The organism is Halobacillus sp. BAB-2008 (assembly GCF_000328325.1).
Classification (GTDB): Bacteria; Bacillota; Bacilli; order Bacillales; family Halobacillaceae; genus Halobacillus.
In genome coordinates this window covers 1-46,010 of the sequence record NZ_ANPF01000023.1, presented here as the reverse complement: position 1 = coordinate 46,010, position 46,010 = coordinate 1, and the positions used below count along the sequence as shown (strand labels likewise).

Here is a 46,010-nt window from a genome sequence, read left to right as displayed (position 1 = left end):
TGGAGAGCCCGCCGCTTCCAAAATGTCCTGCCCCTCATTCCTATCCACATCTTCACTGACAAGCATCGTCACCTGATCCGGAGTGACGTCGGTGATGATCCCGTTTAACGTTCTTCCGTCCTTCAGTTTGACGTTGACGTGATAGTACTGGTACCTCGTGCATTGTTCGTAAGTAGGTTTCATTTGCTCGGGGGAGGACATGTTCTGATTTTGCTTCACTTTCACCAACTCCTCAGAAACCATGATATTCACCTAGTTCGGGAAGTGTGACACGTATTCTGAGAGAAAACGTTACCAATGTGACATGGTTTTTTGTAGAATGGAAGTGATTGGAAGGGAGAGGGGTAAATGAAGAGTCCATGGAAACTTGCAGAAGATACGTATGTCATTGATGGTATGGATATGGGATTGGAAGGTCGCACAGGTACATATGTGCTGACAGGAGAAAACATCGTCTTAGTTGAAACAGGAGCGAGTTTGTCCGTAAAGGAAGTCAAGGCGGGGCTGCAGGAGTTGGATATTTCCCTGGATCTTGTGAAGACCATCATACTTACACATATTCATTTGGACCATGCAGGTGGGGCAGGACTCTTGTTGCAAGACTGCCCGAATGCGGAAGTGATCGTCCATGAGAAAGGGAAACGACACCTGATCGATCCATCCCGATTGATCCAAGGTGCAAAAATGGTCTATGGAACCAAGTTTAATGAGTTGTTCGATCCTATCGTACCAATACCGGAAAGTCGTTTGTGTGTAAAAAAAGAAGGAGAAACAATGCCCCTGTCCCCCGAACGGGTGTTGACCTTCTACGATACACCGGGACATGCCAAACATCATCTTGGTATTCACGATTCGCTGACGAACGGAATATTTACCGGCGATACATGCGGGATTCGTTACCACCAAACAGATGATCACGGATTGATCTTTCACTTACCGACGACCTCTCCGAATCAGTTCGACCCTGGAGCGATGGAGCAATCTATAAGAATGTTTCGGGATTTAAATCCAGACAGGCTTTATTTCGGCCATTTCGGGATGGGGGAAGATCCTGATCAAACGTTTGACCAAGTGCTTGAATGGCTTCCCGTATTTACGAATACTTCCTATAAGATCCTTAGTGATGGAGGAGGAGTACGGGACATTCAAACCTCCTTGATGAATAAAGTTTCATCATTCTTAAAAGAACACGGCATACCTGACGATCATCACATCTATACTATATTGAAATTGGATATGGAAGTATGTGCCATGGGACTGGCTGACTATTGGATGAATACAGGGAAACAAACAGGTTCTTCTTAATGGCGATAATCCGAACGGTTCTTCCAATTCGCAAAAAAGTGGGCGGCCGTTCGGATTTTTCGTACTTGCTTTCATGTGAAAAGTGAAACTTCATGGAGGGATGAAACGTAAATAAATATATAAAAGGGGGAAGTACATATGCTTGGTATGTTACTTGCGTCGGTATTATCATTTATTCTCTATTTCATACTGACGATCATTGCTTATTTCAAAAACAGGATGCGTAGAACGAAGATTATGAAAACAGGCATCGGCCTGTTCGTGTTCGGTATGGTTGTCATGGTCATCGTTGTTTATGTTTTCATGCCTACGATTACGATTCCAAATCTATTAGTACTGAATGCGATTGTCGCCATCGTACTCGTACCTCTTGTCTATGGGGGAGCGAAAATACCGGTTTCTATGCCGGCAGCAACCCGGTCGCTTACCGGAGGAGTCGTTCTCCTCGTTGCTGTGGCCATCCTTGCTGTATTCGTATACAGCATCATCGCTTTGCAGACGTCTCACGATACGATCACGCAGTCCCAAGAGGAAGAAGCGAAGCCGTTGAATGAAGAAAACACGCCGATTTCCGTAGCACCTGAATCGGCGCGGAACAAAGTTCAAAAAGCGATGAGTGTCGTTCCGAACACACAGTTTTATGATCTTGGAAAACTACAGGCTCAACAGGTAGATGGAGAAATCGTTTATATCGCACCTGTCGAATTCTCGAGTTTCTGGAGATACTTCCGAGGAAAAGAAACGGAAGGCTACTTCTCTATCTCAGCGACGAACATCAATGCGCAGCCGGAATTTGTGGAAAGTAAGATGCGGTACACGAACTCCAGCTATTTCCAACACAACGTGCAGCGGGCGGTATATAATAAACACCCGAATTACATTCAGAGTGGAGAAGCGCAAATCGAGGTGGACGATGAAGGGAAACCTTGGTATGTCCAAACCATATACAAACCGTTGTTCTTCTCCAATCGTCCGGATATGGACGAGATTAAAGTAGCAGTTGTCGATCCGGTATCCGGTAATGTGAAAACCTATGACTCGGCAAAAGCGCCGGAATTCATAGAGGGATCTGTCAGCTCGGAGTTAGCGGCATTGGAGAACGAATACTTTGGTAAATACATTAATGGTTGGTTAAACTCAATTTTCGGCAAGAAAGATGTCAAAATCCCGAATGAATCCGGAACAGAAAGCAGCGTCACTCCGATCTTTAACGAGCAGGGAGAAATGTTCTATTTCACCGACATGGCCTCACCGAAAGAAAACATCGACTCCGCGCTTGGTTATACGCTTATTCATGCCAGGACCGGTGAGCTGACTTACTACAATGGTCAAAAAAATCAAGGGATCATGGACAGCAAAGGTGCTATTCAAATTGTAGATAAGCAGTATCCGGAGAAGAAATGGACCGGAACGATGCCGGTGCTCTATAACGTAGACGGAGAACCAACCTGGATCGTCAACGTATTGGATCCGAACGGTTTGTTCAAACAGTATGCGTACATCAAAGCATCTGATTCCGATTTTGCCGTTTTCGGTGATACAGCGAAGCAGACCTTGAATGCATATCGTCTGCAGGTTGCACAGGATCCAAGTAATGTGGAGGGAAGCGAAGCGGTTGATTTGTCAGAAAAGAGCGGTGTCATCAACCGGGTCTTGGTTACCTCCACGGAGTCCCGTCAATCGGTGCAATTCCTTCTAGAAGGCGATACGACGATTTATACCGTTACGACGAGCAAAGCGCCTCTCGCTATATTCCTGAAAGAGGGAGACCAGGTCGAGATGCAGGTGCGTGTTCGTGAGAATGGTACAGGAACCGTAGAAGAGATGCAGATCGAGGGAATCACACAATAAACGGAAGCAGCAGGTTGATCGTACCTGCTGCTTTTTTTATGTGGTAAAATGGGTAACAGATAACTATAGGAGGGATTTGTATGTCAGAATTTGCTACAGCAATAAATTGTATGGATGGAAGAGTTCAACTTCCTGTCATCAAATGGATGCAGGAACAGTATGGTGCTCCGTATATCGACATGATTACAGAAGCTGGACCGACCAAATACCTGTTGGAAGGGACAGAAGACCAGCTGGCTGCCGTTAAAGCCAAGCTTCGCATTTCTGCAGAAAACCACGGTTCCGGAGTACTTGCCATCGTAGGTCACCATGACTGTGCCGGTAACCCTTGCCCTCGTGAAGAGAAGGAAGAACAGATTAAGAAGGCTGTGGATTTGGTTCATTCTTGGGACCTCCAGTTGAAAGTAATCGGCCTCTTCGTCAATGATCAATGGCAGGTAGAAACAGTAACGGAATAAAAGAAATGCTGAAAACCCGGAATCCTCCGGGTTTTTTGTTCGCCTGCATTGGAGCAGGTTCCCATCCTCTTATACAATGGGGTTGGTTTTAATAAAAGAGGAAAAAGGTGTTGGAGGAATGAAAAAATACATTGTTGTAGGCGGCGGGGTCCTTGGTGCCTCGACGGCCTATCATTTAGCAGCGGCCGGTGCAGATGTGAAGATTGTAGATCGGAAGGACCGTGGGCAGGCGACGGATGCTGCGGCCGGGATCGTTTGTCCGTGGCTTGCTCAAAGAAGAAATAAACGATGGTATAAACTTGTTAAGGGCGGTGCCGCCTATTATCCGGAATTGATCCGTCGTCTGGAAGCGGATGGGCAGACAGAAACCGGGTACCGTCGTGTCGGGGCAATCGGTCTGCACACTGACGAAGAAAAACTGCAAAAAACGTTGGATCGAGCATTGAAAAGAAGAGAAGATGCTCCTGAAATGGGGGAAGTTACAATCATTTCCGAGGCAGAGACGAAGCGTCTGTTTCCACCCCTTAAAGAAGGATACAAAGCCGTTCATGTAAGTGGAGCAGCGCGGGTGGACGGGCGTGCTCTGCGTGATGCTCTGCTTGCTTCGGCAGAAAAGCATGGAGCGGAGTGGATCAAAGGTGAGGCACAACTGTCCTATGATGAGCAGCGTGTGGATGGTGTACACGTGAATGGTGATTTCCACGAGGCCGATGCTGTACTCGTTACGGCCGGTGTATGGGCGAAGGACCTGCTCGAACCGCTGGGGATCGACTTTCTCGTGCATCCCCAGAAAGCACAGATTGTTCATTTAAAGCTCAGCGAGGAGAGAACGGAGGACTGGCCTGTGGTCATGCCGCCAAACAATCAATACATGCTTTCTTTCGGAGCTGGAAAATTGGTCGTTGGTGCTACGCATGAAACGAAAGCAGGCTTCGATCCGCGGGTCACTGCAGGGGGGCTTCACTATATCTTCGATAAAGCGCTTGACGTAGCACCCGGCCTTTATGATGGAACCGTAGTGGAGACAAGAGTCGGTTTCCGCCCGTTCACGCCGGACTCTCTGCCTGTATTCGGTGCCCTGCCTTCGCACGCAGGATTGTATGCAGCTAATGGCCTTGGCAGTCTCAGGTCTTACCTCAGGTCCTTACCTCGGAGCTGAGCTTGCACGCCTTGTCTTAGGAGAGCAGACAGAGCTGGATCCTGCAGATTTTGATGTCCAAGGTGCAATCGGCGAAAAATAAAAAAAGAAACCCCTGTGCCGTTCGAAACGGCGCGGGGGTTATTTTGTGTCTGGATAATCACAATACTCAATAATGGTACCTTCTGTATCCACCGGGTTTAAGTAGATTAAGCGGCGACCGTGCTTGTTTGTCCGCATCGTCCCATCCAGAGTGCGGATTCCCTGCTGCTCTAATTCCTTCAATGCAGCGTCCAGATCGCCGACATCATAGGCAACATGATGAACGCCTTTCCCCTTTTGTTTAATGAAGCGTGCGATGGGAGAAGTAGTGTTGTTCGTAGGCATTAAAAGCTCTGTGCGCTGCCCGTGAATATCAATGATTGCAATTTCACTCTCCACGCCTTCTGCTTCGTTACGATACCGATCTATGAGCTTTCCCCCAAGGGTTTCTGTATGGAAAGTTATACTGTCCTCGATGTTTCGTACGGCTATACCGATATGATCGAAACGTTTCTCCATGTGTCATTCTCCTTTATGTATGCTGATGATGCTTATTATTCTACCATATTCGAATGACCCGCCTCTTTTACGAGAAGGAAGCACAAACGTACAAGCTGATTAGTTCTATCTACATAGAGTAGGGTATGGGAGGTGAATAGTTATGCCTGCCTGGATCAATCGTAGTTTGAAAATTGTTTCTTCGGCGGTCTTTTATATTGTCGTGACGATAACGCTGCTTGGTGCAGTCTTTCACACATTGGTAACCGGATGGACGATTTGGAAAGCTGTGATGGTCGTCAGCCTGTTCGTTCTTTGGCTGCTTTCTTATATCATTCTCATCCAGAAACTGTATGGGTACTTGTTTGGTAAGCGGCAATAGACGGGCATCATAAGGAAGAGGCACCCTCGTTTAAGGATGGTGCCTCTTCAACACTTTGAAAAAAGGCATCCCAATGGGATGCCTTTTTGTCTTATTTGTTAAGGTGTTTGACTACTTCTTTAGCTACTGCCTCGGTAGATTGTGGGTTCTGACCTGTGATCAGATTGCCGTCTACTTCAACATGAGTGGACCAATTCGGGCCGGTTAACACCGTAGCTCCAAGCTCGTTCAACTTGCTTTCAAGCAGGAACGGCATGTACGCATCAAGCGTAGTGTCTGCTTCTTCTGCATCTGTAAATGCGCTGACACGCTTCCCTTTTACAAGAGGCTCACCACTGGACAAGGTCGCTCCTACAAGTCCCGCCGGGCCGTGGCAGACAGCTGCGACTGTCTTATCCGATTCATAAAAGCTGCGTAGTAGTTGCTGCAGCTTCTCATTGTCCGGGAAGTCAAACATCGTCCCGTGTCCCCCCGGAAGAAAGACAGCATCAAAACCGTCCGCTTCTACGTCGGAAAGTGGTAGTGTATCCTCCAGATGCGGTTTCGTATCAAGGATTTCCTGTGGCTCATCCTCACTGACACTTGCCGGGTCTACTGGAGAAAGGCCGCCTTTCGGACTGGCTACAGTCACTTCATATCCTTGTTTTTTAAATTCGTTATATGCTTCACCGAACTCGGATAACCAAATGCCGGTGGTTTTTCCTTCTGTAATTTGATCGTGATTCGTTACAATCATTAAAACTTTTTTAGACATTTTCCATTTCCTCCTTCTTTGGTAGCGAATGGACTTCATATTCTAATCCCAAACTCTATTCCATGACAAATGATTTGTTTGAACAGATGGGGCTGTTCTATTTTTACCCGGTAACAGCAATTATAAAACAGGCTCGTACCGCATTGACAAAAATGGAGAGCCGGCATACGATGAGTATATGAATATATGCGCATATAAGGAAGGTGTCGAATAGTGAGCAAAGAACATAATAAAGAAACCGCTCCTGATAAAGAGGTGGAGGAACTGGATGAGGAAACGCTTTTTGTTGTTTCCCAGACGTTTAAGGCGTTATCTGATCCTACCCGCATCCGCATTCTCCATCTGCTTTGTGAACAGGAAATGCCCGTAAACCAAATCGCAGAAACATTGGAATTAAGACAGTCGACCGTTTCTCATCAACTGCGTTTTTTAAAAAATCTGCGTCTGGTGAAGTATAGGAGATCGGGAACTACGCTTTTCTATTCAAATGATGATGAACACGTGATCGACCTCCTGCAGCAAACGATCAACCATGCGCTTCACCATTAAAGGGGAGTTTGATAATGAAGGAATACAAGTTGCAGGGGTTATCCTGCGCCAACTGTGCCGCGGAAATGGAAGCAGAGATAAAGAAGCTGGATAAAGGTCAGGATGCACAGCTTCTGTTTAATTCGAGTAAGCTGGTCGTCAGTGAACAGGTCGATTTGGATCGTGTCAGAAAAATACTCCGGTCGGACGGTGCGTCCATGATGGAAGATGGAAAACAGGAGTCCTCCGGTCCCAACATGCTGCACCTCGTCCTCCTTTCGAGCTTCATCTTTGCGGCAGCGCTTGCCGGAGGCAGCGTTCTTCCTCCTGCTCTATTGACTTTCTTATACTTGGCAGCCATAGCGGTCAGCGGGTACAGGACGTTCTTTAAAGGAGCGCAAAACCTGGTTAAGCTGAAGTTCAACATTGATACATTGATGACCATTGCTTTAGTCGGAGCGGTTGCTATTGGAGAATGGAAGGAAGCGACCCTTGTTGCAATTCTGTTTGGTTTGAATGAGTATCTGGAAGGCCTTGGGATGGAGAAGGCCAGAAATTCGATGGAACAATTGCTGAAGGTTGCCCCGAAACAGGCGACGCTGTTGATGGAGGATGGTTCTGAACAGGTCGTTTCAATTGAAGACTTGGTAAAGGGGGACCGGGTTATTGTTAAGGCCGGTGAGAAAATACCTTCTGACGGTAAGGTCCTCTCGGGATACAGCTCCGTCAACGAGGCAGCCATCACCGGTGAGTCGCTGCCTGTTGAGAAGGAAGCGGACCATCTGGTCTATGGCGGGAGTATCAACAATGAAGGGGCATTGATGATTGAAATCACGAAAAGCTATGATCAGTCCTCCTTAGCTAAGATTCTTCAGTTGGTGGAGAAAGCACAGGAAAATAAGACACCCACAGAGCTCTTCATCAATCGTTTTGCAAGATATTACACCCCTCTGATCATGGCTGTTTCTTTGCTTGTGATGATTGTTCCACCTGTTTTGTTCTCCGTTGCCTGGGGAGATGCATTCTACCAGGGGCTGGCCGTACTGATCGTAGGATGTCCATGTGCCCTCATTTTATCTTCACCGATTGCCATTCTATCGGGGATAACAAAGAACGCCCGAAACGGAATATTAATTAAAGGCGGAGCCATTCTGGAACAGCTCGGAAATGTCACCAGTATCGCTTTTGATAAAACGGGAACGCTGACGAAAGGAGAGCCGACGGTACAGTCAGTCAAGGTGTATGACGAGGAACGCTTCTATAAGATTGCCCGTGCAGTGGAGTCGCAGTCCTCGCACCCGATTGCTCGTGCCGTTTTGGCCGATCCCGAGGTTCGCGAAGCCCGAGGTTTAGAACCATCTTCTGTAGAGGCCGTTCCTGGAAAAGGCGTTTATGCCATGATTGAAGGCAGGGGGTACTATGTAGGTAGTGAAAAGACGCTTCGGGAACTGGATGTCACCCGGCAGCAGAAGGATGACATAGAAGAGTGTAAGCGCTCCGGTTACTCGCTTGTGATCATCTCTGATGAAAAATCCGTTTTAGGCATGTTCGGTGTAGCGGATGAAGTCAGAGAGGAAAGCAAAAGTCTTATCCGCAAGCTTCACAAACTAGGCATTAAACACACAATCATGCTGACAGGGGACCATGAACAGACGGCCCGTAAAGTCGCAGCACAAGTAGGGGTCACCGATGTTCATGCCGAACTGCTGCCGGAACATAAAGTAGAGAAAGTGGAGGCTTGGAAACAGTCAAGCAAAGTAGCTATGGTTGGTGACGGTATCAATGATGCCCCTGCACTTGCCGTTTCGGATCTTGGTATAGCTATGGGGAAAGGGACGGACAGTGCTATTGAAACAGCGGATATCGTGTTGATGCAGGACCATTTAGGAAAACTGCCGAACGCTGTCAGGATAGCCAAGAAGGTGAACCGGATCGTGAAAACGAACATAAGTATTGCTCTCGGCCTTAAGTTGATCGCTCTCTTGTTAACGATCCCGGGATGGCTGACCTTATGGGTGGCTATATTGTCGGATATGGGTGCAACGATCCTGGTAACATTGATCAGTTTGACCGTTCTTATTACAAAGGATTGAACAGGACCCGCTGCCGGGACGTGCAGCGGGGTTTTTATATCCGCGGAAAATAGTGGGGAGGTTTCCGCTTATTCTACGCTCCGTCTGTACATACTTTTCACACGAAAAGACGACGATAAAGAATATAACATTTTGTGAGGAAATGAAGCGATGATTATACGAAGGGACCATCTCAAACAATTAAATATACTCGAATGGTACGGACCGGAGGAAGCAATGGTGTCTTCTCTTGCTTTCCACTCTCAGCAAGTGAAGGAGAATACGGCTTTTTTCTGTATTAGAGGGGAGAACTTTGATGGGCATGCTTATATAGGGGATGCGTTGAATTCAGGAGCTTCCATGATTATAGGCAGTGCCCCCTCGTTGTTAAAACAGTGGCAGGAAAAGGCACCGTCTGTCATTTTCGTGGTGTTGGAAGAAGTTCGTTCTGCAATGGCCGTGGCAGCGAAAGTATTTTATAACCACGCAGATCAGGAGTTGAAGACAATCGGTGTGACGGGGACAAATGGAAAGACGACGGTTGCTGCTTATGTCCGTTCCCTCTTAACCCTGCTCGGAATGCGGACAGGGTCGATCGGTACAACAGGAATATGGACATCCCGAGGGAAATTGGAATATAAGAAAAGTACACCGACAACGCCTGAATCGATAGACCTGCACCGGATCTTCCGTGATCTTCGTAACGAAGCGGACGAAGCCGCTGTAATGGAGGTATCTTCCATTGCTCTCGATCAATGTCGCGTGGAAGGAATTGTTTTTGATGTAGCTATCCACACCAACTTTTCGGAGGAGCACCTGGAGTATCATCACACCCTGGAACATTATAAAGCCTGTAAGCTCCGGTTGTTCCGTCAAGCTGATCATACAGTTGTCAATGTTGATGATGAAGGCATGTCAAAGGATCTGCTGGAGATGGATGGAAAGCACCGTTTGACATACAGTATCACCGGAGCGGAAGCAGATATTCGCGCTTCCGAATTGGAACGGATGCAGGAAGGATCAAGGTTCCGCCTGTCTTTTCAAGAAATGAGCGAGACGGTTACCGTTCCTGTTTACGGTTCTTACAATGTTGCAAACGTCCTGTCTGCTATCGCTGCAGCTATTCATTTAGGGTACGAGTTTCCTGCTATTCTTCATGTGCTCCCCTTACTGGAAGGCCCGGAAGGACGATTTCAAGTTATTCCCATAGAAGATGGTCCGACGATAATATTGGATTACGCCCATACTCCTGTTGCGCTGGACAGACTGTTGGAGGAAGTGAAGAACTTGGAGCACAGACGTTTGATTGTCATGATTGCAGGAATTGGAATTCGTGATTTCAGTAAAATGCCTAAGATGGCCGCGACTATAAATGGCCGGGCAGAGGAAATTGTTGTCACGGTCGATCATCCGGGATACCATGACCCTGCTGCTATCGTCGATCAGGTCATGACGGGGTTCTCCAATCCCGAAGCCGTTCATATTCATAGAACAAATACGCGGGAAGCAGGCGTTCGAAAGTCTCTATCCCTTGCAGAAAGCGGTGATATCGTATTGCTGACAAGCGGTTGTATCAACAATGCGCAAATCGTTAGAGGGGAAGAAATCCCTCATTCTGATGAAGCAATCATTGAAGAATTCTATGCTTCCGTCCTACGTTAAAACAGGCGGATTCTCTTTTAAAAGGGGAATCGGCTTGTTTTTTTATGGAAGGTTGTTTTATAAGGGCAGAATCATTGCAAAATCAGGTGTTGGTTGATTAAATAAAAGGAGATAATATAGAATAGACAGGTTTAATTCAAGTTGGAAGGGATGCTTTGCTAATGGAAACTATCGAAGTCACGGGACGACCGCCGGAAAGTTCCGAACCGAAGGTACTCATTATCGGTAAAATGGACGGCGTCCATCTCGGTCATCAGGCACTGCTGAGAGAAGCGAAGAGCCTGGCAGCCGAAGGAGAGAAGCTGGCCGTGTATGCGTTCTCTGATCATCCGAAATGGGTACTTCGCGGTGATGAAGCATTTAAAGCCTCTTTGTCCACGGATATGGATAAACAGCGTTATCTCAAAGCCTATGGTGTCGAGCTGTACTATCACGTTCATTTTACGAAAGAATATGCCAAAACGTCTCCGGAAGAATTTGTTTTGGAACATTTAAATCGTTTAAATATCCGACATGTCGTCGTCGGGGAAGATTTCCGATTTGGGAAGGGCAGAGGATCGGACGCCGAAGGGCTGAAAGAACTCTGTGCATCCATCGACATTGGAGTTTCTATCGTTCCGGGTGTGCTAATGCACGGGGATAAAGTGAGCAGTACAGATATCCGGAATCATGTGATGGGAGGCAGAATGGAAGCTGCCCAGTCGATGCTCGGCCGCCCCTTTGAAGTAACAGGGGTTGTTGAAAAAGGCCAGCAGCTCGGTCGTACGCTCGGGTATCCGACGTTGAACGTAGGTGGGATTGACGCTTACGTGAATGTGAAACCGGCCGTCTATCTTGGAACGGTCCAGATCGGATGGGACAAGCCGGAGTATCACTACACGTTAATCAGTGCCGGTTACCGCCCGACCGTGAACGGGGATTCTTATAAAGTCGAAGCATACTTGCTGGACTTCTCCGGTGACTTGTACGGTCGGGAAGTTACGGTGCAATTTCTGCGTCATCTCAGAGATGAAGTGAATTTCAATGGAATGGATGCACTCGTCGAACAGATGAAGCACGACGAAGAGGAAGCACGAAGCATTTTAGGTTTAGCTTGATAACATCTTAGAAAGGGGTACGCACGATGGGGATTGTAGTCGTAGAAGTTTGTGACGGGAACTTGATCAATGAATTGGATATTGAGGGTCTGATCGAGTCCGAATACCCGGAAGTGGCTGTACTCATGAATGATTGTCTATCTTTCTGCGGTATGTGCGCCGTGCGTCCTTACGCCATTGTCAACGGCCACAGGGTATTCGGTAAGACACCCGAAGAAGCATTGGATAAAATCCGCAGAAAAATTGAAGAAGAACTGGCGATTTACGCTGAATAAGGCGGGGTGAGACGATGGGATTCCTTGATTCCTTGATGAACAGTCTGCGTTTACCGAAGAAAGAAGCCATGTTCCGCTTGAATAGAAAAGGGATCACCCACACGATCGGCTATTTATTTATTCTTCTGGCCCTGTTGTTCCTGCCGGATATGGTTGCAACAATCGTTCATATGGAAACGAATTTGACGGAGATTTCCCGTGGGCGGTATGTGGTTCAGTTTTTAGTCTTTTACCCATTGTTGATCATTTTTATCATATTGGTCGGCATTTCCCTGCTGGCTGCTGCGAGTTTGCTGCTCAGGAGAGTGCTTTCGAGAAAACTCATTTATCAGCAGCTTTGGAAATTGTCCGCTTATGCTGTCACGCTGCCATTGATTCTAAGCGTTGTTCTGAAATATATGGAGGTGCCTGATCGTTACAGTGCCCTGTTATTTCTGATTATTTTCGGTTTCTTTATGTACAAAATGATTATCGTCTATCCGAAAGTACCTGCCAAGGCGTGATCCTGCAGGTGCTTTTTTGTTTGAGCAGATTCATCTATGGGTACGGAACTAGTGTGCTACAATATTCGTGAATGAAACCCTTATCAGAAAAGGAGAATGACAATGAAAACAGTTACGTTACATAACACCATTGAAATGCCGCAGCTTGGCTTTGGTGTTTGGCAAGTAGAAGAGAATGACGCAGTACCTGCTGTTACGAAAGCGATCGAAACGGGTTACCGTTCCATCGATACAGCTGCCATTTATGGGAACGAGAAGCAAGTCGGCGAAGCGATTCGTCAAAGCGGCGTTTCCCGTGACGAGCTGTTCATTACAACCAAGGTCTGGAATACGGACCAAGGATATGACAAAACGATTCAAGCACTGGAAACAAGCCTGGATAAACTCGGTCTTGATTACGTGGATCTTTATTTGATTCACTGGCCGACTCCGGAATTTGATGAATATGTAGAGACGTATAAAGCACTGGAACAACTGCAAAAAGACGGCAAAGTGAAAGCAATCGGCGTGTGTAACTTCGAAATCGAACATCTGCAGCGTCTGTTGGATGAATGTGAAGTGAAGCCTGCCGTCAACCAAGTGGAATGCCATCCTTACCTGGCACAGAACGAATTGAAAGACTTCTGCCGTCAACACGGCATTCACCTGGAAGCATGGAGTCCATTGATGCAGGGCGGAGAAATCCTGAAAAATGATTCCGTACAGGCCATTGCTGAGAAACACAGCAAGACTCCGGCGCAGGTTATTATCCGCTGGCACTTGCAGAACGATACGATCGTTATTCCAAAGTCCATTACACCTTCCCGAATTGAAGAGAACTTTGATGTTTTCGATTTCGAGCTGACTGCGGAAGATATGGACGCAATTAATAAATTGGACCGTGGTGAGCGTAAAGGTCCGAAACCTTCTGAAATGAACGTTCGATAAATATAAAAAAAGGAGCCGGCGTTTCGAAGCCGGCTCCTTTCTTATTTTAAAATCCTTTTTGCCTCCATGAAGCGTTGACCGCCTGTGAACAGTTCGACGCCGAAGAATAAGAGCGTCGACCAAAGAAGGAAGTCAGGGAAGAGGAGCATGAGACTGAAAAGGATGAAACCTTCCGTCCGCTCCGCCAAGCCTGCTTGATAGTAGAATGATTTAATCCCGGATCTATCCGATACCGCTCCAACTACGAGAAAGATAGTCATGGAGATAATGATCGAAACACTTAACAACAGGAGCGGCCATAGGACTTCAGGGTGAACGTATGCGATAGCCAGTATCATCCCGATTTCCACAATCCGGTCGAAGGTTACGTCCATCACTGTGCCGAATGGCGAACTACTCGTACTTCGAGCCATTGTTCCGTCTACGGCATCCAGAAACCCGGACAGCCATAAGAGAAGGACGGCAATGACCGGCTGCCCGAGGACATAAAGGACACTTGTCCCTACGCCTGCCACGAGTGCCGCAATGGTCACTTCATTGGGAGTTCGGCCCATATGTATGAGCTGCTCAGCTGTCTTCTTAATGACTGGTTCTACATATTTCCTTGCGTGAGTATCTAACATGACAACACCTACTTTTATCTAATCCATATTCTTTACCCAAAAGCATCCGTCCCTAGACTTCGACTGGAGCGTTCAACGGTTCACAAGGCTGGTAATCTTGGAAAGAATTAATAATGAATTCATCTGACCTCTATGTTACCTTGTAATAGATCAAATTCAAGGAGGTAGAAGGATAGTGTTTAAGAAAGTTTTGATGTCTGGAATCGCCGCTGTCGGCGTTCTTGCTTTGTCATTCCCACAGCTGAGTTCTGCCGAAGTGAAGATGCATAACGTAAAGCAGGGCGATTCTATTTATAAGATTGCCCAGAATTATGGAATTTCAGCCGATCAGTTGGCGGCTATGAATGATAAAAAGGGAGACGAAATCCATCCTGGAGAGCAGTTGAAGCTTCCTGTGATGCTCAACGAAGGGGAAAAAGACTTATTGGCCCGTCTTGTTGAAGCAGAAGCAAAAGGGGAGAGCTATGCTGGTAAGGTAGCTGTAGCTACGGTTGTTCTGAACCGGATCGAGAGCGATATTTTTCCGGATACGCTGTATAACGTCATCTATGATGGGTACCAGTTCTCTCCGGTATTGAACGGGACTATTGAGCAGCCTGCTGGTGAAGAATCCAAGCGTGCGGTGGAAGAGGCGTTGGATTACCAAGGTTATGACCGCGAATCCATCTTTTTCTATAACCCCGATAAAGCACAAAGTGATTACTTGAGTAAAAAAGAAGTAACGACAGTAATCGGTAACCACGTGTTCATGAGATAACAAAGAAGCACCCTGTAAGGGGTGCTTCTTTGTTTATTAGAAATAGGATCAGCTGGCGTCTTCTTCGTGAAAGAGTTCCACTTCTCTTTTCTTTCGGCGTTTTTTATACACGCGGTCGATGTAATCGTCTGTTAATGCTGCCACTTCTTTATGAAGGAACAGCAGCGGGATGATGTTGGCGAGCAGGACAAATGCCAGAAGCAGATCCAGGAAGTTCCAGACGAACTGCAGTCCGCCGATTGCCCCGACAAAAACCGCGAGAATATATACGATCCGCATAAACTTCGCAGCTTTCAATCCGTATAGATATTCCGCTTGTTTCTCTCCATAGAAAACGAGAATACCTATCGTAGTAATAACGAAGAAAATGAGGAAGACGCTGATAAAGCTGCTTCCAAAGGCATCTCCGAATTCACTGCCGATGGCGACATTGATCATGTTGGATGCATCGCTTCCTTCCACTTCTCTCCATGCACCTGTTACGAGTACGGTTAAGCCCGAAATTGTACAAATAACGATTGTATCGACGAAGACACTGACCATGCCCCACATCGCTTGCTTGGATGGATGATCGGTTTTAGCAGCAGCGTGGGCGATTGGTGCTGTTCCAAGGCCTGCTTCGTTGGAATACAGTCCCCGGGCAATTCCCCATCTGAGAGCTGCGGCAATTCCGGCACCTGCGAATCCTCCGGTAGCGGAAATAGGAGTAAATGCATGGGTGAAAATCAGGCTGAATACGTTAGGAATCTGCTCGATATTTGCAAAAATAACATATAAACAGATACCTACATACACCAGCACCATACCTGGAACCATCTTGTCCGTAACTTTGGCAATACGCTTAATGCCGCCGAATACTACAAGGGCGATGGCTGCACACATGACAGCACCGGTAATATAAACGGGCCATCCAAAGGCACCCTCCGTTTGGGTAGCAATCGAATTCGATTGGACCATAGCACTTGGTATCAACTCAATCATCAGGAAGAAGGCGAAGGCGGTGGAAACCCATTTCCATCCTAGCGCTTTCTTTATGTAGTATTGCGGGCCGCCTACCCATTCGTTGTTTTTATTTTTTTCGCGGTATTTCATTCCCATCAGGATTTCACTGTACTTCGTAGCCATTCCAATCAGAGCTACGACCCACATCCAGAACAGTGCGCCGGGTCCTCCGAGAGAAATCGCGACCGGTACCCCAACAATATTGGTTGCACCTGCCGTAGAGGCGAGTGCGGAAGTGAATGCCTGGAAGGGTGTAATCGTCCCCTTTTTCTTCGTCTTCTTGAAAATCTGTCCGATTGTTTGATGAAGAATATGTCCGAAAAAACGGAACTGAAAAAAGCGGATACGGATAGTGAGAAAAATGCCGCCGGCGATAAGGATGATCGCGAGCGGGTAAGTCCATAGGAAATCGGAAATGGCGGCGATTCCTGCCTTGATACTATTCCATGTCTCTAACAAGATTTTGTCTCCTCTCCATATCAATAGATACCCATATATTCCCTTATTTTAATTTGTTAAACAATAACAGGAATTCATAGGAGTGTGAAAATTTAGAATATAATTTATCATTGTATTATACAAGTCTTTTCAAGGAGGAAGAATTATGTTAATTAAAGAGGTGGACTTTAAGGACCATTATATGAACAAACTTATTAAAGGCGCAGTCGTACCAAGGCCGATTGCCTGGGTATCAACCGTCAATAGCAAAGGCGGACGTAACTTGGCGCCTTTCAGTTTCTTCACGGTAGCGTCTATGGATCCGGTGACTTTATGTTTTTCGGTTGGAGAAGGGAAAAGAGAAAAGGATACACTGACAAATATTAAGGAAACAGGTCAATTCATTATTAATATTGTTACGGAACGACTTGCTAATGCCATGCACGAAAGCAGCAAGAGTTATGATGCCGGAGTCGATGAATTCATTATGGCAGAAGTGGAAGCAGAAAATGGAGAAACGGTCCGCGTTCCCCGGGTCAAAGAGTCTCCGGTCCACATGGAATGTGAATTAGACCGTATTGTAACGATAGGAGCCGGTCATTTAGTACTTGGGAAATTGGTTGGTTACCACGTGGAGGAGGAGGTGTACATGGAAGGGGATAAAGTGGACCCGGAGAAGCTCCGACCTGTAGGGAGAATGGGTGGGAATTACAACATGGTTCGGGATTTCTACTCTCTTCCTAATTCAGACCTTCCTTCCTAGTAGAAGATCGTGCGGTATTCCGCACGATCTTTTTTTATGAGCGTCTGCCCGGCCTTTCTTGCCATGGATAATACATTTCACAAAAAAAACCTTTGCAAATGACATATTCTGCTTTATACTACTGTATTATGAGTAGTAATACAGTTAATACACCTAAGAAATGGAGGTGGATAAATGTTTGAATTGGATGTTCGAAGCCGTAAACCGATCTATGAACAGTTGGTGGAGAAGCTGAAACAGCTGATTATCCGTGGAGTCCTGAAGGGAGATGAGAAGCTTCCTTCCGTACGGGAACTTGCTCAACAACTGACGATAAATCCTAATACCATTCAGAAGGCGTACAGGGAATTAGAATCCCAGGGCTACATTTATTCTTTAAAGGGAAAAGGAAGTTTCGTCCATCCGGAGCGGAACGTAAATAACGATGAGGAGTTGAGGAAGATGAAGGAAGCGTTGAAGAAGCTGTTTGCAGAAGCATTGTATCTCGGTATGACACCGAAAGAAATAGCCTCCCTTCTTCGTGAAGTAGAGGGTGGTGAACGGAATGATTAATGTGAAGGGTTTACATAAATCCTTTCAAAAGGAGAAGATCTTGAACGATGTTACTTTTCAAGTAGGCGAGGGATCGATTTACGGCCTTTTAGGGTCCAATGGAGCTGGAAAAACCTCCCTGATGAGGATCTTGGCCGGAATACTAAAGCAGAGTGACGGGCTTGTACAGATAGATGGACAGCAGGTGTTTGAAAATGAGGACACACAGCAGAAAGTCTTGTTCTTATCAGACTCTTTGTATTTTCATCCTCAGTATACGACTCGTCAGATGGCTAATTACTACCGGTCCATGTATAAGGCATGGAGTGAAGAGCGATATGAAGCATTGAAAGAGGTATTCCCTTTGGATGAGCACAAGAAAATAAGCCGGTTTTCCAAAGGAATGCAGCGACAGGTTGCGTTTTGGCTGGCGATGTCCTCGAACCCCGATGTGCTTATTCTCGATGAGCCGTTCGATGGTCTGGATGCAGTGATGAGGCAGAGAGCACGAAGTTTGATCATTCAGGACGTTGCCGAGCGGCAGATGACCGTGCTGATCTCTTCTCATAATTTAAGAGAAGTGGAAGATATCTGTGATCACGTCGGTATTCTGCATAAGGGGGAACTTTTACTGGAAAGAGACTTAGATGATTTGAAAGAAGATGTCCATAAAATCCAGGTAGCCTTCCGCGATCAAGAAACATCCGTTACATCTATCGGACTGGATCTCCTTTATCACGAAAAGCGCGGCAGTGTGAATCTATTGATCGTCCGCGGTAAAGAAGAAGAAGTCGAGCGTTCGATAAGAGCGCAGCATGCGCTCATCTATGACCGGCTCCCTTTAACGCTGGAAGAAATCTTCATCTACGAAATGGGAGGTGCAGGATATGCCTTTGAAAACATCCTCGTTTAACCGGGAAATTATTAAGCAGGATTACCGGAACGTCGGCTGGATTGCTATCGTCTATTTCTTCGGTCTTTTCTTTTTCGGACCGATGCAGGTGTGGATGAGTATGAGTCAGGAGGAGCCGGACTTCTATAACGGCACAGGAATGTTCGAAGGAGCCTTTCTGTATGAAGCCCAGGTCGTCTTCGTTTATCTTCTTCCGGTTTTGATGGCCATATTTCTATTTCGCTATATACAAGTGAGAGGAGCGGCAGACTTTGCGCACAGCTTCCCGGTAAAACGTTCCGCATTGTTTATGCATCACATCCTTTCCGGTGTCTCCTTACTGCTTGCACCGCTTCTGTTGAATTACATTCTTCTGCTTGTGACAGCTCTTGCAGCGGATGTAAGTGCGTATTACACATTGGGGAATCTGGGTTACTGGCTTCTGTTAATGGTTGTCATAACGCTGTTGTTTTTCAGCGTTACGGTATTCATCGGAATGCTTACAGGATTGTCTGCTGTCCAGGGAGTGTTGAGTTACATATTCCTTTTACTTCCGGCAGGTCTTTATGCTCTCATCTCGTACCTGTTGTCATCAACTGTAAAAGGTTTCTCACAAAACGTCATTCTTAATGAATCGCTGGATAAGTTCTCACCGCTTTTGGACATCGTTGTCTTTGAGAGAAGCTATTATGTTTCTGGTGAAGGAGAAGTCGCAGGGGAACTGCCGGTTGCCAATGTGAGCTTGCTTATATACGGAGCAGCGGCTGTCTTTTTCTATTTTGCCGCCCTGTATTTGTACAAAAAGCGACCGCTGGAAGCTGCCTCCAATTCCTTGGCGTCTCCGATCCTGCACCCTGTTTTTAAGTTTGGCACAATGTTCTGTTCCGCATTGTTTGGAGGGATGTACTTTGGCCTGACGCAGAATTCTCATTCCTGGATGATTGCAGGGTTCGTTATCGGAGGAACGATCGGATACTTATTGATCGTCATGTTAATTGAAAAGACCTGGAGAATTTTTATCTGGAAGCATGCGAAAGGCTGGGCAGGCTATGCGTTGATCACCGCGGTGATGATTGCTGTCATTCCATTCCTTTGGAAGGGATATGAATCCTATATTCCAAGTGCCGGGGAAGTGGAGAAAGTGTACTTCGGAAACGGCTACTACCAATATGAAGAATCCCAGCGGGAAGGAAGCAATTACTCGTTTGTCCGTTCGAAGGAAGCCATTGAGCAAGTGAGGGCTGTCCATGAATCGTTAATAGCAGAAAGCGAACCTCTTGAAAAATCCGGGGAAGACTTCTTTATCGGTTATCAACTGGACAATGGCAAAGAAGTGCTCCGCCAGTACTACGTGGACAGAAAAGAGATTACGGAAGGCTTGAAGGAATTGTATGAAACAGAAGAATATAAAAATATGCATTATCCAATTCTTCAAGCAGATATATCAAATATTGGTAAGGTGGATCTATATCCTGTAACGAATGGCAGTGAGATGCCGAGGTTGTACGATCCGGAAAAAATCAGTGGTTTCGTTGAAGCATTGCGGAAGGACTTGGAAGGACTTACTTATGAAGAAATGGTTGATCCGAAAGGGTTTGGAACCAATATTGACTTTACGGTGTCCGGAATGGAGAATCGAGGCTTCTTGTCTACCAGTGTCTATACTTCCTACGAACATACAATGGAATGGCTGAAGGAAGAAGATCTTTATGAAGAGGTAATGGTTGATTCATCCATGGTGGATAAAGTGGAAGTGTATCCGCTTGGAAATGATAAATATGACACGTACGATTTCGAAGGCTATGCAATGGCGCTTCAAGGAGAAGGATATACTCCGATGACCCTGAACGGTGCGGATCAAATAGAAGCTGTCATGAATGCAGACGAAAACTGGAGAGAGAACGGGTACCTTTTCGTCTATTATCTCAAAGGGGAAGATTCGGAGAACAAGGTGTACTTAAGTATGGAGGAAGCGGAAGCTCCTGACTTTGTTAAGGAACACTTTGAATAAGGGAGAGACATGAGGATGGATTTCCGTGACATGTATGAACAGTTTTACCAAAGGGTTTATTATACAGCTTTGAAAGTGACCAGGGATGCTTGTGCGGCGGAGGATATCCTTCAGGAGACTTTCATGAAAGCACATGAGAAATGGGAAGAAATCAGGGATCAAGGCAAGGCAGGTGCCTGGTTGGCTACGATTGCCCATCGGAAGGCTATTGATTACCTCCGGAAAGAGAAACGTACACAGGTGGTTCCGTTGGAAGAAGCATTGACACAGCCTTCCAAAGAATCCCCATTCTCGGAAGTGGAACATACCTGCGTCCTTCATCAAATGGAAGAGGGGATAAGGAAACGTGTCGGCTTGTTATCTCCGAAGCTCCGCGATGTTTTTCAGCTCCATGTAACCCGGCAAATGTCAGAAGGGGAGATTGCGCAAGAGTTGAATATTTCCCTCTCCGCTGCTAAGTCCCGATTACACAGAGCCAGAAAAGCTGTTAAAGGAAAGATGACAGAGGAATGGAATTTTGGGGAAATTGCCTGACTAGTACGGTTATAATATTGACGGGCGCCCTTTCTCGACAGCCTGAAAAATCCGAACGCACGGATGCGTTCGGATTTTTTTTCTTTGAAAAGTGTGGACAGCACTAGATATCCGGCGTCGGCGTTGGATCTGCGTAGCCTTGGTTGTAGGTTTCGTCAATGATCGAGCGAATTTCCTTTACAGACTTTCCTTCTTCGGAAGCGACGATAGCTTGGGCGGCTATCTCCAGGCAAACACCGCATTTCGTTCCGTGGTTGTCCCATTCTATCGAACCGCTTTCCTCTTGGGCGTGGACGAAGCAGTCGTAGTTGCTCGTATGTCCGACGCTCTCGCCACATCCGCAGTAGCAAGGCATGGATTCCAATAATCCTCGATACGCCGGTACGGCTGCATAGATCGTTTGAATGTTGTCGGGCTGTTCTGTTAAAAAATTCGGAAGCTTGGAGGCAGAACTTGTTGTTTCACGGATATCGCCGTTGACGTGCATCGCTTTTTCTTCATGGGTGTGTTGTTCCGTCTCTGATTCTTCCTCTAATGTAGAGCAGCCGGAAAGAGACAGTCCGACAGCAAAGCTGACAGTAAGCAGTTTCAGTGATTTCAATAGGAGGCACCCTTTTCTGAGGTAGGATAGTTCCATCATAAGAAGGGTCACTTCTAAAAAGCAATCGCAATCTTATAAAACGGCATTATTTCCCGAAAGAAGACAAAAATTTTACCTGTCACCCATTGGCGGAATGTTGTCATCCACTAAGGAAATCTCAAGAAGAGAGGGACCGTCTGCAGGGAGAATTTTCGCTATGGTCTCTGTATCTATATCTTCCAACGTCTCTATTCGAACACTTGGAATACCCATAGAGGCAGCCATCTCCGCGATAGCGACAGGCTTTTGGCCGAAGCGTTCGTGCGCCCGCTTATACTGAAGAGCGTGGCCGTGGTGGACCATCCCCAGCCGGGCGTTATTCATGACGATGAATAATACGGGGATGTCGTATTCCTTAGCCGTCAAAATTTCCATTCCGTGCATGAAGAAGCAGCCATCCCCCGTAATGCTTACCGTAGGCCTGTCTGGATCGGCAAGCTTGGCGCCTATGGCACTGCCTATTCCGCTTCCCATAGCACCGAAGTGGACGTTGATATCAAAAGAGTCGGCAGACCGCACCGGCACATGGTGAATAACATAGGACATAAATTCGCCAATGTCGATCGTGAATCTTGTAGAGGCGGGTAGTAGTTCCTGGAGGGCGTGTAATACATTCTGAGTATTGTACTCATCTCTGTCGTTCCTATGTTTCTCCCGAACAGGAACAGCAACCTCTGCAGGATTATAATCTCCTGATTTCAAAGCGGTTGTCAGGGAAGAAATCGTTACATCCAGGTCTCCGTGTAAAGGAAGGTCCACATTGTATCTGCGGTTAAAGACCGTCGCATCGTAATCGACCTGAATCGTGTACTTGTTTCTCGTCAAATGTGGGTTCCAATTGTTTGTAGCGGTTTCTCCCAAACTGCTGCCTAATATAAGAATCGTTTCTACTTCAGAATCGTGGACGAGTGTGCTTGCCTGCTCATGACCGGCGAATCCGAAGACACCCTGATGGAGCGGATGGTCTTCAGGAATATACCCTTTTGCCTGAGGCGTTGTGATGAACGGCCAATGGAGAAGTTCGGCTAATTCTAGAGCATCTTTAACCGCGCCTCTTATCCCCTGCCCGAGCAAAATCATTCCTTTCTTTGTATCCGCGAGTTTATCAGCAGYCTCAGCAATCAACTCATCGCGGGGAAGAAGTTTTGTACGCTGCGGGAACGAAGGGATGGAAGGTGGAGCAATACTTTCCAACTGCACATCGATAGGCATGGCGATGTGGACTGGCCCGGGGACTCCGGTCATGGCGATCTCCACAGCTTTATGAATTTCAGGAAGCAGATCTTCCGCACGGTCTACTCGCTGGCTGTACTTCGTCACGGATTGATAGATCGGATCAGCATGTAATTCCTGTGACGCATTTAAACCTACTGTATCAACGGGGACGGCACCAGTCAGAAACAATACGGGCAGGTGCTCCCTCATGGCATTGGCAGCACCTGTTACTAAGTTGGTTGCCCCCGGACCGCTGCTTGCTATACATACGCCTAAAGAGCCGGAGTATTTAGCGTAGGCGGCAGCCATATAGGAAGCAGCCCCCTCGTGCTTCGTCACTACTGGAGTTATGGAAGGTGTATCATACAGCTCGTCAAAGAAGGCGTTGACCGAACCGGCGGGTATACCAAACACGTGCGTCACATTACCGTTTACGAGATAATCCATAACGGCTTTCACAGCTTTCATATCAATCCACCTCATTTCTTAATAATTGAAGGAAATTTTCCTCAAATCTGTCTGCCGGAAGGGGGCGGCTGTAGTAATAGCCCTGAACCCAATTACAACCGTGTTCCCTCAGGAATCGTGCCTGCGCTTCATTTTCCACACCCTCTGCAATTGCGTTCAAATGAAGACTGTTTGCTAATGTAATAATGGTCTTAGTAATAGCAGCATTGTTCGGGTTTGTAGTGACGTCATCGATGAAAGATTTATCAATTTTCAGAGTGTGGACAGGGAAATCTTTTAAATAGCCGAGCGAAGAGTATCCGGTCCCGAAATCGTCAATCGATATTTGCACACCGAGATTTTTCAATTCGGCTATGGTTTTAAGCGTTTGTTCCGTGTTGTGAATAATCAAGTTTTCGGTAAGCTCCAGCTCCAGGTTATGAGGAGGAAGGCCGGTATCTTTTAATACCATCTCCACAAAAGGGACAAGGGCCTTTTGGTTAATCTGCTGTGGAGATAAGTTGGCAGAGATGACCAATGACTGTTGACCGGAGTCGTACCAGTTCTTCATTTGTTTACACGTTTGCTCAATAACCCATTCTCCCAGAATAGTTACGAGCCCTGTTTCCTCTGCTAACGGAATGAACTGACTGGGAGACAGTAGTCCCAGCTTTGGATGATCCCAGCGTATGAGCGCTTCAGCTCCAATCAACTGGTCTGTGCGGAGATCGAATTTTGGCTGGTAGTGAAGTTCGAATTCATCGCCTCGTTGGAGTGCTTTAAAGAGGTCATTCTCTAATTGAATCTGCTCGATGGCTTTGGTGTCACTGCCAGCGCTGAATAACTGAAATTGATTTCCGGACAGCCCTTTTGCTTTGTACATAGCGGCATCGGCATGTTTGATCAGCGTTTCCGCGTTTTCCCCATTATCCGGGTAAATACTGATACCAATGCTCGTTTTCATAGCTACTTCCTGTTCTTGTATAAGGAAGGGTTCGTCGAAAGAGCGGAGAATTTTCTGGGCACAGATCACTGCATCTTCCGTTCCTTCTATGACAGGAAGCAGGATGGTGAATTCATCCCCGCCCTGCCTGGATACGGTGGCTTCTTTCGGGATGGCCCGCTGGAGACGTTTCGCTACTTCTTTAAGCACGGAATCTCCGAAGCTGTGTCCGAATGTGTCGTTGATCTTCTTAAAACGGTCCAAATCGAGAAATAAAATAGCCATAGGGCGGCTGTTGGATTGTGCGTAGCTCAATGCCTGATAGAGGCGGTCTTGAAAAAGCACGCGGTTCGGAACATTTGTGACGCTGTCATAGTAAGCGTGGTATTTAATTTTCTCTTCCATTTGCTTACGTGACGTGACATCTTTAAAAGTGACGACATATCCGACCGTTTTCTGACCTTCTTTCTGTGGATTAATAACGTACTCAACAGGAAAAATCGTTCCGTTTACCGTAAAGAAGAAGTGATCCTGTGTAAGCTGGTCCCGCTTCTCTTCATACATTTCAATAAACTCCGCCGGGGGTTCCATTCCGGAAGCTTCCCAGGCAAATATGTGAGAATAGGGGAGGTCAATCATTTCTTTTTCCCCCTTATACCCGAGGAGACTTGTCGCAGAAGGGTTGGCAAAGGTGATTCTCCCATCCAGGTTCAAACCGAATATTCCTTCTCCGGCAGAATTCAGGATTAAATCTTTCTCCCTGCTGAGCTGTCTGAGTTCCGTGATTGCTTCTTCCAGTTCTGCGTTCTTGCTGGAAAGCTCCGAGGTCCGTTCATGGATGATCATTTCCTGCTTTTCTATATAAATCAAGTTGAAAAGGACGGGGGCTGTAGCATCAACAATGGACTCGGCCAATTGGCGTACAGAAGCAGAATAAACACCACGCTCTTCGGTCAAGTCGACGACAGCGATTGCTCCAAGCACCTCTCCGAGAGAGACAAGTGGGATCATATAGAGACCACGTATCCCGAACTGCCTGCAAATCTCATGATGGACACGTTCATCCTTGTCCACATCCGGAATGAAAATGGATTTCTTCGTTTGAATAACTTCCTGGAATACGGCATCTTCCCTGTGGTTGAACGCCACCCTCGTGTGCGTGTTCTTCCAATCTTCCTCAGTCCACTCACTGTCTTTACTCAGACTTGCCGGCTGCAGGTTGTGTTCCGCTGCCGGATCGATGAAATGGGCGCCGATATTCGGGTTATTCAAAATCCCCCCCAAGTAATGGAAACACTTATCCAGTGCTTCTTGAAGTGAGGAGCAGTGGGATAATTCTCTGGTCACGTTCAACAGCATTTGCTTATCAGCAATCAGCCTTTCCTTCCTGGAGAGGCTGTTCGCATTACGAATGGCTACAGCAGCCATATTAATGTAGGCTTGAACCGTTTCGATCTCCGATTCTGTCAAATTCATTGGTGTCCCATAATCGAAAAGAAAGACAAGACCGTAGAGTTCTTCTGCGTAGGAGATCGGTGCTACGAGGAGGGAGTTGATCTTAAAAGCTTTCACTGCACGTTGATCTGGACGTTCATCTTTAGATGTATCAGGTATATAGATCGCTCTTCCTGTTTCAATAACTTCTTTAGCAAGGTTATCCTGCTCCGGATCGACGATATGCATGTCGAGAGTCATACCGTTGATCAGCGCCGGTTTTCCGACATACCCTTGATACGTACCGTCTTCTCTTGGTAAATAAATGCCGACGGAGTCACATCGCATGATTTCTTCTGAGATGGCTGTGACGACATGTTCTAATACTTCGCGCAGATCCAGCTTCGTGTTGATCAACTTCGTAATTTGTGCCAGGCGGGAATATCTAGTTTGTTCTTCAGCCATTTCGTAACCCCCTTCATGTGTTCATCATGTGATAGTGTTCGACTATAATAGAGAACTTCCTGCACAATATTAGAATCTTTTACAAAATAACCTCAGAAAAGACAAAAGGTGGTTCATTGTGCCTAATGTTTCCGGGTTAAGAATATACCTTACAGGATGAAAAAGAAAAAAGGTGGAGCTTCTAACAGCTCCACCTTTTACTGGTTATTTACTTAGTGTATTCACTACTTTATCAATAGTCATTTCGTGAGCGATAACACCGTCAATCGTCCAATGACTTGGTTCATTCATAAGGTAAACTTGGTCGCTCTTTGCAGCAGGGGTGTTCTGCCAGACGGAACTGTTCTCTAGGATTTCCAGCCCTGGTTCTCCTTCTGCTCCGATCAAGAAAACATGGTCAGCGTCCATTTGTCCGAGTTTCTCCAGGGAAATCGGATTCCATTGCTCTTCTCCTTCTGGTAAATTCTTTATGAATTCAGGCTGAGTGATACCCATGTCTTCGTACATAATTTCCGCCGCATACCGGGTATTATCGAAGACATAGAATTGCTCACCTGTCGTCCAAACAAAAGCAACGGATTCGTCGCCGATGCTGTTTTTAAGTGAAGATTTGGCATCTTCTACTTTTTGATCGAAGTCATTAAGTACCTTCTCCGCTTCCTCTTTCTTATCAAGAATTTCTCCGATTGCTGTTAACTGGGCACGCCAGTCCGCATTCGTTTCTTCCTCCATCACATAGGTAGGAGCAATATTGTTGTAGTCGTCATAGCTCCCGTTCTGGAGTGCGGATGGGGAACTGAAGATGATGAGGTCCGGATTCTGCTCAATAGTCTGTTCAATCGGAAGATCCCAACCGATTTTAGGTATGTCTTTTAATTCAGGCTGTAAGTAGTCGAGTACGGAATCTCCAATAGACCATTGAGCCACAGGCTGTTCACCAAGAGCTACTAAGGAATCTTCCAAATATGGTGCCAGGATACGTTCCGGGTTTTCAGGAATCGTCGTTTCCCCCATCGCATGAGTCATGGTACGTTCTTTTGCTTCCTGTTCCGAATCCTTCTCTGCATTCTCTGTGTCACTATTACAAGCGGTTACAATAATCAGTACAAATAACAGACTGATCATGACAAGCCATTTATTTCGTCTCACGTTCATTCATCCTCCTAAAAAAGTATTCATGCGATAATGATAATCATTTTCAAATAAAGTGTCAATGTGGTGGTGCTTGAATCCTCAACTATTTGCCTATATACTTGGTTTGATGATAATGATTCTCAATAATAGAGTTTACATAGAGAGAAGGTAGAATGCCGTGGAGGAGAAGGGGCGAAAAAGAAAAGAATTAGAAGGGTTGCGCACTCATTATGGGAGCGCTGCGATCTGTATCGCCGTCGGACTATTATTATTAGTATTTTCGGCTTTCGCATCTGTTATTTCAGGTGTGACAGATATCGGATGGAAGACGGTATGGGCGGCGGTCACCGACTTCGATCCTACCCTTACCAGCCATCAGGTGATAAGAGAGCTGAGACTGCCGAGAACGACAGCGGCAGCCTTAGTCGGAGCATTTCTTGCCGTTTCCGGGGCAGTGATGCAGGGGTTGACGAGAAATCCGCTTGCATCCCCGTCTATCATGGGGGTTTCTCATGGAGCGGCGTTTGCGCTTATTCTTGCTCTTGTATTTTTCCCTGGTATCACTAATTTGGGACTGACCGCTGCTTCCTTTATCGGTGCCGGTTTAGGTGTTGTTCTCGTGTTCCTTGTAGGATCTCTGTCCAAGGGAGGTTTGACACCGGTTAAACTTGCCTTAGCCGGCGTTGCCGTCGGTGGGATGCTCAGCTCGTTATCCTCTGCGCTGTCTCTGCATTTCCAAGTGGCAAAACAGATGAGCTTCTGGTACGGAGGCGGTTTGGCTGCAACGAATTGGACGTCCGTTCAAATTCTTGCAGTCGCAGGGGCATTCGGCTTAATTCTGGCACTTCTCCTCTCCCGCGCCGTGACAATTCTCAGTCTTGGAGAAGAGGTATCTAAAGGTCTCGGCCAAAATGTATGGGTCGCTAAGACGCTCGGTGTCATCGTTGTGTTTGTCCTCACAGGAGCTGCCGTCTCTGTGGCTGGAACGGTCGGCTTTATAGGTCTTATCATTCCTCATATCACTCGATATTTTGTCGGTTCGGACTACCGTCTGATCATCCCTGTATCCGCTGTCTTCGGAGCTCTGCTGCTCGTGGTGTCAGACATAGGGGCAAGGCTTGTTAATGCTCCGTTTGAGACTCCGGTCGGGGCCATTACTGCCTGCATCGGAGTTCCTTTCTTTCTCTACCTTGCCCGCGGTGAAGGGAGAGGAATGTAATGAAAAAAAAGCGATATGTAATCATCATGGCCGTGTTGGTCATCGGTCTTTTGGCCGCGATGGCCGTCAGTTTGAATACAGGTGTAGTGACGATTGCTCCTCTTGATGTACTAGAGACACTGCTTGGCAACGGTACCGATCGCCAGCAGCTGGTTCTGTTTGACTTCCGTCTGCCGGGAATGGTGCTTGCACTTGTAATAGGTGCAGGTCTCGGTATTTCCGGTGCTGTCCTGCAAGGGGTCACTAGGAATGATCTTGCTGATCCAGGCGTGTTGGGAATCAACACCGGAGCGGGTTTTGCTGTCATTCTCTACATTTATTTCTTCCAGAAATCAATGACGTCTGTCGGTGGACTCGGAATCTATATCCTGCCGGTGTTCGCACTACTCGGAGCATTCGTGGCTGCTGGACTCGTTTATATGCTTGCTTGGAAGAAAGGGGTCAACCCCGTCCGTTTGCTGCTTGTCGGAATCGGTGTTAATGCGGGATTTAGTGCAGCACTTGTCATTTTCCAGGTGAAGATGAACCCGCAGGACTTCAATCAAGCCCTCGTCTGGCTTGCAGGGGATATATGGATGGGGAACTGGGAAATGGTCCTCGCTGTTGCTCCTGTCCTTGTCGTGGTTGCAGCATACGCCGTTTATAAGTCTACGACGCTGAATGTCCTGAGCCTCGGCGATCAAATGTCGATCGGACTTGGTGCAATGGTGGAAAGAGAGAGACGTAAATTGCTGTTCGCTGCAGTAGGGCTTGCTGGTCTGAGCGTAGCCGCGGGCGGAGGGATTGCTTTTCTTGGTCTCGTAGCGCCGCACATAGCAAGAAGGATCGTCGGTCCAAGGCATGAACACATGCTGCCGGCTGCTGGTCTGATCGGTGCTTTGCTTCTGGTCCTTGCCGATACAATTGGAAAGAATATCATCGCACCCGCAGAAATTCCTGTCGGGATTGTCGTATCCATTGTCAGTACCCCTTATTTCATTTATTTACTTATGAAAACAGAGTAACGGAGAAGGAGTGACCATCATGGCAGAAATGTTTGACGTGACGATCGTAGGAGGAGGAACGACTGGTTTGTATGCTGCATTCTACAGCGGGATGCGGGGTTTAAAGACAAAAGTGATGGAATACCAGCCGGATGTTGGAGGTAAGGTTTCCTTCTTTTATCCAGAGAAAAAGATATATGATGTCGGCGGTTTTCCGGGAGTGACCGGGGAGAATCTCGTAGCCAACGTTCAGGCACAGGCAGAAAGTGTGAAACCGAAAATAGTGACAGGAGTAAAAGTGACGAGTATCGATGCGCTCTCCGATGGTACTTACGTTTTGAAGGAAGAAGGGGGAGGGGAGCATTATTCCCGAACCATTCTTATTGCTGCAGGAATGGGAACATTTGAAATGCAGCCGCTTCAAGTACCTGGAGCAGAGAAATATGCGGATACTTGTATTCATTACACGATTCAACACTTAGAGCGATATGCCGGAAAGAGCGTAGCGGTCGTTTCCGAAAACCGAGTGGGGGTTGATTGGGCACTTGCTCTGGAAAATTGTGCAGAAGAGGTACATTTGATAAATGCCGGTGATAAGTTCAAAGCTGTTTACGAAGGGGATGTTGAGAAACTAGAGGCATCGAGTATACATGTCCACTACCATCAGTCACTGGAACGTCTTCATGGAGAAGATAAGCTTTCTCACATTACTTTACGTGATGGGGAGAAGATCAAGGTCGATCATCTACTCGTATATGAAGGGTTGCAAATTGATAAGAGTTTATATGAACAGTGGGGGATCACAACCGAGAAAGGAAGGATTCCTGTGGGAACGGATATGTGTACAAATAGGGAGGGAATATATGTCGCCGGTGATGCAGCTATTTATCCTAACAAAACAATGCTGATTGCATCGGGATTCAATGAAGCAATGGCTGCTGTCAACAGTGCTGCCATGTATTTGGATCCGAAGGCTAAATCACAGGTTTACAGTACGGTTATATACAAACATACCCAATGAAAAATCCCGCAGCAAAGAAAGCTGCGGGATTTAATTATTTTTAATGGACGTTGAAATAACGCGCTTCCGGATGGGCGAAAACCATTGCCGTAACCGAAGCTTCCGGCTCCATCATGCATTCTTCGGTCAACTCGATTCCGATTTCCTCCGGTTGAATCAGCTTGAATAATTTACGCTGATCCTCCAGTTCCGGACAAGCAGGATAGCCGAAAGAGAAGCGCTGCCCTTGGTATTTAGCCGAGAAGCGTTCCTGCATGGTGAAGTCTGTAGGATCGGGAAATCCCCACTTATCACGCATCAGTTGGTGCACCTGTTCGGCGAGTCCTTCCGCCGTTTCCAGGGCGAGTGCCTGCACGGCATGACTCTCCAAGTATTTCCCTTCATCTTTCAATGCGGCTGCCCGCTTACGAATGCCTTTACCTGCTGTTACAGCGAAAAAGCCGACATAGTCCATTTCCCCGCTCGATACTGGTCTTAAATAGTCAGCCAGACACAGGTATGGTGCTTTCTCCTGGCGGGGGAAGGAGAAGCGTTCAATGATACGTCCTGGATTCTCCGGGTCGTAAATCAGGACATCGTCCCCGTCCGATTGCGCTGGGAAGAATTTATACATGGCGGCGGGCTGGACCCAGGCTTCCGCTTTCGCTTTTGAAAGCAGGCCGTCGACCACGCTCTTTAAGTGGAGGGCTTTCTCATTTTTCTCTTCGATTAGTTTCGAGAACCTTCCTTTTAATCCAAGGTGGTGGCCGATCAGCATCTGCATATTTATATAAGGCTCAATATGTGCTACTGGATGATTCCTTATGATGTGCTTGTTGAAATCATGCGGGTGATAGATTGGAACCGATGAGGAAACCGTCGACTTAGGTTTTGTTGCTACCGCTGTTGCCGTGTTTCCCTGCGCCTGTGCCTCGGCTGCTTTGGATAGGGCAGCGGCCTGTTTCTGCGCATGATCGTCAAGAAACGGAAGTCGTTTTTTCTCATCACTCAACTGGTTGGAAATGGACAATCCGTCCATGGCGTCTTTGGCATACAAGACGGGCCCTTCATACTCCGGTGATATCTTCGTATGGGTGAATTTCCGTGAAAGTGCAGCCCCGCCAACAAGTATAGGAAGAGAAATGTTCTGCTGCTTCAAGTCCTGAGCCGTTAACACCATCTGCTGAGCCGACTTGACCAACAATCCGGATAAACCGATGATCGTCGGCTGTTCCCGCTTGATCTGCTCAATCAGTTCGACTGGAGTGACTTTAATACCCAGGTCGACTACTTCAAACCCATTGTTGCTCAATATGATCTCTACCAAGTTCTTGCCGATGTCGTGCACGTCTCCTTTTACGGTGGCGAGCAGCACTTTTCCTTTCTTGTTGGAGGAGTCCCCCTTCTCCATATGAGGCTCGAGGAAAGCGACAGATGCCTTCATGACTTCTGCACTCTGCAGCACTTCCGCGACGATCAGTTGGTTATCATTAAAGAGGCGGCCTACTTCCGCCATTCCTTCCATCAAAGGCCCGTTAATTACATCCAGAGGCGTTGGATATTCAGCGAGTGCCAATTCCAGGTCTGGAATTAATCCCTCTTTCGTTCCTTCTACGACATAGTGCGCGAGTCGTTCTGCTAATGTCATCGTCGATGTCGGTACTTTATTTTCTTTTTTCTTCCCGCGGTAGAAGGCTGTGAATGCGGCGAGAGTCTGCTCGTTCGTCTGATAGAGAAGCTCATCTGCAAGCTTGATTTCCGCCTCATTGATGGAAGCGAACCTTTCCAGCTTTTCGGTATTCACGATCGCGTAATCCAGTCCTGCTTTTGTACAGTGGTATAAATAAACCGCGTTTAGGACTTCTCTTCCGACAGGAGGCAGACCGAAGGAGACATTACTTACGCCAAGGACGGTCTGACAAAGGGGTAGTTGTTCTTTGATCAGTCGTATGCCTTCTATGGTTGCCTCGGCAGAACCGATGTATTGTTCATCTCCTGTACCGACAGGGAAGACGAGCGGGTCGAAAATGATATCGCGCGGATCGATGGCATACTCTTTTACGAGGATGTCGTGCGAACGCTTAGCGATTTCCAGCTTTCTCTCCGCTGTAACAGCCATTCCGACTTCATCGATCGTTCCGACGACGAGAGCTGCACCGTACTGTTTGACAAGTGGGAGTACTTCTTTAAAGCGTTCTTCTCCGTCCTCCAGGTTGATTGAATTAATGATGACTTTCCCTTGGGAATATTTCAGTGCTTTTTCAATAACTTTAACATCGGTGGAGTCGATGACGAGTGGTACCTTTACTTTATTGACGACTTCCTTCATGAAGGCTTCCATATCTGTCACTTCATCGCGGTCCGGATCTGCGAGACAGATGTCGATGACCTGGGCACCTTTCTTAACCTGGGCACGGGCGATCTCGGACGCTTCTTCGAATTTTCCTTCTGCAATCAAACGTTTGAACTTACGGGAGCCGATAACGTTCGTCCGTTCTCCGACCAAGATGGGACGGTCGGCAGGGTCGTCATAAATCATCGGCTCTATTCCAGAGACGGCGTGCGGATGGGAATCCTTTCGTTCTCTCGGTTGATACGGTCGTACGGCATCGGCAATGGCCCGGATATGGTCCGGGGTTGTTCCGCAGCATCCGCCGACAAGGTTCAGCCAGCCTTTTTCGGCGAAACCAGCGACCTTTTGGGCGAGTGATTCAGGCGTTTCGTGATAATTCCCTTCTTCATCGGGAAGCCCTGCATTCGGATAACAGCTTACCGCAGAAGTAGCAAGATCAGACAGAGACCGCAGATGATCACGCATGAATTCCGGACCGGTCGCACAATTGAGTCCGACGACGACAGGGTTCATATGCTCAAGGGAGAGATAAAATGCCTCGATGCTCTGCCCGGCAAGGGTGGTTCCCATCGGTTCAATCGTTCCGGAAATCAGAAGAGGAAGCTTCGTATTCGTAGCTTCACTTGCTTTCGTTATACCGACGAATGCGGCTTTGACGTTGAGCATATCCTGAGACGTTTCTAAAAGCAGGAGGTCGACGCCGCCTTTGATAAGTCCTCGCGCCTGCTCCTCATATCCTTTGGCAAGCACATCGAAAGTAGTGCCTCCCGTGACGGAGAGTGTCTTCGTCGTGGGTCCCATTGCGCCTGCAACAAATCGGGGACTGGTTTCCGATGAGAAGCGGTCGACAGCTTTCCTCGCAATTTTTGCGGCGGCGATATTTATTTCTTCAGCCAGATGCCCCAGATCATACTCATCAAGAACGAGGTCAGTCGCTCCGAAAGTGTTCGTCTCGATGATATCGGCACCAGCCTCCAAGTATTGGGTGTGAATCTTCTCCAACAGATCAGGGTACGTCAAATTCAAGTATTCATTGCAGCCCTCGTAGGCCTCTCCGCCAAAGTCTTCTGCGGATAAATCAGCATCTTGAATCATTGTGCCCATGGCTCCATCAAGAATCAGGATGCGTTTCTCCAGCTGTCGTTCAAACCAAGTGGATGCCATCAGTAACCTTCCTTTCCCGTTGTGCGGTCTTTTCTTTAATGTAATTCGTTAATTCTACAGTCATTTCGTAGCGCAGAAATGGAGTAATTAAATAAATGCCGTTAAACAAATCCATAGCGGTGTCTATTAATGATTTTGCAATGCTGATGCCTTCGGCCTGAGCTTGTGTTTTGTCGGTTCCTGCTTGTTCCATTCTCGCAAGAATTTCAGGAGACAGCTGAATTCCAGGCACTTCATTATGGAGGAATTCTGCATTCCGTGCGCTTGTTAACGGCATGATACCGATGTAGATGGGAGCTTCAATATGTTTCGTTGCTTCGTAAACCTCTACGATCTGCTCATGATTGAATACAGGCTGGCTGATGAAGTAGTCTGCACCGTATTTCATTTTCTTTTCCATTCTTCCGACTGCCCTGTTCAAGTTCCGTACGTTCGGGTTGAAGGCTGCAGCGACAGAGAAGGAAGTACGTTCGCCCAGTGATTTTCCGGAAAAGGAGATCCCTTTGTTGAGCTGCTTGATGTAATGGATCAAGTCGAAGGACGATAAATCATAGACCGATGTTGCACCAGGGAAATCGCCGATTTTCGTAGGATCGCCTGTCACAGCAAGCAACTGCTGAATGCCGAGCGTATGCAGACCCATTAAGTGGGACTGGAGGCCGATCAGGTTCCGGTCCCGGCAGGCGATATGGACGAGCGGATCAACGCCGTACTTGGTTTTGATAATCGATGCCATCGTATCATTGCTGATCCTCGGTGATGCAAGGGAATTGTCAGCAAGCGTAATGGAGTCAACACCCGCATCCTGAAGCGCTTTTGCTCCTTCAAGGAACTTATCCGTGTTCAGTTTCTTAGGAGGATCGAGCTCGACAATGATGGACCTTCCTCTTTTGGCGCGTTCATGTAAATGCTCCAAGTTCTTTTCCGGTGAGGACAAGGATACACCGTTCCCTTGTTTAACAGGAACTTCCTTCTTTCGAATCGGCTCTTTCCCTTTTACTGCAGCTGCAATCGCCTCGATATGTTCAGGGGTTGTTCCGCAGCACCCTCCGATCAAACGGGCTCCTTGTTGGTAGAGGGACTTTGCGCTTTTCTCAAAGTAATTCGGATCGGTCGCATAGACCAATCTTCCATCCTGGAAAGCAGGGAGACTAGCGTTCGGGTAGGCGGACAGGACGGCCTTATCGGGAAGGGGAACGTCTTCCAAAGATTGAATCATGTGATAAGGACCGAGGCGGCAGTTCACCCCGATAATGTCAGCTCCCTGCTGTTCTAATTGCTGAAGGGCGTCGGATAAGGAGGTGCCTTCTTGGAGAACGCCGGCTTCATGCATGGACACCTGCGCAATAATAGGCAGATCGGTTTCTTTTCGTGCAATCTCCAGCACTGCCTTCAACTCTTCCAAGTCGTAATACGTCTCCAGGAGAAGGCCGTCCACTTCTTCAAACAATAAACAATAAAGCTGTTCGCGGAAGCTGCGTTTGATTTCTTCCAGGCTGAAGCTCTGCTTCTGGACACCACGTATTCCGCCGATCGTTCCGACCACATAGGTTCCTTCATGAGCCGCTTGTTTTGCAAGTCGTACGGCAGCAGTGTTAATCTCTTTTACTTGTTCCTGCAGCCCGTAGCGTGTCAGTTTAATATAGTTTGCTCCATAGGTATTTGTCTGAATAACATCTGCACCGGCATTCACATAGGCGCGGTGAACGTTTAGAACTTCTTCAGAATGAGAGAGGTTCAGTTCTTCGAAGCAGCGATCAATACCATAGGAGTAGAGGAGGGTGCCCATAGCACCATCACCGATCAATGTTTTGTTCTGTAATGCTTCACGTAAGTTCATGGCTCGGCCTCCCATTCGTAGTAAATGCATATGGTTGAATCTGTTTGAGTGCTTGATAGAAATCAGTCAGCAGCTCTTCCGGGTTTTCCAATCCGACGGATAGGCGGAGCAGTCCATCGGTGATGCCGCGCTTTTCCCGTTCTGCTTTCGGCATGGCAGCATGAGACATGCGTGCAGGATAGGAGAGAATTGATTCTACTGCTCCGAGACTCACCGCAAAGACAGGGATTTGTACCGCTTTGGTGAATTGTCGGACCGCATCTTCATCTCTTAATCGAAAAGAAAGTACCGCTCCCGCACCATCCGCTTGGTAGGAGTGGGTGGAACTGCCCGGATGACAGGAGAACCCTGGATAGTACACTTCTTCAATCAACGGATGCTTCTGCAGCTGCTCTGCAATTAGTTCCGCCGAGCGGGAAGACTGGGTGAGTCGTGTGTGCAGCGTCTTAAGGCCGCGAAGCACGAGCCAACAATCGTGTGCGCCCAAGATCGATCCGAATGAATTCTGCAAAAATCCTAAACGTTCAGCAATTTCAGGGCAGCCGGTAACAGCGAGACCAGCTACGACGTCACTGTGGCCTGCAATAAATTTTGTAGCGCTGTGAAGGACAAGATCGGCACCTAATTCTAACGGCCGCTGGAGGGCCGGTGTCATGAAGGTGTTGTCTACAAACGTCCAACATTCATTGGCTTTTGCGAGCTTCGTTACCGCCTGTATATCAGTGATCTTTAAGGTGGGATTGGATGGTGTCTCAATATAAAGAACCTTCGTGTTCGGTTGGATGGCTCGTGCCACTGCATCCAAGTCTGTCATATCGACAAATGTGTGATCGATCCCAAATCGATCGAGCACGTTGGTGACCATGCGGAACGTACCCCCGTACACATCTTCTGTAATGACGATGTGATCCCCTTGCGATAAAAGCATGAAAGAGGTGGAAATAGCGGCCATGCCGGATGCGAAGGCGAAGCCGTGGGTGCCGCTCTCCAGCCCGGCGATCGTGTCTTCCAAGGCTTTTCGTGTCGGATTGCCGGAACGACTGTAATCATAGTCGCCCGGTTGATCGAAATCCTGCTGGTGGAACGTGGATGCTTGGTTAATTGGAACACTGACGGCACCTGTCTGCGGATCAAATTTATAATCGCTGTGCAGTAGACGGGTTTGAATGGAATGGTCGGTCATTGTGCAATCTCCTCCTTCAGTAAGCTGCTCAAGGTCTGTTCCAAATCTTCCAGTAAATCATCGATGTGCTCAATTCCTACAGAGAACCGAAGCAGACGGTTGCATACTCCGTATCCCGTGCGGATTTCTTCCGGTATATCCGCATGCGTTTGTGTAGCCGGATACGTAATAAAGCTTTCAACCCCCCCGAGACTTTCTGCAAAACATATCAAGTTCAGGCTGCGCAGAAACGGGTCGATCCACTGCTCATGCTGCAGACGGAAAGAAATCATTCCGCCTCGCCCCGGATAGAAGACGTCTGTTACCGCAGGGTGCTCTTTTAAATAATCCACAACGGCTTTCGCGTTTGTTTCATGCTGCCTCATTCGCAGCGGAAGGGTCTTCATTCCGCGCATAAGCAGCCACGAATCAAGTGGGGAAAGGACGGCGCCGGATGTATTCTGATGGAACTCCAGCGTTTCGTTGACCTGTTTTCCTTTACTGACAAGAATACCTGCAAGTACGTCGTTGTGACCCGCAAGATATTTGGTTGCGCTGTGGATGACGACATCCGCCCCTTCTTCCAGCGGTTTTTGCAGGACGGGAGTATAGAGCGTGTTATCGACAAGCAAAAGCAGGTCGTGTGCTTTTGCCAGTTTAGATACCTCTCGGATATCTGTTGTATGCATTAGTGGATTTGTCGGTGTTTCAATGTAAATGGCTTTGGTCTGATCGTTGATGTAAGCAGTCAAATTATCCAGCTCTTTGCTGTCACAGTAGTGGAAATTCAGGCCGTAGCGTTCTTTCATATGCTCGAAGAGTCGGTATGTCCCGCCGTATAGATCTTCTGAAACGATAATTTCGTCCCCTTGCTTAAATAGAGAAAGGGCCGTTTGGATGGCAGCCATTCCGGAACTGAAGGCGAACCCGGCTTCGCCGCCTTCGATATCAGCAATGGACTTCTCCAGAGCCTGCCTGGTCGGGTTTCCTGTCCGGGTATAATCGAAGCCTGTGGATTCCCCTAAGCCGGGATGACGGTATGCGGTAGAGAAATAAACAGGGGGATTTATCGCGCCTGTGGGCTCTTCTTTCTGGTTTCCAGTTTGGACGAATTTAGTATCAGTGTGCGGACACATGTGAACATTCCTCATTTCTAGTAATCTTGTATATAAATAAAAAAAGCCTTCTTAGATAAGAAGACTTTGACGTTTCCGTTCTTCTTCTTATCTTCCAAGTTGAATAGACAACTTGCTGGAGTTAGCACCTTTCTGGTTAGACCAGGGGTTGCTGAGGCTTCACAGGGCCAGTCCCTCTGCCTCTCTTGATAAGAGATTCAATTGTATAAATGTAAATGTTGTTGACTACTTTACACTACTCAGAAACTTTTGACAATATACCTTGTAGAAATTTTTTACTTTTATCCGTATTTTTCTTGGTGTCTCCTTTTTTGCTTCAGATACTCTTCATCTTCACGCACCAGCTTCCATTTTTCTTCAAAGATGCGTGCCGATTCCGCTTTTTCTTCATCGATCTGCCGTTCGTTCACCTTACCGTCATCGCCGTACTTTTTTCCGCCTTTATAATTGGCGTATCGTCTGGAGCGTGTGTATCCCATCTGGAGGAATTTACGGGCCATATCCATACCTACAATATCTTCTGCTTTCTTATATTCAAGGAATTGCTCATATATCTTCTCGGAAGATTCTTTAGCAATTTCCGGTGTTTTGAATCGCCAATTCGGCAGGATCTCACTCTTGTAAGGCTCGACAAGGAGGACCCCCTGCTCTCCTTTACCGACCCGGTACTTTTCCGGGTTTTCTTTGAAATTGATATGGTCGAAATCAAGATCGTAGTCAAACGCCATTATGTTCCTCCTCTGCATCTGTATTTTCCACCCCGAACATATTTAAGCCGAGATCTTTGGACAATTTTTTGATTAAGGCTCCGCCGGCTGTGCTGTTCCCCTTCTTATCAATGGCAGGCCCGACGACACCGATTCCCATCCGGCCGGGGACGGAACCGATGATGCTGCCGGATACACCGCTTTTGCAGGGGAACCCTGCTTCTACTGCATAGTGGCCGGATGAATTGTACATGCCGGAAGTCATCATGATCGCCTTCACAGTCCGAAGATGGTGGGGTGGGATCAGCCGCTCTCCGCTTGCGGGGTCTTCGCCGCCTTTTGCCAGAAAGAGTCCTACCTTCGCGAAGTCTGTACAGCACATCATGACTGCATTCATTCGGAAGTAAAGGTCGAGTGCTTCTTCTACATCTGTCACGAGTGTCCCGTTGCTTTGCATAAAGTATGCGAGAGATCGGTTTCTTGCTCCGTTGCCTATTTCTGCTTCGTAGACTTCTTCACTCATCTCCAGCTGATCATTACTTGTGATGCGGCGAAGGAAAGTAAGGTACCGGTCGAAGCGGGTTTCCGTATTCTGCCCCTTAATGAGAGAGGCGACAGCAATAGCTCCTGCGTTGATCATTGGATTAAACGGTTTGTGGTTCACATGTGATTCCAGTTGACTGATCGAGTTGAAGAAATCACCCATCGGTTCCATTCCTACGGTTTGGAAGACGCGGTCTTTCCCGAAATCCTGGAGGGCAAGCATGAGGCCGATGATTTTGGAAGTGCTCTGCATAGGAATGTGCTGATTGTCTCCACCGGCGGAATAGGACTCCCCGTGTGTTGTGAGGATGGAAACACTTAAGTGATCTTTGATTGTTTCATCGAAATGAGGAATGGTCATATTGACATTTCCATGGGAAGCGTACGGTTTGCTGTCTTCGATTGCTTCCTCTAAGTATTGATTGGTCAACTTCTTCATAGTTTCACCTCTCTTTGTCTCTATGTACCCCGTACGGTCCTAAGGATAACGATATAAAAAAGAACGGCAGCTTAAGCTGCCGCTCTTCTATTCCTGTTTCAAGTAACGGCGGTCTTTCAGGAACAAGCGCCAGAACAGGATGAAAGCAGGAATCAGAATTCCGAATCCAATACCGTAGACGACAAGCATCTGATAAAAGATGTCCGGATTTGTGAATCCTTCTTCTATAGTCAAATCAGGATAAATCAGATAGGGGAGGTGCGCATTGCCATAGGCATAGATAGCGATGCCGTATTGAATGATGATCGCAAGGACGGCAAGTCGTGATAGTCCACGCTGTCCATTCTTCCGGCGGATGAACAAAAATGTATAGCCGATCAGGAAGAAAAGAACAGATAATCCGAACGTAAACCAGTTCGCCTGGATATTGTCAACGATCCATGCCGCCTCTTCCGGGAAGGTACCGATGGTCAACATGGCCACGGCAATACTGACCGGTCCAAGCCAAATGGCATGCTTCCGGAACGTGTGATACGCCTTCCAATCGTCTGCCTCTTTTGCATAATCCATCAAGAAGACGGCCGAGATGAATAATTCCGTCGTCAACCCGAAAGCGATATGCATATATAAAGTAGGGTGGGACAGAAGCTCTCCATAATGGAGGCGGGGGTAATCATTATCGAAGTCGATGAATCCTCCTAATGTGATAGGGAGGATACTGACGAGCAGCGCCGGAATGATCAACCCTGTGAATCCCGATGTGATACGAAGCGTATTCTTAAATCGATCGGTATGGTGCTGAAAAACCATGAACGTCGTTCGGATGGTCAAGAGCAAAATACCCAGAGCGACCGGGACGAGCAGAATACTTCCTAAGAGCGTCGTTGCAAATGGGAAGAAGGTTACAACGGAGACAACGAAAATGACGAGAAAAACGTTGGTTACTTCCCATGTCGGTGATAAGAACCGGTTGGCAATCTGAGAGGCGCCGGTTTGCCTGCTCTTACTGTAAATCATTCCCCAGAAACCGGCCCCGAAGTCGAGGGAACCCAGCATAGCGTAGACAAATAGTAAACTCCATAAGATAGTAACCGCCAATGTAGATGCTTCCATTACTCATCCCTCTCCTTTCTAAGTGGTTTCTGAAGGTTCCAGATCTTTGGTCACTGGATGCTTCTTGAAATAATAACGAAGGACGAAGCCGGTGACGAACAACAGGGTGATATAGAGCGTAATGAATAAATAGAACAGAAATCCGACACTGCTGGATTTTGTCGCCGCATCCCCGGTCCGGAGTACATCGGTAATGGTCCAAGGTTGTCTTCCTATACAGCTGAAGCACCAACCGCTTTCAATTGCAATCATCGCAAGGGGACCGCTTACGACGAACAAAGCGAGAAGCCAGCTCGGGAACTCCCGCTTGAGAACATGCTTCCAGAAAAGGGCGATCATCGCTACAAATATCAAGACGCTGCCGATTCCCACCATGACATTAAAAAGGATGTGGACGTATAAAGGGGGCCACAATTCTTCCGGCCATTCGTTCAATCCCATGACTTCCGTGTCAAATCGGTCTCCTGCAAGAAAACTTAGACCGCCGGGTATTTCAATGGCATATTTGACCCGCTCTTCAGCTGCCGATGTATATCCACCGATCGAAAGCGGTGCATAGCGGGTCGTTTCAAACAAACCTTCTGCTGCTGCAAGCTTGCGTGGATTATTTTCATATAATACTTGGGCTGTTTCGTGTCCGTTAATCGCTGTGGCGAGAGAAGTAAGAGCACCGAAGTAGATGGCGATCATCAGCGCTTTCTTATGGTATTTTCGTTCTTTTAATGAAATGTTTTTCCTCATGAGACGCAAAGCGGCAATGGAAGCTACTAAGAAAGCTACGGTCATATAAGCGGATAGGGTCGTGTGAATCGCGGTCACTCCGAAACTCGGATTGAAGAAGGCCGCCCATGTGTCCACATCCGTCACTTCGCCGTCCGGTGTAATACGGAAGCCGGCTGGAGTGTTCATCCACGCATGCACGTCTGTGATGAGAATCGCTGAAGCGGTCGCTCCAAGAGCTACGAATATAATACTGGTAAGTCTTAAGGAAGGCGGGAGTCTGTCCGCTGCATACAAATAGATCGACATGAATACTGCTTCAATAAGAAACGCAAAGATTTCCATTTGGAACGGCAAGGCAATTACCTGCCCGACAATCTCCATGAAATCAGGGAACAGCAAAGAAATCATGACACCGACAATTGTCCCGGAGGCGATGGAAACAGCGAGAAGAATCGCGAATCCTTTTGTCCACCTGCGTGCCATCAATGCGTAGTCAGAATCTTTCTTTATAAAGTAAAGCACTTCTGCGATGATGATCATGACTGGCAGCCCGACCCCGATCGTCGCATAGATGATGTGAAACCCAAGCGACGTTCCGAACAAGGCTCTGGCCATTACAACGACATCCATTCCAATCCCACCTCACTAGTCATCAATACTCCGCTTATTTTTCCTAGGAGGAGGAAGTTTATACACTGTCAGGAACTTTTTGCTCCGACAACCATCCATTCGTCAATGGAGAAAGAATCGACATGACCTTCCGATGTTTGGATGGAGAAGTACTGCTTAGTAGAGGCGGGGGCCGTCATCATATAAGCTTCTACCTGATTCTGAATGGAACGATCCGAACACGTTCGTTCCACCCAGTCACGGAAAGGAAGGTTTTTTTGTTTAAGGCTTTCTTTCTTAATGAGGAAGCCCTCATGAAGGAGCCATTGCTTCCACTCGGATATTTTCCAGGCCCGGACGTGGCTGTCATCTCTCCATTGTTCAAACGTATTATAGAAACGGTCAAGCTCTTCCTTATCCGGAGCCGTGTTATCGATCATCAGAAACGTACCGCCCGGCTTCAATACCCGATAACACTCTTTAATATAAGACAGCGGTTCAGGGAAGTGGTGGGCGGCAATCCTGCATGTGACGGCATCAAAGCTTTCATCGAGGAAAGGGAGCTGTTCGGCATCTGCGACGATATACTCAATATTTTCCAGGTGCTGCAAGTGAGAAGCTGTGTTCTCGAGCATCGCCTTCGTAAGGTCGGTGGCATAGACGGTCTGGACGTATGGAGACAAGGTCCTTGCTACATGGCCGCCTCCGGTTGCAATATCTAGCACTTTCCACGAACGAAGGGGAGAGAGTTGATGAATTAACTCCTGTAAGTCACCAGCATTATTATGCGTCTTGCTTTGTACATACGATTCTCTACTACGCGTGAAGTTTCTTTTTACCCGGTCTTTTCTGTCCTCTGTCATCTTCATTCCTTCTTTCTATATTCATTTGATTACATTTATTGTATAAGAATAAAACAGAGGCTGGTAATACCGTTTTATTATGGAGGGGAATAAGAAATGCTTATTCTGCCGCAGGTATAGGATCGGGAAAAGTGGGCGATGATGGGAGGAACAACCTTTTGACATCCGAAAGATTCCCATGTACTATATGGAGAAGATACGTATAATTCGTTGACGAGAAGAGTAGGCGTGATATGCTGCCTTTAGAGAGTCGCTGGCTGGTGGGAAGCGATGGCAGGTTCAGCTGAAGATCATCTCCGAGAAGTACTGCAGAAATGTTCAGAGTAAGCAGGACCGGCAGACGACCGTTACCCGTTGTGATTACCGAGTGCCGCAAGTATACTTGCGGAATATGGGTGGTACCGCGGATTCCAATCCGTCCCTGTTTTTCTAGTAGAAGCAGGGGCGGATTTTTTAATGCTTTCTTATATTGGTCATACGCTTCTGGTTAGGGATTGTCATGTTAAATAAAAAAAGGGTAAGAGGTGGAAGGAATGCGTAGTGTTAATACGAAAGAAGCGGCTCTCGACCGTGAGAATCGCGTCAAAGATTATTGGAACAGGGAAGATGTCTTCCGTCGCTCTATGAGTGAACGGGAAGGAAACGAGACGTTTGTCTTTTATGAAGGACCTCCGACAGCGAATGGTCTTCCGCACGCCGGACACGTCCTCGGCCGTGTCATCAAAGACTTCATCGGCCGTTATAAAACGATGCAGGGCTATCAGGTCCTTCGTAAAGGCGGGTGGGATACCCACGGTCTCCCGGTAGAACTCGAAGTCGAGAAACAACTGGGTATTTCCGGAAAGCAGCAGGTCGAAGAATACGGAGTAGAGAAATTCATTGAAGAGTGTAAGAAGAGTGTCTTCAACTATGAAAAGCAATGGCGTGAATTCACAGAATCAATTGGATACTGGCTTGATATGGATGATCCATATGTTACCTTGCAAAACCGTTATATCGAGAGCGTATGGAACATCCTGAGTGATCTTCATAAACGGGACCTTTTGACGAAGGGTCACCGTGTAACGCCTTACTGCCCTAGCTGCCAGACGACATTGAGCTCTCATGAAGTAGCACAAGGATATGAAGACGTCAAAGACCTTTCGGCCACGGCGAAATTCAAAGTCAAAGGGTCCGAGAATGAGTTCTTCCTTGGTTGGACGACGACTCCGTGGACGCTTCCTGCCAACGTGACGCTTGCCGTCCATCCGGATTTGGACTATATCAAAGCGGAACAAAACGGGGAAGTATATATCGTTGCCGAAGCATTAGCTGAGAAAAACCTTGGGGAAGAATATAACGTTCTTTCCAAACATAAAGGAAGCGAATTCGCTGGGACGGAATATCATGCACCATTTCCGTTTGTGAAGCCGGAACGAGGACACTTCGTAGTGGAAGCGGGCTTCGTTAACGCGGAAAGCGGTACGGGTGTCGTTCACATCGCTCCTGCCTACGGAGAAGATGACTACAACTTAGTGAAAGAACACAACTTGTCCTTCTTCAACGTTGTTGATGGTCAAGGACGTTATACGGAGGATGTACCTCCATTTGAAGGTCGTTTCGTTAAAGACTGCGATGTTGATATCGTCAAATACCTGGCCAATGAAGGTCTTCTTTTCCATAAAGAGAAATATGAGCACAGCTATCCGCACTGCTGGCGCTGCGACTCTCCGTTGCTTTACTATGCAATCGAGAGCTGGTTTATTAAAACGACAGAAATGAAGGATAAATTCCTGGAGAATAACCAGCAGGTCGAATGGCATCCAGAGCATATCAAGGATGGTCGTTTCGGTAACTTCCTTGAGAATATGGTGGATTGGAACATCGGCCGTAACCGTTTCTGGGGAACACCGCTTCCAATCTGGATCTGTGATTCCTGCGATCACCAATATGCTCCGAACAGCCAGGCAGATCTTCAAGAAAAAGCAATTGGTGATATCGGGGATGTAGAGCTTCACAAACCGTACGTGGACCGCGTTCAATTGACATGTGAGAAGTGTAACGGGACGATGAACCGTGTGCCGGAAGTCATTGATGTTTGGTTTGACAGTGGCTCTATGCCGTTTGCACAACAGCACTATCCGTTCGAGAACAAAGATCAATTTGAGAAGCAGTTCCCTGCTGATGTCATCTGTGAGGGAATTGACCAGACACGCGGCTGGTTCTACAGTCTGCTCGCTGTATCCACTCTGTTCACAGGTAAAGCGCCGTACAAACGCGTCCTCTCCACTGGTCACATCCTGGATGAGGAAGGCCGTAAGATGTCGAAAAGTAAAGGGAACGCCCTTCACCCGATGGATATTGTCAATAAGTTCGGAGCGGATGCTTTCCGTTGGGCGCTGCTTGCTGATAGTGCACCTTGGAACAACAAGCGCTTCTCGGAACGTGTCGTCATTGAGGCGAAATCGAAAGTTATCGATACACTTGTCAATACACACGCATTCTACACGTTGTATGCGAACATCGACGGCTACGAATATAACGAAAAGGAAACAGGAGAGAAAACCCTTCTTGACCGCTGGGTGCTTTCCCGCCTGAACAGTGTGACGGTTGTCGTCAATGAAGCTTTGGATGCTTATGACTTTACAAAAGCAGCGAAAGCGCTGGAGAAGTACATTGATGAGGTCAGTAACTGGTATATCCGTCGTTCCCGTGATCGTTTCTGGGAAGAGGGAATGACAGAGTCCAAAAAGGCCGCTTACCATACGCTTCACGAAGTATTGGTACAGCTAAGCCAATTGATGGCACCATATACACCATTCCTGGCTGATGATATTTATCATAACTTGACGGGTG

Annotated in this window: 38 protein-coding genes, 2 pseudogenes, 1 riboswitch and 1 other annotated feature; of the genes and pseudogenes, 22 read left to right on the top strand and 18 right to left on the bottom strand. The window is 47.2% G+C overall.

Features of this window, described 5'->3' with window-relative positions; translation table 11 throughout:
• Positions 1 to 219: pseudogene (locus tag D479_RS06360) on the bottom strand (hypothetical protein); the annotation flags it as partial.
• Between the two features lie 129 nt (positions 220 to 348).
• Between D479_RS06360 and D479_RS06355 the strand changes: the two are divergent.
• The 4 genes and pseudogenes from D479_RS06355 (at position 349) to D479_RS06340 (ending at position 4,855) form a co-directional block, all read left to right on the top strand.
• Positions 349 to 1,305, top strand: a complete 957-nt coding sequence (locus D479_RS06355) for an MBL fold metallo-hydrolase (RefSeq protein WP_008634938.1) — start codon at positions 349 to 351, stop codon at positions 1,303 to 1,305.
• 138 nt (positions 1,306 to 1,443) lie between these two features.
• Entirely contained in the window at positions 1,444 to 3,156 is a 1,713-nt protein-coding gene (locus tag D479_RS06350; protein WP_008634935.1) for a hypothetical protein, read from the top strand.
• An 80-nt stretch (positions 3,157 to 3,236) separates the two neighbouring features.
• On the top strand, positions 3,237 to 3,614 hold the full coding sequence (locus tag D479_RS06345) for a carbonic anhydrase (protein ID WP_008634933.1): 378 nt from the start codon (positions 3,237 to 3,239) through the stop codon (positions 3,612 to 3,614).
• A gap of 118 nt (positions 3,615 to 3,732) precedes the next feature.
• A pseudogene (locus D479_RS06340) lies at positions 3,733 to 4,855 on the top strand (FAD-dependent oxidoreductase).
• A 38-nt stretch (positions 4,856 to 4,893) separates the two neighbouring features.
• On the opposite strand, the gene D479_RS06335 reads toward D479_RS06340, so the two are convergent.
• Positions 4,894 to 5,313, bottom strand: coding sequence for a VOC family protein (locus tag D479_RS06335; protein ID WP_008634926.1), 420 nt, complete (start codon positions 5,311 to 5,313; stop codon positions 4,894 to 4,896).
• 142 nt (positions 5,314 to 5,455) lie between these two features.
• On the opposite strand from D479_RS06335, the gene D479_RS06330 reads away from it, so the two are divergent.
• Entirely contained in the window at positions 5,456 to 5,674 is a 219-nt protein-coding gene (locus D479_RS06330) for a hypothetical protein (RefSeq protein WP_008634923.1), read from the top strand.
• 91 nt (positions 5,675 to 5,765) lie between these two features.
• Here the strand turns inward: D479_RS06330 and D479_RS06325 are convergent, their stop codons facing one another.
• Positions 5,766 to 6,428: a type 1 glutamine amidotransferase domain-containing protein gene (locus D479_RS06325; RefSeq protein ID WP_008634921.1), complete on the bottom strand. Its 663-nt coding sequence runs from the start codon at positions 6,426 to 6,428 to the stop codon at positions 5,766 to 5,768.
• Between the two features lie 210 nt (positions 6,429 to 6,638).
• Between D479_RS06325 and D479_RS06320 the strand changes: the two genes are divergently transcribed.
• From D479_RS06320 to D479_RS06290, 7 genes are all read left to right on the top strand, one after another.
• Positions 6,639 to 6,977, top strand: coding sequence for a metalloregulator ArsR/SmtB family transcription factor (locus D479_RS06320; RefSeq protein WP_152413333.1), 339 nt, complete (start codon positions 6,639 to 6,641; stop codon positions 6,975 to 6,977).
• A gap of 14 nt (positions 6,978 to 6,991) precedes the next feature.
• The gene (locus D479_RS06315) at positions 6,992 to 9,049 is read left to right on the top strand and encodes a cation-translocating P-type ATPase (RefSeq protein ID WP_008634916.1); all 2,058 of its coding nucleotides are present in this window, start codon (positions 6,992 to 6,994) and stop codon (positions 9,047 to 9,049) included.
• 150 nt (positions 9,050 to 9,199) lie between these two features.
• On the top strand, positions 9,200 to 10,690 hold the full coding sequence (locus D479_RS06310; protein ID WP_008634914.1) for a UDP-N-acetylmuramoyl-L-alanyl-D-glutamate--2,6-diaminopimelate ligase: 1,491 nt from the start codon (positions 9,200 to 9,202) through the stop codon (positions 10,688 to 10,690).
• Positions 10,691 to 10,851: 161 nt separating this feature from the next.
• Positions 10,852 to 11,787 (top strand): riboflavin biosynthesis protein RibF, encoded by a 936-nt coding sequence (ribF, locus tag D479_RS06305; protein ID WP_008634913.1) that lies wholly within the window; start codon positions 10,852 to 10,854, stop codon positions 11,785 to 11,787.
• A gap of 26 nt (positions 11,788 to 11,813) precedes the next feature.
• Positions 11,814 to 12,062, top strand: a complete 249-nt coding sequence (locus D479_RS06300) for a YuzB family protein (RefSeq protein ID WP_008634912.1) — start codon at positions 11,814 to 11,816, stop codon at positions 12,060 to 12,062.
• A 14-nt stretch (positions 12,063 to 12,076) separates the two neighbouring features.
• Positions 12,077 to 12,565 (top strand): DUF1189 family protein, encoded by a 489-nt coding sequence (locus D479_RS06295; protein ID WP_008634911.1) that lies wholly within the window; start codon positions 12,077 to 12,079, stop codon positions 12,563 to 12,565.
• Between the two features lie 102 nt (positions 12,566 to 12,667).
• On the top strand, positions 12,668 to 13,492 hold the full coding sequence (locus tag D479_RS06290) for an aldo/keto reductase (protein ID WP_008634910.1): 825 nt from the start codon (positions 12,668 to 12,670) through the stop codon (positions 13,490 to 13,492).
• 41 nt (positions 13,493 to 13,533) lie between these two features.
• Here D479_RS06290 and D479_RS06285 read toward each other — a convergent pair whose 3' ends face one another.
• Complete coding sequence (locus D479_RS06285; protein ID WP_008634909.1) at positions 13,534 to 14,115, bottom strand: CDP-alcohol phosphatidyltransferase family protein; 582 nt, start codon at positions 14,113 to 14,115, stop codon at positions 13,534 to 13,536.
• Positions 14,116 to 14,290: 175 nt separating this feature from the next.
• On the opposite strand from D479_RS06285, the gene D479_RS06280 reads away from it, so the two are divergent.
• Entirely contained in the window at positions 14,291 to 14,872 is a 582-nt protein-coding gene (locus tag D479_RS06280) for a cell wall hydrolase (RefSeq protein WP_008634908.1), read from the top strand.
• Between the two features lie 48 nt (positions 14,873 to 14,920).
• Here the strand turns inward: D479_RS06280 and D479_RS06275 are convergent, their stop codons facing one another.
• Positions 14,921 to 16,333 carry an alanine/glycine:cation symporter family protein gene (locus D479_RS06275; RefSeq protein WP_008634907.1) on the bottom strand — a complete coding sequence of 471 codons (1,413 nt, stop codon included), beginning with the start codon at positions 16,331 to 16,333 and terminating at the stop codon, positions 14,921 to 14,923.
• Positions 16,334 to 16,478: 145 nt separating this feature from the next.
• Here D479_RS06275 and D479_RS06270 point away from each other — a divergent pair, with 145 nt between their 5' ends.
• The 5 genes from D479_RS06270 to D479_RS06250 all read left to right on the top strand — a co-directional run bounded on the left by D479_RS06270 (position 16,479) and on the right by D479_RS06250 (position 21,043).
• Complete coding sequence (locus D479_RS06270) at positions 16,479 to 17,075, top strand: flavin reductase family protein (protein ID WP_008634905.1); 597 nt, start codon at positions 16,479 to 16,481, stop codon at positions 17,073 to 17,075.
• 174 nt (positions 17,076 to 17,249) lie between these two features.
• Positions 17,250 to 17,627, top strand: a complete 378-nt coding sequence (locus D479_RS06265; RefSeq protein WP_008634891.1) for a GntR family transcriptional regulator — start codon at positions 17,250 to 17,252, stop codon at positions 17,625 to 17,627.
• Positions 17,620 to 18,519, top strand: coding sequence for an ABC transporter ATP-binding protein (locus D479_RS06260; protein ID WP_008634888.1), 900 nt, complete (start codon positions 17,620 to 17,622; stop codon positions 18,517 to 18,519). The genes D479_RS06265 and D479_RS06260 overlap by 8 nt, the downstream gene beginning before the upstream one ends.
• The gene (locus D479_RS06255) at positions 18,494 to 20,509 is read left to right on the top strand and encodes a DUF6449 domain-containing protein (protein WP_008634887.1); all 2,016 of its coding nucleotides are present in this window, start codon (positions 18,494 to 18,496) and stop codon (positions 20,507 to 20,509) included. The genes D479_RS06260 and D479_RS06255 overlap by 26 nt, the downstream gene beginning before the upstream one ends.
• 15 nt (positions 20,510 to 20,524) lie before the next feature.
• Positions 20,525 to 21,043 carry an RNA polymerase sigma factor gene (locus D479_RS06250; protein ID WP_008634886.1) on the top strand — a complete coding sequence of 173 codons (519 nt, stop codon included), beginning with the start codon at positions 20,525 to 20,527 and terminating at the stop codon, positions 21,041 to 21,043.
• 103 nt (positions 21,044 to 21,146) lie between these two features.
• Here the strand turns inward: D479_RS06250 and D479_RS06245 are convergent, their stop codons facing one another.
• From D479_RS06245 to D479_RS06230, 4 genes are all read right to left on the bottom strand, one after another.
• The gene (locus D479_RS06245) at positions 21,147 to 21,644 is read right to left on the bottom strand and encodes a PCYCGC motif-containing (lipo)protein (RefSeq protein WP_051989380.1); all 498 of its coding nucleotides are present in this window, start codon (positions 21,642 to 21,644) and stop codon (positions 21,147 to 21,149) included.
• A gap of 111 nt (positions 21,645 to 21,755) precedes the next feature.
• Positions 21,756 to 23,366, bottom strand: coding sequence for a thiamine pyrophosphate-binding protein (locus tag D479_RS06240; RefSeq protein ID WP_008634884.1), 1,611 nt, complete (start codon positions 23,364 to 23,366; stop codon positions 21,756 to 21,758).
• Position 23,367: 1 nt separating this feature from the next.
• Positions 23,368 to 26,187, bottom strand: a complete 2,820-nt coding sequence (locus tag D479_RS06235; protein ID WP_008634882.1) for an EAL domain-containing protein — start codon at positions 26,185 to 26,187, stop codon at positions 23,368 to 23,370.
• A 204-nt stretch (positions 26,188 to 26,391) separates the two neighbouring features.
• On the bottom strand, positions 26,392 to 27,342 hold the full coding sequence (locus tag D479_RS06230; RefSeq protein WP_008634881.1) for an iron-hydroxamate ABC transporter substrate-binding protein: 951 nt from the start codon (positions 27,340 to 27,342) through the stop codon (positions 26,392 to 26,394).
• 157 nt (positions 27,343 to 27,499) lie between these two features.
• On the opposite strand from D479_RS06230, the gene D479_RS06225 reads away from it, so the two are divergent.
• The 3 genes from D479_RS06225 to D479_RS06215 are packed head-to-tail and all read left to right on the top strand — an operon-like array spanning position 27,500 to position 30,544.
• On the top strand, positions 27,500 to 28,540 hold the full coding sequence (locus tag D479_RS06225) for an iron ABC transporter permease (protein ID WP_008634880.1): 1,041 nt from the start codon (positions 27,500 to 27,502) through the stop codon (positions 28,538 to 28,540).
• Positions 28,540 to 29,544, top strand: a complete 1,005-nt coding sequence (locus tag D479_RS06220; RefSeq protein WP_008634879.1) for an iron ABC transporter permease — start codon at positions 28,540 to 28,542, stop codon at positions 29,542 to 29,544. The genes D479_RS06225 and D479_RS06220 overlap by 1 nt, the downstream gene beginning before the upstream one ends.
• 19 nt (positions 29,545 to 29,563) lie before the next feature.
• On the top strand, positions 29,564 to 30,544 hold the full coding sequence (locus D479_RS06215) for an NAD(P)/FAD-dependent oxidoreductase (protein ID WP_008634878.1): 981 nt from the start codon (positions 29,564 to 29,566) through the stop codon (positions 30,542 to 30,544).
• A gap of 40 nt (positions 30,545 to 30,584) precedes the next feature.
• Here the strand turns inward: D479_RS06215 and metH are convergent, their stop codons facing one another.
• The 9 genes from metH to D479_RS06170 form a co-directional block, all read right to left on the bottom strand.
• The gene (gene metH / locus D479_RS06210) at positions 30,585 to 34,040 is read right to left on the bottom strand and encodes a methionine synthase (RefSeq protein WP_008634870.1); all 3,456 of its coding nucleotides are present in this window, start codon (positions 34,038 to 34,040) and stop codon (positions 30,585 to 30,587) included.
• Positions 34,021 to 35,880: a bifunctional homocysteine S-methyltransferase/methylenetetrahydrofolate reductase gene (locus tag D479_RS06205; RefSeq protein WP_008634868.1), complete on the bottom strand. Its 1,860-nt coding sequence runs from the start codon at positions 35,878 to 35,880 to the stop codon at positions 34,021 to 34,023. Before D479_RS06205 ends, metH begins: the two co-directional genes overlap by 20 nt.
• Positions 35,867 to 37,063 carry a cystathionine beta-lyase gene (gene metC, locus D479_RS06200; RefSeq protein WP_008634866.1) on the bottom strand — a complete coding sequence of 399 codons (1,197 nt, stop codon included), beginning with the start codon at positions 37,061 to 37,063 and terminating at the stop codon, positions 35,867 to 35,869. Before metC ends, D479_RS06205 begins: the two co-directional genes overlap by 14 nt.
• On the bottom strand, positions 37,060 to 38,193 hold the full coding sequence (locus tag D479_RS06195) for a methionine biosynthesis PLP-dependent protein (protein ID WP_346773249.1): 1,134 nt from the start codon (positions 38,191 to 38,193) through the stop codon (positions 37,060 to 37,062). The genes metC and D479_RS06195 overlap by 4 nt, the downstream gene beginning before the upstream one ends.
• A 69-nt stretch (positions 38,194 to 38,262) precedes the next feature.
• Positions 38,263 to 38,373, bottom strand: a riboswitch (SAM riboswitch).
• Positions 38,374 to 38,459: 86 nt separating this feature from the next.
• Complete coding sequence (locus tag D479_RS06190) at positions 38,460 to 38,906, bottom strand: DUF4385 domain-containing protein (protein ID WP_008634863.1); 447 nt, start codon at positions 38,904 to 38,906, stop codon at positions 38,460 to 38,462.
• Positions 38,896 to 39,867 (bottom strand): glutaminase A, encoded by a 972-nt coding sequence (gene glsA, locus D479_RS06185; RefSeq protein ID WP_008634861.1) that lies wholly within the window; start codon positions 39,865 to 39,867, stop codon positions 38,896 to 38,898. The genes D479_RS06190 and glsA overlap by 11 nt, the downstream gene beginning before the upstream one ends.
• Before the next feature lie 87 nt (positions 39,868 to 39,954).
• Positions 39,955 to 40,980, bottom strand: a complete 1,026-nt coding sequence (locus D479_RS06180; RefSeq protein ID WP_008634859.1) for a cytochrome d ubiquinol oxidase subunit II — start codon at positions 40,978 to 40,980, stop codon at positions 39,955 to 39,957.
• A gap of 18 nt (positions 40,981 to 40,998) precedes the next feature.
• On the bottom strand, positions 40,999 to 42,333 hold the full coding sequence (locus D479_RS06175) for a cytochrome ubiquinol oxidase subunit I (RefSeq protein ID WP_008634856.1): 1,335 nt from the start codon (positions 42,331 to 42,333) through the stop codon (positions 40,999 to 41,001).
• A gap of 68 nt (positions 42,334 to 42,401) precedes the next feature.
• Positions 42,402 to 43,175: a class I SAM-dependent methyltransferase gene (locus D479_RS06170; protein WP_008634854.1), complete on the bottom strand. Its 774-nt coding sequence runs from the start codon at positions 43,173 to 43,175 to the stop codon at positions 42,402 to 42,404.
• Positions 43,176 to 43,376: 201 nt separating this feature from the next.
• Positions 43,377 to 43,601 (top strand) — a binding site (T-box leader).
• 107 nt (positions 43,602 to 43,708) lie between these two features.
• Between D479_RS06170 and ileS the strand changes: the two genes are divergently transcribed.
• Positions 43,709 to 46,010: isoleucine--tRNA ligase (ileS, locus tag D479_RS06165; RefSeq protein WP_008634853.1), on the top strand; the 2,302-nt coding region annotated here is incomplete at its 3' end.

Bases quoted from the DNA above. Each gene is read 5' to 3' on its own strand.
- D479_RS06285 (WP_008634909.1), bottom strand. From the start codon at position 14,115: ATGTTAGATACTCACGCAAGGAAATATGTAGAACCAGTCATTAAGAAG.
- D479_RS06250 (WP_008634886.1), top strand. From the start codon at position 20,525: ATGGATTTCCGTGACATGTATGAACAGTTTTACCAAAGGGTTTATTAT.
- D479_RS06345 (WP_008634933.1), top strand. From the start codon at position 3,237: ATGTCAGAATTTGCTACAGCAATAAATTGTATGGATGGAAGAGTTCAA.
- D479_RS06315 (WP_008634916.1), top strand. From the start codon at position 6,992: ATGAAGGAATACAAGTTGCAGGGGTTATCCTGCGCCAACTGTGCCGCG.
- D479_RS06290 (WP_008634910.1), top strand. From the start codon at position 12,668: ATGAAAACAGTTACGTTACATAACACCATTGAAATGCCGCAGCTTGGC.
- D479_RS06180 (WP_008634859.1), bottom strand. From the start codon at position 40,980: ATGGAAGCATCTACATTGGCGGTTACTATCTTATGGAGTTTACTATTT.
- D479_RS06355 (WP_008634938.1), top strand. From the start codon at position 349: ATGAAGAGTCCATGGAAACTTGCAGAAGATACGTATGTCATTGATGGT.
- metH (WP_008634870.1), bottom strand. From the start codon at position 34,040: ATGGCATCCACTTGGTTTGAACGACAGCTGGAGAAACGCATCCTGATT.
- D479_RS06330 (WP_008634923.1), top strand. From the start codon at position 5,456: ATGCCTGCCTGGATCAATCGTAGTTTGAAAATTGTTTCTTCGGCGGTC.
- metC (WP_008634866.1), bottom strand. From the start codon at position 37,063: ATGACCGACCATTCCATTCAAACCCGTCTACTGCACAGCGATTATAAA.
- D479_RS06270 (WP_008634905.1), top strand. From the start codon at position 16,479: ATGTTAATTAAAGAGGTGGACTTTAAGGACCATTATATGAACAAACTT.
- D479_RS06205 (WP_008634868.1), bottom strand. From the start codon at position 35,880: ATGAACTTACGTGAAGCATTACAGAACAAAACATTGATCGGTGATGGT.
- glsA (WP_008634861.1), bottom strand. From the start codon at position 39,867: ATGAAGAAGTTGACCAATCAATACTTAGAGGAAGCAATCGAAGACAGC.
- D479_RS06190 (WP_008634863.1), bottom strand. From the start codon at position 38,906: ATGGCGTTTGACTACGATCTTGATTTCGACCATATCAATTTCAAAGAA.
- D479_RS06235 (WP_008634882.1), bottom strand. From the start codon at position 26,187: ATGGCTGAAGAACAAACTAGATATTCCCGCCTGGCACAAATTACGAAG.
- D479_RS06215 (WP_008634878.1), top strand. From the start codon at position 29,564: ATGGCAGAAATGTTTGACGTGACGATCGTAGGAGGAGGAACGACTGGT.
- D479_RS06310 (WP_008634914.1), top strand. From the start codon at position 9,200: ATGATTATACGAAGGGACCATCTCAAACAATTAAATATACTCGAATGG.
- D479_RS06195 (WP_346773249.1), bottom strand. From the start codon at position 38,193: ATGAGGAATGTTCACATGTGTCCGCACACTGATACTAAATTCGTCCAA.
- D479_RS06335 (WP_008634926.1), bottom strand. From the start codon at position 5,313: ATGGAGAAACGTTTCGATCATATCGGTATAGCCGTACGAAACATCGAG.
- D479_RS06220 (WP_008634879.1), top strand. From the start codon at position 28,540: ATGAAAAAAAAGCGATATGTAATCATCATGGCCGTGTTGGTCATCGGT.
- D479_RS06350 (WP_008634935.1), top strand. From the start codon at position 1,444: ATGCTTGGTATGTTACTTGCGTCGGTATTATCATTTATTCTCTATTTC.
- D479_RS06265 (WP_008634891.1), top strand. From the start codon at position 17,250: ATGTTTGAATTGGATGTTCGAAGCCGTAAACCGATCTATGAACAGTTG.
- D479_RS06175 (WP_008634856.1), bottom strand. From the start codon at position 42,333: ATGGATGTCGTTGTAATGGCCAGAGCCTTGTTCGGAACGTCGCTTGGG.
- D479_RS06300 (WP_008634912.1), top strand. From the start codon at position 11,814: ATGGGGATTGTAGTCGTAGAAGTTTGTGACGGGAACTTGATCAATGAA.
- D479_RS06295 (WP_008634911.1), top strand. From the start codon at position 12,077: ATGGGATTCCTTGATTCCTTGATGAACAGTCTGCGTTTACCGAAGAAA.
- D479_RS06325 (WP_008634921.1), bottom strand. From the start codon at position 6,428: ATGTCTAAAAAAGTTTTAATGATTGTAACGAATCACGATCAAATTACA.
- D479_RS06255 (WP_008634887.1), top strand. From the start codon at position 18,494: ATGCCTTTGAAAACATCCTCGTTTAACCGGGAAATTATTAAGCAGGAT.
- D479_RS06170 (WP_008634854.1), bottom strand. From the start codon at position 43,175: ATGACAGAGGACAGAAAAGACCGGGTAAAAAGAAACTTCACGCGTAGT.
- D479_RS06260 (WP_008634888.1), top strand. From the start codon at position 17,620: ATGATTAATGTGAAGGGTTTACATAAATCCTTTCAAAAGGAGAAGATC.
- D479_RS06230 (WP_008634881.1), bottom strand. From the start codon at position 27,342: ATGAACGTGAGACGAAATAAATGGCTTGTCATGATCAGTCTGTTATTT.
- ribF (WP_008634913.1), top strand. From the start codon at position 10,852: ATGGAAACTATCGAAGTCACGGGACGACCGCCGGAAAGTTCCGAACCG.